52 protein-coding genes, 1 tRNA gene, 3 pseudogenes and 1 riboswitch (1 of these 57 cut by a window edge) are annotated in these 56,824 nt (G+C 64.1%); of the genes and pseudogenes, 21 read left to right on the top strand and 35 right to left on the bottom strand.

The genetic code is table 11. From position 1 onward, the window contains the following. The 21 genes from FJ934_RS15540 to FJ934_RS15440 form a co-directional block, all read right to left on the bottom strand. Positions 1–1,265: the 5' portion of a lipoprotein-releasing ABC transporter permease subunit gene (locus tag FJ934_RS15540; RefSeq protein ID WP_140610487.1), read on the bottom strand. The gene continues 22 nt to the left of window position 1, outside the view; 1,265 of the gene's 1,287 nt are visible here — the first part of the coding sequence; the start codon lies at positions 1,263–1,265; its stop codon lies beyond the left edge, outside the window. Further along, complete coding sequence (proS, locus tag FJ934_RS15535) at positions 1,262–2,590, bottom strand: proline--tRNA ligase (RefSeq protein WP_140610486.1); 1,329 nt, start codon at positions 2,588–2,590, stop codon at positions 1,262–1,264. Before proS ends, FJ934_RS15540 begins: the two co-directional genes overlap by 4 nt. A 655-nt stretch (positions 2,591–3,245) precedes the next feature. Beyond that, positions 3,246–3,530, bottom strand: a complete 285-nt coding sequence (locus tag FJ934_RS15530) for a DUF1467 family protein (protein ID WP_010910093.1) — start codon at positions 3,528–3,530, stop codon at positions 3,246–3,248. Then, positions 3,527–3,931: a methylmalonyl-CoA epimerase gene (gene mce / locus FJ934_RS15525; protein WP_140610485.1), complete on the bottom strand. Its 405-nt coding sequence runs from the start codon at positions 3,929–3,931 to the stop codon at positions 3,527–3,529. The genes FJ934_RS15530 and mce overlap by 4 nt, the downstream gene beginning before the upstream one ends. Before the next feature lie 124 nt (positions 3,932–4,055). Further along, the gene (locus tag FJ934_RS15520; RefSeq protein WP_140610484.1) at positions 4,056–5,726 is read right to left on the bottom strand and encodes a ribonuclease J; all 1,671 of its coding nucleotides are present in this window, start codon (positions 5,724–5,726) and stop codon (positions 4,056–4,058) included. A gap of 21 nt (positions 5,727–5,747) precedes the next feature. Beyond that, positions 5,748–6,569: a biotin--[acetyl-CoA-carboxylase] ligase gene (locus FJ934_RS15515; protein WP_140610483.1), complete on the bottom strand. Its 822-nt coding sequence runs from the start codon at positions 6,567–6,569 to the stop codon at positions 5,748–5,750. A gap of 168 nt (positions 6,570–6,737) precedes the next feature. Continuing rightward, complete coding sequence (gene nuoN / locus FJ934_RS15510; RefSeq protein WP_140610482.1) at positions 6,738–8,174, bottom strand: NADH-quinone oxidoreductase subunit NuoN; 1,437 nt, start codon at positions 8,172–8,174, stop codon at positions 6,738–6,740. Positions 8,175–8,193: 19 nt separating this feature from the next. Beyond that, positions 8,194–9,699, bottom strand: coding sequence for an NADH-quinone oxidoreductase subunit M (locus FJ934_RS15505; protein WP_140610481.1), 1,506 nt, complete (start codon positions 9,697–9,699; stop codon positions 8,194–8,196). Beyond that, positions 9,699–11,672 (bottom strand): NADH-quinone oxidoreductase subunit L, encoded by a 1,974-nt coding sequence (gene nuoL / locus FJ934_RS15500; protein ID WP_140610480.1) that lies wholly within the window; start codon positions 11,670–11,672, stop codon positions 9,699–9,701. Before nuoL ends, FJ934_RS15505 begins: the two co-directional genes overlap by 1 nt. 9 nt (positions 11,673–11,681) lie before the next feature. Beyond that, positions 11,682–11,990 (bottom strand): NADH-quinone oxidoreductase subunit NuoK, encoded by a 309-nt coding sequence (gene nuoK, locus FJ934_RS15495; RefSeq protein ID WP_019858930.1) that lies wholly within the window; start codon positions 11,988–11,990, stop codon positions 11,682–11,684. 1 nt (position 11,991) lies between these two features. Continuing rightward, positions 11,992–12,612, bottom strand: coding sequence for an NADH-quinone oxidoreductase subunit J (locus FJ934_RS15490; protein WP_140610479.1), 621 nt, complete (start codon positions 12,610–12,612; stop codon positions 11,992–11,994). A 232-nt stretch (positions 12,613–12,844) separates the two neighbouring features. Continuing rightward, positions 12,845–13,336, bottom strand: coding sequence for an NADH-quinone oxidoreductase subunit NuoI (gene nuoI, locus FJ934_RS15485; RefSeq protein WP_140610478.1), 492 nt, complete (start codon positions 13,334–13,336; stop codon positions 12,845–12,847). 205 nt (positions 13,337–13,541) lie between these two features. Then, positions 13,542–14,585 (bottom strand): NADH-quinone oxidoreductase subunit NuoH, encoded by a 1,044-nt coding sequence (gene nuoH, locus FJ934_RS15480; RefSeq protein WP_140610477.1) that lies wholly within the window; start codon positions 14,583–14,585, stop codon positions 13,542–13,544. Between the two features lie 2 nt (positions 14,586–14,587). Then, positions 14,588–16,669 carry an NADH-quinone oxidoreductase subunit NuoG gene (nuoG, locus tag FJ934_RS15475; protein ID WP_140610476.1) on the bottom strand — a complete coding sequence of 694 codons (2,082 nt, stop codon included), beginning with the start codon at positions 16,667–16,669 and terminating at the stop codon, positions 14,588–14,590. A gap of 73 nt (positions 16,670–16,742) precedes the next feature. Continuing rightward, complete coding sequence (locus FJ934_RS15470; protein WP_140610475.1) at positions 16,743–17,438, bottom strand: NADH-ubiquinone dehydrogenase; 696 nt, start codon at positions 17,436–17,438, stop codon at positions 16,743–16,745. A 63-nt stretch (positions 17,439–17,501) separates the two neighbouring features. Further along, positions 17,502–18,806: an NADH-quinone oxidoreductase subunit NuoF gene (gene nuoF, locus FJ934_RS15465; protein ID WP_140610474.1), complete on the bottom strand. Its 1,305-nt coding sequence runs from the start codon at positions 18,804–18,806 to the stop codon at positions 17,502–17,504. 10 nt (positions 18,807–18,816) lie between these two features. Beyond that, a complete protein-coding gene (locus tag FJ934_RS15460; protein WP_140610473.1) occupies positions 18,817–20,118 on the bottom strand; it encodes an NADH-quinone oxidoreductase subunit E in 1,302 nt (433 codons plus the stop codon). Further along, positions 20,119–21,309 carry an NADH-quinone oxidoreductase subunit D gene (locus tag FJ934_RS15455; protein ID WP_140610472.1) on the bottom strand — a complete coding sequence of 397 codons (1,191 nt, stop codon included), beginning with the start codon at positions 21,307–21,309 and terminating at the stop codon, positions 20,119–20,121. 9 nt (positions 21,310–21,318) lie between these two features. Next, positions 21,319–21,924, bottom strand: a complete 606-nt coding sequence (locus tag FJ934_RS15450; protein WP_140610471.1) for an NADH-quinone oxidoreductase subunit C — start codon at positions 21,922–21,924, stop codon at positions 21,319–21,321. Positions 21,925–21,928: 4 nt separating this feature from the next. After that, positions 21,929–22,510, bottom strand: a complete 582-nt coding sequence (locus FJ934_RS15445) for an NADH-quinone oxidoreductase subunit B (RefSeq protein ID WP_140610470.1) — start codon at positions 22,508–22,510, stop codon at positions 21,929–21,931. Beyond that, on the bottom strand, positions 22,501–22,866 hold the full coding sequence (locus FJ934_RS15440; protein ID WP_140610469.1) for an NADH-quinone oxidoreductase subunit A: 366 nt from the start codon (positions 22,864–22,866) through the stop codon (positions 22,501–22,503). The genes FJ934_RS15445 and FJ934_RS15440 overlap by 10 nt, the downstream gene beginning before the upstream one ends. 329 nt (positions 22,867–23,195) lie before the next feature. Here FJ934_RS15440 and FJ934_RS15435 point away from each other — a divergent pair, with 329 nt between their 5' ends. The 8 genes and pseudogenes from FJ934_RS15435 to FJ934_RS15400 all read left to right on the top strand — a co-directional run bounded on the left by FJ934_RS15435 (position 23,196) and on the right by FJ934_RS15400 (position 33,439). Then, positions 23,196–24,395, top strand: coding sequence for a winged helix-turn-helix domain-containing protein (locus FJ934_RS15435; RefSeq protein ID WP_140610468.1), 1,200 nt, complete (start codon positions 23,196–23,198; stop codon positions 24,393–24,395). Between the two features lie 29 nt (positions 24,396–24,424). Continuing rightward, positions 24,425–24,630, top strand: a riboswitch (cobalamin riboswitch). Between the two features lie 38 nt (positions 24,631–24,668). Further along, entirely contained in the window at positions 24,669–25,097 is a 429-nt protein-coding gene (locus tag FJ934_RS15430; RefSeq protein WP_140610467.1) for a DUF1636 family protein, read from the top strand. Between the two features lie 2 nt (positions 25,098–25,099). Then, entirely contained in the window at positions 25,100–26,137 is a 1,038-nt protein-coding gene (gene cobW / locus FJ934_RS15425) for a cobalamin biosynthesis protein CobW (protein ID WP_140610466.1), read from the top strand. A 19-nt stretch (positions 26,138–26,156) separates the two neighbouring features. Then, positions 26,157–29,807, top strand: coding sequence for a cobaltochelatase subunit CobN (locus FJ934_RS15420; protein WP_140610465.1), 3,651 nt, complete (start codon positions 26,157–26,159; stop codon positions 29,805–29,807). After that, positions 29,804–31,285: pseudogene (gene cobG / locus FJ934_RS15415) on the top strand (precorrin-3B synthase); the annotation flags it as partial. The gene FJ934_RS15420 and the pseudogene cobG, both read left to right, overlap by 4 nt. Before the next feature lie 5 nt (positions 31,286–31,290). Next, on the top strand, positions 31,291–31,923 hold the full coding sequence (locus FJ934_RS15410) for a precorrin-8X methylmutase (protein ID WP_140610463.1): 633 nt from the start codon (positions 31,291–31,293) through the stop codon (positions 31,921–31,923). After that, a complete protein-coding gene (locus tag FJ934_RS15405) occupies positions 31,920–32,678 on the top strand; it encodes a precorrin-2 C(20)-methyltransferase (protein WP_140610462.1) in 759 nt (252 codons plus the stop codon). The genes FJ934_RS15410 and FJ934_RS15405 overlap by 4 nt, the downstream gene beginning before the upstream one ends. Then, positions 32,675–33,439 carry a precorrin-3B C(17)-methyltransferase gene (locus FJ934_RS15400; protein ID WP_140610461.1) on the top strand — a complete coding sequence of 255 codons (765 nt, stop codon included), beginning with the start codon at positions 32,675–32,677 and terminating at the stop codon, positions 33,437–33,439. Before FJ934_RS15405 ends, FJ934_RS15400 begins: the two co-directional genes overlap by 4 nt. Here FJ934_RS15400 and FJ934_RS15395 read toward each other — a convergent pair. After that, the gene (locus tag FJ934_RS15395; protein WP_140610460.1) at positions 33,403–34,161 is read right to left on the bottom strand and encodes a cobalt-precorrin-6A reductase; all 759 of its coding nucleotides are present in this window, start codon (positions 34,159–34,161) and stop codon (positions 33,403–33,405) included. The two genes, FJ934_RS15400 and FJ934_RS15395, sit on opposite strands and share 37 nt — an antisense overlap. Before the next feature lie 155 nt (positions 34,162–34,316). On the opposite strand from FJ934_RS15395, the gene cbiE reads away from it, so the two are divergent. From cbiE to cobT, 7 genes are read left to right on the top strand one after another with little or no spacing between them, the layout of a single operon-like run. Beyond that, positions 34,317–35,546 (top strand): precorrin-6y C5,15-methyltransferase (decarboxylating) subunit CbiE, encoded by a 1,230-nt coding sequence (gene cbiE / locus FJ934_RS15390; RefSeq protein ID WP_140610459.1) that lies wholly within the window; start codon positions 34,317–34,319, stop codon positions 35,544–35,546. Between the two features lie 19 nt (positions 35,547–35,565). Next, positions 35,566–35,952: a cobalamin biosynthesis protein gene (locus tag FJ934_RS15385; RefSeq protein ID WP_140610458.1), complete on the top strand. Its 387-nt coding sequence runs from the start codon at positions 35,566–35,568 to the stop codon at positions 35,950–35,952. Continuing rightward, a complete protein-coding gene (gene cobM, locus FJ934_RS15380; protein ID WP_140610457.1) occupies positions 35,949–36,713 on the top strand; it encodes a precorrin-4 C(11)-methyltransferase in 765 nt (254 codons plus the stop codon). The genes FJ934_RS15385 and cobM overlap by 4 nt, the downstream gene beginning before the upstream one ends. Next, positions 36,710–37,528: a uroporphyrinogen-III C-methyltransferase gene (gene cobA / locus FJ934_RS15375; RefSeq protein WP_140610456.1), complete on the top strand. Its 819-nt coding sequence runs from the start codon at positions 36,710–36,712 to the stop codon at positions 37,526–37,528. Before cobM ends, cobA begins: the two co-directional genes overlap by 4 nt. Further along, positions 37,525–38,844: a cobyrinate a,c-diamide synthase gene (locus FJ934_RS15370; RefSeq protein WP_140610455.1), complete on the top strand. Its 1,320-nt coding sequence runs from the start codon at positions 37,525–37,527 to the stop codon at positions 38,842–38,844. The genes cobA and FJ934_RS15370 overlap by 4 nt, the downstream gene beginning before the upstream one ends. Beyond that, positions 38,841–39,617 carry an adenosylcobinamide-GDP ribazoletransferase gene (locus FJ934_RS15365; protein ID WP_140610454.1) on the top strand — a complete coding sequence of 259 codons (777 nt, stop codon included), beginning with the start codon at positions 38,841–38,843 and terminating at the stop codon, positions 39,615–39,617. Before FJ934_RS15370 ends, FJ934_RS15365 begins: the two co-directional genes overlap by 4 nt. A 24-nt stretch (positions 39,618–39,641) precedes the next feature. Then, positions 39,642–40,652, top strand: coding sequence for a nicotinate-nucleotide--dimethylbenzimidazole phosphoribosyltransferase (gene cobT / locus FJ934_RS15360; RefSeq protein WP_140610453.1), 1,011 nt, complete (start codon positions 39,642–39,644; stop codon positions 40,650–40,652). 79 nt (positions 40,653–40,731) lie between these two features. Here the strand turns inward: cobT and map are convergent, their stop codons facing one another. The 4 genes from map to FJ934_RS15340 all read right to left on the bottom strand — a co-directional run bounded on the left by map (position 40,732) and on the right by FJ934_RS15340 (position 43,048). Beyond that, positions 40,732–41,511 (bottom strand): type I methionyl aminopeptidase, encoded by a 780-nt coding sequence (gene map, locus FJ934_RS15355; protein ID WP_140610452.1) that lies wholly within the window; start codon positions 41,509–41,511, stop codon positions 40,732–40,734. Beyond that, entirely contained in the window at positions 41,508–41,720 is a 213-nt protein-coding gene (locus tag FJ934_RS15350) for a ParD-like family protein (protein ID WP_140610451.1), read from the bottom strand. Before FJ934_RS15350 ends, map begins: the two co-directional genes overlap by 4 nt. A gap of 215 nt (positions 41,721–41,935) precedes the next feature. Continuing rightward, a tRNA-Lys gene (locus tag FJ934_RS15345) sits at positions 41,936–42,011 on the bottom strand. A 128-nt stretch (positions 42,012–42,139) separates the two neighbouring features. Beyond that, positions 42,140–43,048, bottom strand: a complete 909-nt coding sequence (locus FJ934_RS15340) for a PhzF family phenazine biosynthesis protein (RefSeq protein WP_140610516.1) — start codon at positions 43,046–43,048, stop codon at positions 42,140–42,142. Between the two features lie 102 nt (positions 43,049–43,150). On the opposite strand from FJ934_RS15340, the gene FJ934_RS15335 reads away from it, so the two are divergent. Genes FJ934_RS15335 through FJ934_RS15325 form a run of 3 tightly spaced genes read left to right on the top strand, consistent with a single transcriptional unit; the run spans position 43,151 to position 46,368 of the window. Next, entirely contained in the window at positions 43,151–44,443 is a 1,293-nt protein-coding gene (locus FJ934_RS15335) for an efflux RND transporter periplasmic adaptor subunit (protein WP_140610450.1), read from the top strand. Positions 44,444–44,452: 9 nt separating this feature from the next. Further along, positions 44,453–45,148: an ABC transporter ATP-binding protein gene (locus FJ934_RS15330; RefSeq protein ID WP_140610449.1), complete on the top strand. Its 696-nt coding sequence runs from the start codon at positions 44,453–44,455 to the stop codon at positions 45,146–45,148. 2 nt (positions 45,149–45,150) lie between these two features. Further along, a complete protein-coding gene (locus tag FJ934_RS15325; RefSeq protein ID WP_140610448.1) occupies positions 45,151–46,368 on the top strand; it encodes an ABC transporter permease in 1,218 nt (405 codons plus the stop codon). 23 nt (positions 46,369–46,391) lie between these two features. Here the strand turns inward: FJ934_RS15325 and FJ934_RS15320 are convergent, their stop codons facing one another. After that, entirely contained in the window at positions 46,392–47,108 is a 717-nt protein-coding gene (locus FJ934_RS15320) for a hypothetical protein (RefSeq protein ID WP_140610447.1), read from the bottom strand. Between the two features lie 21 nt (positions 47,109–47,129). After that, entirely contained in the window at positions 47,130–48,245 is a 1,116-nt protein-coding gene (locus FJ934_RS15315; RefSeq protein ID WP_140610446.1) for an endonuclease/exonuclease/phosphatase family protein, read from the bottom strand. Positions 48,246–48,434: 189 nt separating this feature from the next. Between FJ934_RS15315 and FJ934_RS15310 the strand changes: the two genes are divergently transcribed. Then, complete coding sequence (locus tag FJ934_RS15310) at positions 48,435–48,989, top strand: BA14K family protein (RefSeq protein ID WP_140610445.1); 555 nt, start codon at positions 48,435–48,437, stop codon at positions 48,987–48,989. Between the two features lie 135 nt (positions 48,990–49,124). Here the strand turns inward: FJ934_RS15310 and ilvC are convergent, their stop codons facing one another. Then, positions 49,125–50,144, bottom strand: a complete 1,020-nt coding sequence (gene ilvC / locus FJ934_RS15305) for a ketol-acid reductoisomerase (RefSeq protein ID WP_010910140.1) — start codon at positions 50,142–50,144, stop codon at positions 49,125–49,127. A gap of 25 nt (positions 50,145–50,169) precedes the next feature. Next, positions 50,170–50,823: a TetR/AcrR family transcriptional regulator gene (locus FJ934_RS15300; protein WP_140610444.1), complete on the bottom strand. Its 654-nt coding sequence runs from the start codon at positions 50,821–50,823 to the stop codon at positions 50,170–50,172. 149 nt (positions 50,824–50,972) lie between these two features. Here FJ934_RS15300 and FJ934_RS15295 point away from each other — a divergent pair, with 149 nt between their 5' ends. Next, positions 50,973–51,404 carry a DUF1772 domain-containing protein gene (locus tag FJ934_RS15295; protein WP_181165637.1) on the top strand — a complete coding sequence of 144 codons (432 nt, stop codon included), beginning with the start codon at positions 50,973–50,975 and terminating at the stop codon, positions 51,402–51,404. Positions 51,405–51,412: 8 nt separating this feature from the next. Here FJ934_RS15295 and FJ934_RS15290 read toward each other — a convergent pair. Further along, positions 51,413–51,658: pseudogene (locus FJ934_RS15290) on the bottom strand (FAD-dependent monooxygenase); the annotation flags it as partial. A gap of 82 nt (positions 51,659–51,740) precedes the next feature. Then, on the bottom strand, positions 51,741–52,151 hold the full coding sequence (locus FJ934_RS15285) for a helix-turn-helix domain-containing protein (RefSeq protein ID WP_140610442.1): 411 nt from the start codon (positions 52,149–52,151) through the stop codon (positions 51,741–51,743). A 147-nt stretch (positions 52,152–52,298) separates the two neighbouring features. Here FJ934_RS15285 and FJ934_RS15280 point away from each other — a divergent pair, with 147 nt between their 5' ends. Next, on the top strand, positions 52,299–53,213 hold the full coding sequence (locus tag FJ934_RS15280) for an SDR family oxidoreductase (protein ID WP_140610441.1): 915 nt from the start codon (positions 52,299–52,301) through the stop codon (positions 53,211–53,213). 114 nt (positions 53,214–53,327) lie between these two features. Here FJ934_RS15280 and FJ934_RS15275 read toward each other — a convergent pair whose 3' ends face one another. The 3 genes and pseudogenes from FJ934_RS15275 to trkD all read right to left on the bottom strand — a co-directional run. Further along, complete coding sequence (locus tag FJ934_RS15275; protein ID WP_140610440.1) at positions 53,328–54,368, bottom strand: aldehyde reductase; 1,041 nt, start codon at positions 54,366–54,368, stop codon at positions 53,328–53,330. 131 nt (positions 54,369–54,499) lie between these two features. Then, entirely contained in the window at positions 54,500–56,419 is a 1,920-nt protein-coding gene (locus FJ934_RS15270) for a potassium transporter Kup (RefSeq protein ID WP_140610439.1), read from the bottom strand. Between the two features lie 186 nt (positions 56,420–56,605). After that, positions 56,606–56,824: pseudogene (gene trkD / locus FJ934_RS15265) on the bottom strand (potassium transporter Kup); the annotation flags it as partial.

The following is a 56,824-nucleotide window of genomic DNA, read 5'->3' as shown; positions in this document are numbered from 1 at the left end:
ACCGGATCGAGGCGGGCCGCCCGCCATGCCGGAAACACCGTTGCCAGGAAGGACAGGCCGAGCGCCATGATGATGACATAGGTCGTCTCGCGCGGATCCATTTTCGCCGGCAACTGGCTGAGGAAATAGAGCTCCGGATTGAACAGCACCTTGCCGGTCATCCAGGAGAAGAACTGACGGATTGATTCGATATTGAGGCAGATGACGACACCGAGCAGCACGCCGGCAATGGTGCCTGTCACGCCGATCGCGGCCCCCGTCATCAGAAAGATGCGCAGGATGGCGCCGCGCGACGCGCCCATGGTGCGCAGGATGGCGATGTCGTGCCCCTTGTCCTTCACCAGCATGACAAGGCCGGAGATGATGTTGAGCGCCGCCACCAGCACGATCAGCGTCAGGATCATGAACATCACGTTGCGTTCGACCTGAAGCGCGGAAAAGAAGGTCTCGTTGCGCTGGCGCCAGTCGACGAGGTCGATCGGCCGCTGCGCCGCTTCTTCTATCTTCGGCTTCAGCGCGTCGACATCGTCGGGATTGTCGACATAGATCTCGATCGTCTGCGCACGCCCGTCCATGTTGAAATAGAGCTGCGCCTCGGAGAACGGCATGTAGACGATGGAGCTGTCATATTCCGACATGCCGACTTCGAAGATCGCCGCGATCTTGTAGCCCTTCATGCGCGGTGTCGTGCCGAGCGGCGTCACGTCGCCGTCCGGCGAGATGAGCGTGATGGTGTCGCCCAGCGTCAGGCCGAGATTCTCGGCCATGCGCTTGCCGATGGCCACGCCCTCGCCGGCATCGAAATTGGCGAGCGTGCCCTGCTTGATGTTGCTGGCGACGATGGCGATCTTGCCGAGATCCTCGCCGCGAATGCCGCGCACCAGCGCGCCCGTGCCGCCGCCGACATTGCCTTGCGCCAGCACCTGGCCATCGATCAACGGCAGAGCATATTTGACGCCGGCCACGCCGTTGATGCGGCTGGCGACCTGCGCATAGTCCTCGAGCGGAGAATCGAGCGGTTGCACGATCAGGTGACCGTTGACGCCAAGAATGCGCGTCAAAAGCTCGGCGCGGAACCCGTTCATCACGGCCATGACCACGATCAGCGTCGCCACCCCCAGCATGATGCCGAGGAAGGAGATCGAGGCGATGACCGAGATCACCGTCTCCTTGCGCCGCGAACGCAGGTAGCGCCACGCCACCGTGCGTTCGAAGATGGAAAAGGGGCCGGCGCCCGCCGACCTTGCCATGGCCGCGTCGCTCATGCGGCGACACCGAAGCGTTTTTTCGCGTCGGCGACCGGCAGCGTTACGCGCTCGCCGGTTTTGCGATTCTTGATTTCGACCTCGCCGGCGGCCACGCCGCGAGGGCCCACGATCACCTGCCAGGGCAGGCCGATCAGGTCGGCGGTGGCGAACTTGCCGCCCGGCCGCTGGTCGGTGTCGTCGTAGAGCACATCCTTGCCTGCAGCGGTGAAGGCGGCATTGAGCTCGTCGCAGACGCGGTCGCAGTCGGCGTCGCCGACCTTCATGTTGATCAAGCCGATGTCGAAGGGGGCCACCGCCTCCGGCCAGATGATGCCGTTCTCGTCATGGCTGGCCTCGATGATTGCCGCGACCAGCCGCGACGGGCCGATGCCGTAGGAGCCGCCGGAGGCGAAATGATCCTTGCCATCGGGGCCGGTCACCTTGGCGCCCATCGGTTTCGAATATTTCTCGCCGAAATGGAAGATGTGGCCAACCTCGATGCCGCGTGCCGAAACCTTGTCGCTGTCGGGGACCTTTTCCCAGGCCGCCTCGTCATGCATTTCGTCGGTGGCGGCGTAAGGCGTCGTCCACGTCCTGACGATGTCAGCGATCTCGCCGTCATTGGCGAAGTCGGTGTTCGCGCCGGGCACGGCAAGCGAAAGATAGTCGCGATGGCAGAAAACCTGGCTCTCGCCGGTGTCGGCCAGGATGATGAATTCATGGCTAAGATCGCCACCGATCGGCCCGGTGTCGGCGCGCATCGGGATCGCCTGCAAGCCCATGCGCGTAAAGGTCCTGAGATAGGAGACGAACATCCTGTTATAGGCGGCTCTCGCGCCCTCGAAGTCGAGATCGAAGGAGTAGGCGTCCTTCATCAGGAACTCGCGCGAGCGCATGACGCCGAAGCGCGGCCGCACCTCGTCGCGGAACTTCCACTGGATGTGGTAGAGGTTGAGCGGCAAATCCTTGTAGGACTTCACATAGGCGCGGAAAATCTCGGTGACCATTTCCTCATTGGTCGGACCGTAGAGCATGTCGCGGTCCTGGCGGTCCTTGATGCGCAGCATCTCCTTGCCATAGTCGTTGTAGCGGCCGCTTTCGCGCCACAGATCGGCCGACTGGATGGTCGGCATCAGGATTTCCAGCGCGCCGGCGCGGTTCTGCTCCTCGCGGATAATCTGGCAGACCTTGTCCAGCACCCGCTTGCCAAGTGGCAGCCAAGAGAAACTGCCCTGCCCCTGCTGGCGGATCATGCCGGCACGCAGCATCAACCGGTGCGAGACGATCTCGGCCTCGCGCGGATTTTCTTTGAGGATAGGCAGGAAATAGCGCGACAAACGCATGGACTGGTCCGTGAATGAGAACGGCCACGCCAGAATCGGCGCGACGCAGGCTTGCTTGCCCCGGCTTCATAGCCATTTCATGACGGATTGGAAACCCGGCCACACCGGCACAATGCCGCGTTTCAGCCCGGAATCCTTCGGTTTCCGATCAGGCCGCGCCGGCAATGAAGCGCACCGATCGTCTTTGGGCTTGGCCTTCAATTCTTTGCGCGCGTCAATTCAGGACATGCCGTAAAGGCTGCGCCACGCCTTGCTGGTCGTTTCGAAAGCAAACCATGCCATACTATTGTGCAGTGCAGCACGAGAATGCCTGTTTCGAGGCAAAATTCTTCGTGACTTTTTCATTCGGCTTAGGCTAGTGTGCCGCGATAACCGAGAGGGCGGAGAAAAATCTGCTCTCCTACGCGGTCAAAGTCTTGGGAGGATGCGATCTAGGCGCGGTTACTCGCTGCCGCCGGAAACCGGAAACAGATCGGACGCGTTTAATTGCAAGGCCTTGTGCCTTGCATTTTTTTTGTGCAATCATCTGGTTAGCGCGGTGAGTTGCCAGGTCACATGACCTTGCGTCAGCAGGTGTATGGCCGCGAAAACGCGGCAGCATCGCGGGCCGCATCCTCGCGATCTCGATGCAGCCGCAGCGCCCTTGCAGGGCGATCTACTTCGCTGGAGTCTGGCCGAAATCCGGCACGATGTGCGGGATGTCGTTGAGGCTGTATCCCAGCCCGTGCGTCAAGCCATAGAAGATGCCCATGAGGATGGCCGTGGCGATGGTAGTGCGGATCACGGCGCGCAGCATGTGCGGCCCGCGCGGCGCGCTTGGAACAGTGCCCAGCGTCACGTCGTGATCATCATCCTGCGTCCGGACACTGAACGGCAGCACGGCAAACAGCACCACCCACCAGGTCGCGAAAAACAGGGCGGTGAACGAAACCCAGCTCATGATTGCTCCAGTTCGATCAGCGTGCCGAAGAAATCCTTCGGATGCAGGAACAGCACCGGCTTGCCATGGGCGCCGGTCTTCGGGTTGCCATCGCCCAGCACGCGGGCGCCGGCGGCCTTGAGTTGGTCACGCGCGGCCTGGATGTCGTCGACCTCGTAGCAGAGATGATGCATGCCGCCGGACGGGTTCTTCGCGAGAAACGCCGCGATCGGCGAGCCCTCGCCCAAAGGCTCCAGCAGTTCGATCTTGGTGTTGCCGACATTGACGAACACCACGGTGACGCCGTGCTCCGGCAAAGCCTGCGGCTCCGTCACTTCGGCGCCGAGCGTGTTGCGGTAGGCGGCGGCGGCGGCGGCCAGATCCGGCACCGCGAGCGCGACATGGTTGAGACGTCCGAGCATTGGCTTTCTCTCGAGGCAATAGGGCAGTACGGAAGACAGTCTACGAGGAGGCATCCGATCTACTTTCGGCTTCCACCCTACTGCCTTATTCCCCTACTCCCCTACTCCCCTACTCCCTTATTCGTCACCTGGTGACGAACACCGTCACCAGCGGCTTCTTGCCCCAGGCTTCGTTGGCCGCGCCACGCACCGCGCGCCGCACCGCCTCTTGCACGAGGTCGAGGTCCTTTCGACGCTGACGGGGGATCGAATCCACCGCGCCGACGGCCGCATCGATCATCAGGTCTTCCAGCGTTTCGCCGCTGGCATCGGCCTCGGCGACGCCGATGGCGACAAGGTCTGGGTCGCCGGCCAGCTCATATTTCTCGTCGAGCACGACATTGACCGCGACATGGCCGGCAAAGGACAGTTTGCGCCGGTCGCGGATGCCCATTGCCTGGTCGGTGCCGATCAGATTGCCGTCCTTGTAGATACGGCCGAACGGCACCTGGTCGACAATGGTCGCGGGTCCAGGAGCGAGCCTCAGCATGTCGCCGTCGCGCACCTGCGCCACCTGGCCGATACCGGAGGTCGACATCAGCGAGCCCTGCGCCACCAGGTGCGCCGCCTCGCCATGCACGGGGACGCCGATCTGCGGGCGCACCCACTCGTACATCTTGCGCAATTCGCTGCGGCGGGGATGGCCGGAGACATGCACCAGCGCGTCGCCGTCCTCGATGATCTTGATGCCAAGATCGATGAGGCGGTTCTTGATCTCGAGGATCGCCTTCTCGTTGCCGGGAATGGTACGCGACGAAAACACCACCGTGTCGCCCGCCGTCAGCGACACCGATTTCATCTCGTCACGCGACAGTTTTGCAAGCGCTGCCAGCGGTTCGCCCTGGCTGCCGGTGCAGATGATCACCAGGTTTTCGCGCGGGATGAAGCCGAAATCCTCCTCGGCGATGAACTCCGGCAGGCCGTCCATGTAGCCGAGCTCGTCGGCCACGTCGATGACGCGCTTCAGAGAGCGCCCGAGCACGAGACACTGGCGGCCGGCATCGCGTGCCGCCCTGGCGATGGAAACGATACGGCCGACATTGGAGGAAAACGTCGTGACGGCGACGCGGCCCTTGGCGGCCTGGATGACGCCCTTGAGGCCCTCGCCGACTGCGACTTCCGAAGGCGAATCGCCTTCCCGCAGCGCATTGGTCGAATCGCAGATCAGCGCCAGCACGCCCTTGTCGCCATAGGCGCGAAAGCGCGCCTCGTCGGTCTTGGGACCGATGGTCGGCTCCGGGTCGATCTTCCAGTCGCCGGTGTGGATGACGGTGCCCGCCGGCGACGTGATCGCCAGCGACATCGGCTCGGGAATGGAGTGCGCGACCGGAATGGCTTCGATCTCGAAGGGGCCGACGGTGAATTTCTCGCCGGCGCGGTAGATCGTCAGCGGGATCTTCGGCGCGCCCTGCTCGCCTTGCCGCTTGGCTTCCAGCAACCCGGCGCTGAACGGCGTCATCCATACCGGCGCCTTCAGCCTCGGCCAGATGTCGAGCAGCGCACCATAGTGATCCTCATGCGCGTGGGTGATGACGATGCCGCGCAGATTGGCGAGGTTCTCCTCGATGAAGCGCGTGTCGGGCAGGATCAGGTCGACGCCCGGATGCGCGGCGTCCGGAAAGGTAACGCCGACATCGATGACAATCCATTCGCGCGCGCTCGGCGGGCCGTAGCCGTAGAGGGCGAAGTTCATGCCGATCTCGCCAACGCCGCCGAGCGGCACGAAGACGAGTTCGGCGTTTTCCGCTTTCGCCATGATTTTTCCCTTCCAAGCCCATTATACCCGGGCGGATGCAACCGCGCCGAAATGCACATCGCCGGCGGCGATCGTCACAACAGTCCCCTCATCGTCGCGGATCACGAAACGGCAGTCCTCGTCAATGGTCTCGAACACGCCACGCACCACATTACCGTCAATTCTGACAGCAACCTCACCGCCAAGTCCCGCTGCGCGTGTCAGCCAACGCCGCCTGACGGCGGCAAGGCCGCGCGCTTCATCCCACAGTCGTGCATTCTCGCTCCACGCATCCGACAGCGCCAGGAACAGTGTTTCCGCGTCGCAAGCCGCACCAAGCGCGTGCAGCGATGTCGCCGGATAAGGCACGTCCTCGGGGTGCGCCACGACATTGACGCCGATGCCGACCGCGACCGCGAAGCGGCCGCCGTCCAGAACCGCCGATTCCAGCAGGATGCCGGCGAGCTTGACGCCGGAGGCAAGCACGTCGTTTGGCCATTTCAACTCGAAACGGTTTTGTCCCTGGCTCGCACCATCGAGCCCGATGGCGATGCGGCCCTTGGGCACCACCGCGTCGAGCGCATCGGCAAGCGAGAGGCCGGCAACGAAACCCAGCGTCGCGGCAAGGCGGAGCTCACCACCGGTGATGACGAGCAAGGTCGCCGCCAGATTGCCTTCGGGCGACACCCAGGCGCGGCCGCGCCTGCCGCGCCCGCTTTCCTGCTTCCTGGAAACCACCCATAGCTTGCCCGGGTCGCCTGCCCGGGCGTGGTCCAGCGCCACCGTATTGGTGGAGCCGACGCTGTCATGCGCTTCGAGCCGGAACCCTTCCGAGACTGAGGTTGGAGCCAGCCGAAATGCCATACTAGTGGTCCGATTCTAACATTCGCATCCCGTTCCAGCAGCGCAGTGAGCGAATGTCAGAATCAAAGGACCACCAGCCAAATATGAGTTTCCAGTGGAGTTTTCAAATTTGACATTCGCGCACCACTTGGTGCGTCCCGAGAGGCGAATGTCAAACTTACTCACCAGCTAGAAGAAGGTCTTGGCGGCGGCTTCGGCATAGGTGCCGATCGGTCCGCCGATCAGCACATAAAACAGCACGAAGGCGCCGGAGACGCCGAGCACGAGGCGCAACTCGCTGGCCATCGGCACGAAACCGCCAACCGGCTCATCGAACCACATGATCTTGATGATGCGCAGATAATAGTAGGCGCCCACCACCGAGGCCAGAACGCCGATGATGGCCAGCGCGTAGAGGCCGGCATTGATGGCGGCGAGGAAGACATACCACTTCCCCCAGAAGCCCGCGAGCGGCGGAATGCCGGCCAGCGAGAACATCAGGATGGTGAGGATCGTCGCCATGATCGGATTGGTCGAGGCGAGGCCCGCCAGGTCGCTGATCTGCTCCACATTGCCTTCCTTGCGCCGCATGGCAAGGATGAAGGCGAAGGTGCCGAGCGTCATCACCAGGTAGATCAGCATGTAGATGGCGACGCCGCGCACGCCGGCCTGGCTGTTGGCGGCAAGGCCGACCAGCGCGTAGCCCATATGGCCGATCGAGGAATAGGCCATCAGCCGCTTGATGTTGGTTTGGCCAATAGCGGCAAAGGCACCGAGCGCCATCGAGGCGATCGAGATGAAGACGATGATCTGCTGCCAGTCGGATGCGATCGGCTTGAATGCGCCCATGGTGACGCGCACGATCAGCGCCATCGCCGCCATCTTCGGGGCGGCCGCCAGGAAGGCGGTCACCGGTGTCGGTGCGCCCTCATAGACGTCGGGCGTCCACATGTGGAACGGCACCGCCGAGATCTTGAAGGCAAGGCCGGCCAGCACGAAGACCAGGCCCAAAACGAGGCCAAGCTGACGCCCGCCGCCGCCGAGTGCGGTGGCGATCTCGTGGAAGCCGGTATTGCCGGTGTAGCCGTAGACCAGGCTGATACCATAGAGCAGCATGCCGGACGACAGCGCGCCAAGGACGAAATACTTCAGGCCGGCCTCGGTCGAACGCAGATTGTCGCGGTTGATCGCCGCCAGCACGTAGATCGCCAGCGACTGCAGTTCGAGGCCGAGATAGAGCCCGATCATGCCGTTGGCCGAGATCATCAGCATCATGCCGAGCGTGCACAGCAGGATCAGCACCGGATATTCGAACTTGTCGAAACGTTCCGCCTTGGCAAAGCGCATCGACATGATCAGCGTCACCGCCGAGCCGACCAGGGCCAGCACCTTCATGAAACGGGCGAAGGAATCCTGGACGAAGGCGTTGCCATAGGCATTGCCCTGCCCGGTCGAAAAGATCAGCCAGGCGCCTGATATGACCAGTACGGCGACACCAAGGCCAGTCACCGTATTGGCGGTGTTGGAACGGGAATAGGCTCCGACCATCAGCAGCGCGAGCGCACCGATGGCAAGGATCAGCTCGGGCGTCGAGAGCGACAGGCTGGAGAGAAGGTCCGGCGTCATGGTTCGCAAAACCCTTGGGTTAATTCGCCGCCGCGGTCTGCGCGGCGCCGATGGATGCGGTGACATTGGTGACGAGCGACTTGACCGATTGGGCCGTCGCGTCGAAGACGGGAGCGGGATAGACGCCAAAGAAGATGACCAGCACGACAAGCGGGTAGATTATTGCCTTCTCGCGCGGCGACAGATCGAGCAGCCCCTTCAGGCTATCCTTGGTCAGCGCGCCGAAGATCACCCGGCGGTAGAGCCAGAGTGCATAGGCGGCCGACAGGATGACGCCGGTGGCGGCGAAGAAGGCCACCCAGGTGTTGACGCGGAACACGCCAAGCATGGTCAGGAACTCGCCGACGAAGCCGCTGGTGCCGGGCAGCCCCACATTGGCCATGGTAAAGACCATGAACACAGTGGCGTATTTCGGCATGTTGTTGACCAGTCCACCATAGGCGGCGATCTCACGCGTGTGCATGCGGTCGTAGATGACGCCGACGCACAGGAACAGGGCGCCGGAGACGAGGCCGTGGCTGAGCATCTGGAAGATCGCGCCCTGCACGCCTTCCTGGTTCATGGCGAAGATGCCCATGGTGACGAAGCCCATATGGGCGACGGAGGAATAGGCGATCAGTTTCTTCATGTCCTCCTGCATCAACGCCACCAGCGAGGTGTAGATGATGGCAACGACGGACAGGGTGAACACCAGCGGCGCGAACATTTCCGACGCCAACGGGAACATCGGCAGCGAGAAACGCAGGAAGCCGTAGCCGCCCATCTTCAAGAGGATGGCGGCCAGGATCACCGAGCCGGCCGTCGGCGCCTCGACGTGCGCGTCCGGCAACCAGGTGTGCACCGGCCACATCGGCATCTTCACCGCGAAGGAAGCGAAGAAGGCGAGCCACAGCCATGTCTGCATATTGGCCGGGAAACTATGCGTCAGAAGCGTCGGAATGTCGGTCGTGCCGGACTGGTAGAACATCGCCATGATGGCGAGCAGCATCAGCACGGAGCCGGCGAGCGTATAGAGGAAGAACTTGAACGAGGCATAGACGCGCCGCTTGCCGCCCCACACGCCGATGATGATGAACATCGGGATCAGGCCGGCTTCGAAGAAGACGTAGAACAGCACGATATCCAGCGCGCAGAACACGCCGATCATCAGCGTCTCCAGCAGCAGGAAGGCGATCATGTAGGCCTTGACGCGCTTCTCGATCGCGTCCCACGACGCCAGGATGCAGAGCGGCATCAGGAAGGTCGTCAGGATGACGAACAGCATGGAAATGCCGTCGACGCCCATATGGTAGGAGATTCCGGAGTCGAGCCAGGCCGCCTTCTCGACGAACTGGAAGCCGGCTTGCGAATTGTCGAAGCCCGTCCAGATGAACAGCGAGACGATGAACGTGAACGCCGTGGTCAACAGCGCGATGGCGCGGATGTTGCGGCGTGCGTTTTCGCTGTCATCGTTGATGAACAGGATCAGCAGAACACCAACCAGCGGCAGGAAGGTGACCAGCGAGAGGATTGGCCAGGCGGTCATCAGAGCATCATCCAGGTGACGAGTGCGGCAACGCCGATCAGCATGGCGAAGGCATAGTGGTAGAGATAGCCGGTCTGCAGCTTGACCACGCGGTTGGTGACATCGACGACCCGCGCCGAAATGCCGTCCGGACCAAGGCCGTCAATGACGGTGCCGTCGCCGGTCTTCCACAGGAAATGGCCAAGACGCTTGGCGGGCCGCACGAATAGGAAGTCGTAGAGTTCGTCGAAATACCACTTGTTGAGCAGGAAGGCGTAAAGCAAGCGATGGTTGGCGGCGACGCTCGGGGGCAATTCCGGCGAGCGGATGTAAAACTTCCACGCCACCGCCAGGCCGATCAGCATGGCGATGAAGGGCGACAGTTCGACCCAGAGCGGCAATTCGTGGATCTCATGCAGGATGTGGTTGTCCGGGAGCGTGAACAGCGAGGCCTTCCAGAATTCGGCATAGCCCTCGCCGATGAAGGCGCCGTGGAAGATGATGCCGGCAAACAGCGCCCCGGCCGCCAGCACGTAAAGCGGCCCGAGCATGACTGGCGGCGATTCATGGACGTGGTGCATCACCTCATGGCTCGCCCGCGCCTGGCCGTGGAAGGTCATGAAGATCAGCCGCCAGGAGTAGAAAGAAGTGAAGCAGGCGGCGATGACTAAGAGCACGAAGGCAAGGCCCGCAACCGAATTATGGCCGGCGAAGGACGCTTCGACGATTGCGTCCTTGGAGAAGAAGCCGGCGGTACCGATGACGGTCACCGGAATGCCGACACCGGTCAGCGCCAGCGTGCCGATCACCATCATCCAGTAGGTGGTCGGGATCAGCTTTCTCAGGCCGCCCATCTTGCGCATGTCCTGTTCGTCGGAAACGGCATGGATGACCGAGCCCGAACCGAGGAACAGCAAAGCCTTGAAGAAGGCATGCGTGAACAGATGGAAGATCGCAGCCCCATAGGCGCCGACGCCCAGCGCCACGAACATGTAGCCGAGCTGCGAGCAGGTCGAATAGGCGATGACGCGCTTGATATCGTTTTGCACCAGACCGACGGTCGCCGCGAAGAAGGCAGTGAAGGCGCCGATGAAGGTCACCACCGTCAGTGCCGAATGCGACAGTTCGAACAGCGGCGAAAGCCGTGCCAGCATGAACACGCCGGCCGTCACCATGGTGGCGGCATGGATAAGCGCGGAGACTGGCGTCGGGCCTTCCATGGCGTCCGGCAGCCAGGTGTGAAGCGGCACCTGCGCCGACTTGCCCATGGCACCCATGAAGAGCAGCAAGCAGACGACGGTCATCGCCGTCTGCTTGTCCAGCGCATGGCCAAGGAAGGTCAGCACGGCGGCGCCCTGCGGCGCGCCTTCAGCCGGAATGAATGTTGCCGCATTGGCGAAGATGGTGCCGAGATTGACCGAGCCGAACAGCACGAACACGCCGAAGATGCCGAGCGCGAAGCCGAAATCGCCGATGCGGTTGACGACGAAGGCCTTGATGGCCGCGGCATTGGCCGAGGGCTTCTTGTACCAGAAGCCGATCAGCAGATAGGACGCGAGGCCCACCCCTTCCCAGCCGAAGAACATCTGCACGAGGTTGTCGGCCGTCACGAGCATCAGCATGGCGAAGGTGAACAGCGACAGATAGGCGAAGAAGCGCGGCCTGTCCGGATCGTGATGCATGTAGCCGATCGAATAGATGTGAACCAGCGCCGAGACGGTGTTGACCACCACCAGCATCACCACGGTGAGCGTGTCGATCCGGAGAGCCCAGGAAGCCTCCAGCCCGCCGGACTGGATCCAGCGCAGCACCGGCACGGTGAACACCTCGCCATGGCCGAAGCCGACGGTGAAGAAGGCGACCCACGACAGGACAGCTGATATCACCAGGAAGCCCGAGGTGATGTATTCCGATGCCTTGGCGCCGAGCGAATTGCCGAACAGGCCGACGATCAGGAAGCCGAGCAGCGGAAGGAAGACGATCGCTTGATACATGATAGCCCGTCAACCCTTCATCATGTTCACGTCTTCGACCGCGATCGAGCCGCGGTTGCGGAAGAAGACGACGAGAATGGCTAGTCCGATCGCAGCCTCGGCCGCCGCGACCGTCAGCACGAACAGCGCGAACACCTGGCCGACCAGATCGCCAAGTGCGGCCGAAAAGGCGACGAAATTGATGTTGACCGCAAGCAGGATCAGCTCGACCGACATCAGGATAACGATGACGTTCTTGCGGTTCAGGAAGATGCCGAACACGCCGAGCGTGAACAGGATCGCCGATACGGTCAGATAATGTGCGATGCCGACGACCATCTCAGACTCCTTCGCCCGACTTGACCTTGCGGATTTCCATCCCGGTCGCCGCGGTGCGGGCGACCTGGGCTGCGATCGACTGCCGCTTGACCCCTTCCTTGTGGCGCAGCGTCAGCACGATCGCGCCGATCATGGCGACCAGCAGGATGAGGCCCGAAACCTGGAAGTAGTAGAGGTAGTCGGTGTAGAGGATGTCGCCCAAAGCTGCCGTGTTGGAGCGGGCGGCGAGATCCGGAATGGGCTTCGAGACCGCCGTGGCGAGCTGCGGCGCGAATGTATAGCCGCCCAGCACCACAATCAGTTCCGCCGCCAGGATCAGCCCGACCAGCGCACCGATCGGTGCGTATTGCAGGGCGCCTTCCTTCATCTCGGCGAAGTCGACGTCAAGCATCATGACGACGAACAGGAACAGCACCATGACCGCGCCGACATAGACGACGAGCAGGATCATGGCCAGGAATTCGGCGCCGGTCAGCATGAAGAGGCCGGCGGCGTTGAAGAAGGTCAGGATCAGGAACAGCACCGAATGCACGGGGTTGCGCGACGAAATGACCATGAACGCCGACGCCACCGCGACAAAGGCGAAGAGGTAGAAGAAGGCCGCCTCTAGTCCACTCAGCATGGGGTTCCCCCGGGGTTCCTAATTCCGACTCCGTCCCGACTCCGGTCCGAATTCGCGTGTTCCTTAGACGGGCGACGTTGCGCCGTCCACTTTCTTGTTCCTTCTCCCCGTTTACGGGGAGAAGGTGGCCCGAAGGGCCAGATGAGGGGCAGCGCAAAGATTGGCGACCTTGGCGCCGCCCCTCATCTGCCTGCCGGCATCTTCTCCCCGTAAACGGGGAGAAGGACGCCAATCACCGATAGGGCGCGTCCAGCGAGATGTTGCGCGCCAGTTCGCGCTCCCACCGGTCGCCATTCGCCAACAGCCTGTCCTTGTCGTAGTAGAGCTCTTCGCGCGTTTCCGTCGCGAATTCGAAATTCGGCCCCTCGACAATGGCGTCGACCGGGCAGGCTTCCTGGCAGAAGCCGCAATAGATGCACTTCACCATGTCGATGTCGTAGCGCACCGTGCGGCGCGTGCCGTCGTTGCGGCGCGGACCGGCCTCGATGGTGATGGCCTGCGCCGGGCAGATCGCCTCGCACAATTTACAGGCGATGCAGCGTTCCTCGCCGTTGGGATAGCGGCGCAGCGCATGCTCGCCACGAAAACGCGGGCTCACCGGCCCCTTCTCGTGCGGATAGTTGATCGTCTCCTTCGGCGCGAAGAACTGGCGCATCGACAGGAAGAAGGCGCTGACGAAATCCTGCAGCAGCAGCGATTTGGCGGCCTGAGCTAGCGCGTTCATTGGCCGCTCCCATACACGTTTATTGCAATGAAATAGCCCGCACATCCAAATAGGATGGGCGTCACGACACGAAACACAAATGTTATCGGCTTTACAGCGTCCGCACTTAGTTGCTTCAAAATACGAGGCAGCAGAACCAGATATTCGAACAACGCGATAAGAAGGCCGACAATTGCTCCCAAAAAGCCGACAGACAAATTACTCATCACGCAAACCCCGCGATCTTGAGGAAGGCGGCGGTGGCGACCACCATGAACAGCGAGATCGGCAGGAACACCTTCCAGCCAAGCCGCATCAACTGGTCATAGCGGTAGCGCGGCACGAAGGCCTTCACCATGGAGAACATGAAGAACATGAAGCAGATCTTCAGCACGAACCAGATCACGCCGGGCACCCAGGTGAAGGGCGCGAAGTTGAACGGCGGCAGCCAGCCGCCGAGGAACAGGATGGTGGCCAGCGCGCACATCAGCACGACGGCGACATATTCGCCGAGGAAGAACAGCAGGAACGGCGTCGACGAATATTCGACCATATGGCCGGCGACCAGTTCCGACTCGGCTTCCACCAGGTCGAAGGGCGGGCGGTTGGTCTCGGCCAACGCCGAGATGAAGAAGATGACGAACATCGGCAGCAGCGACAGCCAGTGCCAGTCGAGGAAGGTGTTGGGCAGGCCGAGCTTGGTGCCCAGCCCATCCTGTTGCGACATCACGATGTCGGACAGGTTGAGCGAGCCGACGCACAGCAGCACGGTGACGATGACGAAGCCGATCGAGACTTCGTAGGACACCATCTGCGCTGCCGAACGCAGCGCGCCGAGGAAAGGATATTTCGAGTTCGACGCCCAGCCGCCCATGATCACGCCATAGACCTCGAGCGAGGAGATGGCGAAAACATAGAGGATGCCGACATTGATGTTGGCGATCGCCCAGCCCTCATTGACCGGAATGACCGCCCAGGCCGAGATCGCCAGCACGGCAGAAACCAACGGCGCGAGGAGAAAAACGCCCTTGTTGGCGCCGGACGGGATCACCGGTTCCTTGAAAACGAACTTCAATAGGTCGGCGAAGGCCTGCAGCGTGCCCCACGGGCCGACGACGTTCGGGCCGCGACGCAGCTGCACCGCCGCCCAGATCTTGCGGTCGGCATAGAGCAGGTAGGCGACGCCGATCAGAAGCACGACGATGAGGAGCACCGACTCGGCCAGAATCCAGAGCGCCGGCGCCACATAGAGGAAGAAGAAAGTGTCCATGCTTATTCCGCCGCCTGCTTGAAGCCGCTCTTGGCCAGCGCCGAGCATTCCGCCATTACGGCAGACGCCCGCGCGATCGGGTTGGTCAGGTAGAAATCCTTGACCGGCGAGGTGAACGTACCCTTGTTCAGCCGGCCGCCGAGCTTCGCCACCTTGGCGATGTCCTCGGCATTGCCGGCCGCGACCTGATCGATGCGGGCAAGATGCGGGTACTCACCGTAGAGCTTGTGGCGCAGTTGCGGCAGCGAATCGAACGGCAGCTTCTTGCCCAGCACATCCGACAGCGCCCGCAAAATGGCCCAGTCCTCGCGGGCATCGCCCGGCGCGAAGCCGGCGCGGTTGGTCTGCTGCACGCGCCCTTCGGTGTTGACGTAGGTGCCGGACTTTTCCGTGTAGGCAGCCGCCGGCAGGATGACATTGGCCCGGTGCGCGCCGGCGTCGCCATGGGTGCCGATATAGACGACGAAGGCGCCGCCGGTCTTGCCCATGTCGATCTCGTCGGCACCGAGCAGGAACAGCACGTCCGTTTCACCCAGCATGCCGGCGACGTTCTTGCCGCCCTCGCCCGGCACGAAGCCGAGATCGAGGCCGCCGACACGTCCGGCCGCGTTGTGCAGAACGGCAAAGCCGTTCCAGTCGGCGCGGGCGGCGTTGACGGCAGCGGCAAGCCTTGCCGCCTGGCCGAGCACGGCCGCGCCATCGGCGCGCGCCAGCGCGCCCTGGCCGACGATGATCAGCGGATGCGTCGCCTTCTTCAGCGTCTGGAAGAACTTGCCATTGCCCTCGGCCAAATCCTTCAGCGAGTCCGGCCCGGCGCCCAGCAGTTCGTAGTCATAGCGCGTGTCGCCGATCTCGCCGATGACGCCGACCGGCAGATCGCCGATCCGCCAGCGCTTGCGGATGCGGGCGTTGAGCACCGAGGCTTCGAAGCGCGGATTGGCGCCAATGATCAGCACCGCATCGGCCTGCTCGATACCCTCGATGGTCGGGTTGAAGATGTAGCTGGCGCGTCCCAGCGCCGGATCGAGCGCGGCACCGTCCTGACGGCAGTCGACATTCTTCGAACCGAGCGAGGCCATCAAGAGCTTCAGCGCGTAGATTTCCTCGACCGCGGCGAGATCGCCAGCAATGGCGCCGATCTTGTCGGGCGATGTCTTCGACACCGCGTCCTTGATCGCGGCGAACGCTTCGGCCCAGCTTGCCGGAACCAGCTTGCCGTCCTTGCGCACATAGGGCCGGTCGAGGCGCTGCGTGCGCAATCCGTCCCAGATGAAACGGGTCTTGTCGGAGATCCACTCCTCGTTCACCTGCTCGTTGACGCGCGGCAGGATGCGCATCACTTCGCGGCCACGGCTATCGATGCGGATCGCCGAGCCGACCGCATCCATCACGTCGATGGATTCGGTTTTGGTCAGTTCCCACGGCCGCGCCTGGAAGGCGAAGGGCTTGGAAGTCAGCGCGCCGACCGGGCACAGGTCAATGACATTCCCCTGCAGCTCCGAGGTCATCGCCTGTTCGAGATAGGTGGTGATCTCGGCATCCTCGCCGCGGCCGATCAGGCCGAGTTCGGAAATGCCGGCGACTTCGGTGGTGAAGCGGACACAGCGCGTGCAGTGGATGCAGCGGTTCATCACCGTCTTGACCAGCGGACCGATATACTTGTCTTCGACCGCGCGCTTGTTCTCGTGATAGCGCGAGGAATCGACGCCGAAGGCCATCGCCTGGTCCTGCAGGTCGCACTCGCCGCCCTGGTCGCAGATCGGGCAATCCAGCGGATGGTTGATCAGCAGGAATTCCATCACGCCTTCCCGGGCTTTCTTGACCATGGGCGTGTTGGTGAATATTTCCGGCGGCTCGCCATTGGGGCCGGGGCGCAGGTCGCGCACGCCCATGGCGCAGGAAGCCTGCGGCTTGGGCGGCCCGCCCTTCACTTCGATCAGGCACATGCGGCAATTGCCGGCGATCGACAGCCGCTCATGGAAGCAGAAGCGCGGCACTTCCGCGCCCGCGTCCTCCGCCGCCTGCAGCAGCGTGTAGTGGTCGGGTACAGTGATTTCTTTCCCGTCGACCTTGAGCTTTGCCATTCGTCTCAAACCCCTGCGGATTTCCCGCAATCTCATTTCCCGGGCGCGGCTGACGCAGCGCCCGACATTTCATTCAGGTCTTCGCGGCCAACGCCGCCGCCTGGGCAGTCCATTCGTCGCGGCCGATGCGGCCGTTGAACGACAGATAGTCGTCGACCCAGGCGATCTCCTGCGGCGACCACGCGGCGATCTGGGCGAACGTCCAGATACCGAGACCGTTCAGCACCTTCTCCAGCTTCGGGCCAATGCCCGATATCGCCTTCAGATCCGAAGGCTTCGCCGGCTTGTCGATTGCCTTGGGCTGGCGGAAATCCTCCGGCAGCAGCACATCGGCGGCCTCATCCGCTGCCGGACCGGCATCAGCCACCGGCGCCGTGGTGGCGGCTTCCTTGGCGGCGATGTCCGTGACTTCCTGCGCGAAGGACTGCGCCTCGGCAATCAGGCTCTTCGCCGTAGCCCGCGCCCTGATGGAGGACGAGTTCGCGTCCTCGAATTGATCGACGCGCGCCTCGAAATCCTCGATCAGCGGCTGCATGAGGCGCTGTGACGCCTCGGCGGCCCCAGAAAGCGCGCCAATCCAGACGCCGAACGCGTGGTTGGCGAACCCGATGCCAAGCGCCGACATCGCCGCCGCGCCCGCGACAGGGTGCACGAGAAGGTTGACGGCGCTGGCCATCTCCTTCGGCATCATCCTGGTCAGGTCCTGGTTCATTTTCTCGAGCTGGTCCAAATTGGGCATCAATGAGTAGGGTGTCGAATACGGCGCCATAGAGTTCTCCTGGTCGTTTCTTCGTTCGCCCCCGCCCCGTTATTCCCGCAGTCGCAAATTCTTCTATTCCGCCGCCACCATCACCGGTTCGGCCCGGTGCGCGTTGCGCGAAAACTCGTCGATGCGCCGCTCCACCTCGCCGCGGAAATGCCGCATCAGACCCTGGATCGGCCACGCCGCCGCATCGCCCAGCGCGCAGATCGTGTGACCCTCGACCTGCTTGGTGACGTCCAGCAGCATGTCGATCTCGCGCTTCTGCGCCTCGCCGCGCACCAGGCGCTCCATCACCCGCCACATCCAGCCGGTGCCTTCGCGGCATGGCGTGCACTGGCCGCAGCTCTCATGCTTGTAGAAGTAGGACAGCCGCGCGATCGCCTTCACGACATCGGTCGACTTGTCCATAACGATGACGGCCGCCGTGCCGAGGCCGGATTTGAGGTCGCGCAGCGCGTCGAAGTCCATCGGCGTGTCGATGATCTGCTCGGCCGGTACCAGCGGCACCGAGGCGCCGCCCGGAATGACGGCAAGCAGATTGTCCCAGCCGCCGCGAATACCGCCGCAATGCGTCTCGATCAGCTCACGGAACGGGATCGACATCGCCTCTTCGACGGTGCACGGATTGTTGACGTGGCCGGAGACGCAGAACAGCTTGGTGCCGACATTGTTCGGCCGGCCGAAGGACGAGAACCATGCCGCGCCACGGCGCAGGATGGTCGGCGCCACAGCGATCGATTCGACATTGTTGACGGTGGTCGGGCAGCCATAGAGGCCGACATTGGCCGGGAATGGCGGCTTCAGCCTGGGCTGGCCCTTCTTGCCCTCGAGGCTTTCCAGAAGCGCCGTTTCCTCGCCGCAGATATAAGCGCCGGCGCCGTGGTGCATATAGACGTCGAAATCGTAGCCGGAGGTGTTGCCCTTGCCGATCAGCTTGGCCTCATAGGCCTCGTCGATGGCGCGCTGCAGCGCCTCGCGCTCGCGGATGAACTCGCCGCGCACATAGATGTAGGCGGCAACCGCCCCCATGGCGAAGCCGGCGAGCAACGCGCCCTCGACCAGCGTGTGCGGGTCATTGCGCAGGATGTCGCGGTCCTTACAGGTGCCGGGCTCGGATTCGTCGGCATTGATGACCAGATAGCTCGGACGGCCGTCGCTCTGCTTGGGCATGAACGACCATTTGAGGCCCGTCGGGAAGCCGGCGCCGCCACGGCCGCGCAGTCCCGACGCCTTCATCTCGTTGACGATCCAGTCGCGCCCCTTGGCAACGATGCCGGGGGTGTTGTCCCAGGCGCCACGCGCCATCGCGCCGGCCAGCGACTTGTCGAAGAGGCCGTAGATGTTGGTGAAGATACGGTCTTTGTCCTGAAGCATTGTTCGTCCCTCAGACCGGCTTCTTGCCGAAAACGCGGATGTATTCGGCGACGCCGCCCTTGGCGAGCGCCTTGGCCTGCTTGACCCAGTCGTCCCGGTCGATGCGGCCTTGGAAGGAGAGATAGCCGTCCACCCACTCGCGCTCGGCCTTCTGCCACGAAGCGACCTGCGCGAAGGTGTAGATGCCAAGCGAATGCAGAATGCCCTCGATCTTCGGCCCGACGCCGGAGATCAGCTTGAGATCGTCGACCGAAGCCGGGCGCTCGATGCCGGCCGGGCGGTTCTTGTCTTCGAGCGAGGGCTTTGCCGTCTTGGCGACAGGCTGCTTGGCTTCCGGCGACTTGAAAGCGCCAGCTGGTTCGGACTTGGGCTTCGGCCCGCTGCGCGGCTTCGAAACCGCCTCGACTTCCGGGGCAGCTTGGTTGGCGTTAGCGGCAGAGTGGCGCGGCGGTCTGACGCTTGCCGCCTTCTCCTCGGCCAGCGCGACCTTGACCGGCGACGGTGTCATCATCGCCGGGCTCGTTTCCAGCGCATCGGTCTTCGGCTTGCTGGACTTCGATGGCGCGACCGGAGCCGTCGGTGCCGGAGCAGCAGGCGGCTGCGAGACAACGACTGCAGGCGCGCTCGCCGGAACGGCCGCAGCCTTGGCTGCTTTCGCCGCCGCCCTGGCTTCCCTGTCCCGGGTCGATTTCAGGATCGCTTTCTCGCTTGTCAGCGTCGTCAGGCCCGAGGCCGGTTCGGAGCCTGTGCGGCCGTTCTGCGGTCCCGGCGGCACCGAAGCCCCCTTGCCCGCATCATAGAGATCGATGATCTCGGCCAGCCGTTCGGGCGTCAGGTCCTCGAACGTATCCTTGAAAATCATCACCATCGGCGCGTTGACGCAGGCGCCGAGACACTCGACCTCCTCCCATGACAAGGTGCCCTTGTCATTGGTGTGGAACTGGTCGTGGTGGATTTTCGAGCGGCACACATCCATCAGCGCTTCGGAGCCGCGCAGCATGCAAGGCGTGGTGCCGCAGACCTGGATGTGAGCGCGTGTGCCGACTGGGTTCAACTGGTACTGCGTGTAGAAGGTCGCGACTTCGAGCCCGCGGATACGGGGCATGCCGAGCATGTCCGAAATCGTCTCGATCGCCGCCTTGGTGACCCAGCCTTCCTGCTCCTGCGCCAGCATCAGAAGTGGGATGATCGCCGACTGCTCGCGGCCCTTCGGGTACTTCTTGATCCATTGCTTCGCCGCTGCCGCGTTCGCCCTGTTGAAGGCGAAGGAGGCTGGCTGGACGCTGGCTTCTGCGAGACGGCGGACTGACATTTAGCGATCGACCTCACCAAACACGATGTCGAGGGAGCCGAGGACGGCGGTGACGTCGGCCAGCATGTGGCCGCGGCACAGGAAATCCATGGCCTGAAGATGCGCGAAGCCGGGGGCGCGCAGCTTGCAGCGGTAGGGCTTGTTGGTGCCGTCGGAGACCAGATAAACGCCGAACTCGCCCTTCGGCGCCTCGACGGCCGCGTAGACCTCACCGGCCGGTACGCGGTAACCTTCGGTGTAGAGCTTGAAGTGATGGATCAGCGCTTCCATCGAACGCTTCATCGCCGCACGCTTCGGCGGCACGACCTTGCCGTCGAGGTTCGACACCGGACCGGTGCTTTCCTTGCCGAGCAGCAGATCGACGCATTGGCGCATGATCCGGGCCGACTGGCGCATCTCTTCCATGCGCACGAGGTAGCGGTCGAAACAGTCGCCGTTCTTGCCGATCGGGATGTCGAAATCCATTTCCGAATAGCATTCGTATGGCTGCGACTTGCGCAGGTCCCACGCCGCCCCCGAACCGCGCACCATCACGCCCGAAAAGCCCCAGGCCCAGGCGTCGGCCAGCGACACCGTGCCGATGTCGACGTTGCGCTGCTTGAAGATGCGGTTGCCGGTCAACAGCGCATCCAGATCATCGATCGACTTCAGGAACGGATCGATCCATTTGCCGATGTCCTCGACCAGCTTCTGCGGCAGGTCCTGATGCACGCCGCCCGGGCGGAAATAGGCTGCATGCATGCGCGAGCCGGAGGCGCGCTCATAGAACACCATCAGCTTTTCGCGCTCGACGAAGCCCCACAGCGGCGGCGTCAGCGCACCAATGTCCAGCGCCTGCGTCGTCACATTGAGGATGTGCGACATGATGCGGCCGATCTCGCAATAGAGCACGCGGATCAGCTGGCCTCGCTTCGGCACTTCGATGCCGAGCAGCCGCTCGACGGCAAGCGCAAAGGCGTGCTCCTGGTTCATCGGCGCGCAGTAATCGAGCCGATCAAGATAGGGCACGGCCTGCAGATAGGTCTTGTGCTCCATCAGCTTCTCGGTGCCGCGGTGCAGTAGACCGATATGCGGATCGACGCGGTCGATGACTTCGCCATCGAGTTCGAGAACCAACCGCAGAACACCATGGGCAGCGGGGTGCTGGGGCCCAAAGTTGATGTTAAAATTGCGGACGGAGGTTTCGGCCATTCTGGCGCCTCAATTCGTCTTGGCTTTTTCGTCTCCAGGCAGCACGTAGTCCGTGCCTTCCCAAGGAGACAAAAAATCGAAATTGCGGAATTCCTGCTTGAGCTCGACCGGCTCGTAGATGACGCGCTTGGCTTCGTCGTCGTAGCGCAGCTCGACGAAACCGGTCAGCGGGAAATCCTTGCGCAGCGGGTGACCATCAAAGCCATAGTCGGTGAGGATGCGGCGCAGGTCGGGATGGCCCGAAAACAGCACACCATAGAGATCGTAGGTCTCGCGCTCGAACCAGTCGGCGCCGGGATAGACGCCGGTGATCGACGGCACCATCGTCTCCTCGTCAGCCTGCACCTTGACGCGGATGCGCACATTCTGTTTCGGCGACAGGAGATGATAGACGACGTCGAAGCGCTTGGCCCGCGACGGATAGTCGGCGCCACAGATATCGATGATCGAGATGAACTGGCAGTGCGCATTGTCACGCAGGAAAGTCATCACTTCGACGAGGTCGCGTGGTTCGACATGAATGGTGAGTTCGCCATAGGCGAACACCGCGTCCGAGATCCGTCCGCTCATTTTCTCGCCGAGATAGCTCGACAGTTCGCTCAGTGATGCGGCCATGGATTTACCGTTCGATCGTGCCGGTGCGGCGGATTTTCTTCTGCAGGAGAAGAATGCCGTAGAGCAGTGCTTCGGCGCTCGGCGGGCAGCCGGGCACATAGATGTCGACCGGCACGACGCGGTCGCAGCCGCGCACCACCGAGTAGGAATAGTGGTAATAGCCGCCGCCATTGGCGCAGGAGCCCATCGAGATGACGTAGCGCGGCTCCGGCATCTGGTCGTAGACCTTGCGCAGTGCCGGCGCCATCTTGTTGGTCAGCGTGCCGGCGACGATCATGATGTCGGACTGGCGCGGAGACGCACGCGGCGCCACGCCGAACCGCTCCGAGTCATAGCGCGGCATCGAGGTGTGGATCATCTCGACCGCGCAGCAGGCGAGGCCGAAGGTCATGAACATCAGCGAGCCGCTGCGCGCCCAGGTGATCAGCGCCTCTGTCGAGGTGACAAGAAATCCCTTGTCGGCGAGCTCATTGTTGATTTCGAGGAAAAAGGGATCGTCCTCCCCCACCGGCCTGCCGGTGTTGGGATCGATAATGCCCTTGGGCTTCGGCGCGACGCGGGTGCCTGAACTGTCGTTCAATCCCATTCCAGCGCTCCTTTTTTCCATTCATAGGCAAAGCCGATGGTCAGCACTGCCAAAAACACCATCATCGACCAGAAGCCGAGCATGCCGATCTTCGAGAAGGACACCGCCCAGGGAAACAGGAAGGCCACTTCCAGGTCGAAGATGATGAACAGGATCGACACCAGGTAGAAACGGATGTCGAATTTCATGCGGGCGTCGTCGAACGAGTTGAAACCGCACTCGTAGGCGGAAAGCTTTTCAGGATCGGGGTTGCGGTAGGCCACCAGAAACGGCGCCGCGATAAGCGCGATGCCGACGACCGCCGCCACTGCGATAAACAGGACGATGGGCAGGTACGAACTGAGAAGTGCGTTCATGCAGCGGCTTTCCGTTGGCGCCAATCCACTTTTGTTACAGCACCGGACCTTAATGCGGAAGCGTGACAGTTTAACCGCTGAACCGTTTTAAGGGGCCTATGCTGCAACGCGGCGAGGGTTAGCGCAGCACTTCCAGCGAAGCAAGTCAAACCTTGTTCAAAACGCGGGGCTGGACGGCATAACGGAAGAAACTGGTCCGATGCGCTCCTGTTTGATTTCCTTCACTTTCTACTCCACTTTTATCTCCTGACATATCTACCGCCATTTGCCTGCTAGCATGCCGGAATCACCGGCTAAAATCCGCAAATCGATCAGGGCAAGGGCTCCCGATGAAGGAAAAAATCTCGCTCGCCATGGCCCGGCGCGTCGCGCTCGCCGCCCAGGGATTTCTCGATCCCCGCCCAAATGGTACGCCGGACCGCCGCCACTTCGCCCGCGTTCTCTCCCGCACCGGCCTGCTGCAGATCGATTCCGTCAGCGCGGTGGTGCGCGCGCACTATATGCCGCTCTATTCGCGGCTTGGCCCCTACCCGCTCGCGCTCCTCGACAATGCCGCCGTGACGCGCAAGCGCACGGTGTTCGAATATTGGGCGCATGAAGCCTCGTTCCTGCCAGTCGAGACATACCCGTTGATGCGCTGGCGCATGCAGCGCGCCGAGCAAGGCGACGAAATGTATCTGGGCCTCGCCAAATGGGGCCGCGAGCACGCCGCCTACATCGAAGAGATCTATCGGGAAGTCGCCGATCGCGGCCCGATCGCCGCCTCGGCGCTTGAGGGCCAGAAAGGTTCGGGCGGCTGGTGGGGCTGGAGCCACGCCAAGCACGCCTTCGAATGGTTGTTCTGGGCCGGCCGCATCACCACCGCGCACCGCCGCGGCTTCGAGCGCTTCTATGACCTGCCGGAGCGCGTGCTGCCGCAAGCGATCCTCGATCTGCCGGTGCCCGCTGCCGAGGACGCGCATCGCGAATTGCTGCGCATTTCCGCCCGCGCCCACGGCGTGGCTACAGCCGGCGACCTGCGCGACTATTTCCGTCTGTCGCCCGCAGACATAAAGGGCCGGCTGGAGGAACTGGTCGAATTGGGCGAGTTACTGCCGGTGCGTGTCGAGGGCTGGAACAAGCCGGCTTACCTCCATAGAGATGCCCGTCTCCCGCGCAAGATCGAAGCGCGCGCCCTGCTGGCACCGTTCGATCCGGTCGTCTTCGAGCGCTCGCGCACCGAGCGGCTGTTCGATTTCCACTACCGCATCGAGCTCTACACTCCGGCCGAAAAACGCCAGTACGGCTATTACGTCCTGCCCTTCCTGCTTGGCGACAGGATCGTCGCTCGCGTCGACCTTCGGGCCGACCGGCCGGCAAGCGTGCTGCGCGTGCCTGCGGCCTATGCCGAGCCCGGAGCGCCGCCTGAAACCGCCGCCCAGCTCTTCGAGGAATTGAAGCAGATGCAGGTCTGGCTTGGCCTTGAACGTATCGACGTGACGCCCGCCGGAGATCTAGGCCCGGCGCTGGTCGACATCGCCATGTCGTAGCCGCGCGTTGACACAGCTGCCTGTAAAAGCCTAAATCCGCTCCAGACGGTCCCCTGCCCGCAACGGCTGGGGCTAAGAGGGAATGCGGTGCGGGATTTCGGTCTCAAATCCGCGGCTGTCCCCGCAACTGTAAGCGAAGAGCCAAGGCCGAAAGCCACTGGGAATTCCCGGGAAGGCGGCTAACCAAGGCGACGACTCGCGAGCCAGGAGACCTGCCGTCTGCGACAGAAGAATCCGATCGCCCGGCGGGTTTCCGGGCAAGGAGCCCGGTTTTTGGACCACAACGGCAGTTTTTCGGCTAGTGCAGCGGATATATCGTCCGCCGATGGCGACGCCTTGTCCGGCGTCACCGTTATCGTCTGCGCGTCCTGCCGCGACGAAACCGGCTCCGACGCCCATCCCCGCGCCGGCGAACTCCTGGCACAGGACACAGGCCGCGCCGCGGCATCCGAGCACGTCCGCGTCCGCACGGTCGAATGCCTCGGCAACTGCAAACGCCGGCTCAGCGCCGCAATCCTGCGCGACGGCTGCTGGAGTTATGTGTTCGGCGACCTGACCACGGGCAGCGGCGCCGACCTCGTTACCGGCGCCAAACTCTTCGCCACCTCGAGCGACGGCCTTATCCCTTGGCGCGGCCGCCCCGATTCCCTGAAGCGCGGCCTCGTTGCCCGCATCCCTCCCCTCGACCTGCTGAAAGACTGACCATGACCACTTCCGTCTCCCGTGTTCCCTGCACTGTCGTCACCGGCTTCCTCGGCGCCGGCAAGACGACGCTGGTCCGCCATCTCCTCGAAAACGCCGGCGGCAAGCGCATCGCGATCATCGTCAATGAGTTCGGCGACATCGGCATCGACGGCGAGATCCTGAAAGGTTGCGGCATCGACACCTGCCCGGAGGAAAACATCGTCGAACTGGCCAATGGCTGCATCTGCTGCACCGTGGCGGCCGATTTCGTGCCGGCGCTCGACCGGATCCTGTCGCTGACGCCGAAAGTTGACCATATCCTGATCGAAACCTCGGGCCTTGCTTTGCCCAAGCCGCTGGTCCAGGCCTTCCAGTGGCCGACGGTGAAGAGCCGCGTGACCGTCGATGGCGTGATCGCCGTGGTCGACGGCCCCGCACTGGCCGAAGGCCGAGTCGCCAACGACATGGACGCCCTGCAGGCGCAGCGCGCCGGGGATGACAGCCTCGACCATGATGACCCGGTCGAGGAGGTGTTCGAGGATCAGATCGCCTGCGCCGACCTGATCATCCTGTCGAAGAGCGACCTGATGGACGCCGCCGGCTCAGCCCGCGCCAATGCCATCGTCAACGAACACTCCGCCCGTGCCGTCAAGATCGTGCCGACGTCCCACGGCAAGGTCGATCCCTCCGTACTGCTCGGGCTCGGCCTCGCCGTCGAGGACGACATCGAGAACCGCAAATCCCATCACGACGGCGCATTCGACCACGAGCATGACGACTTCGACACTTTCATTGTCGACATCCCCTCGATCGCCAATCCGGACGAGCTGGCAAAACGCGTCGCCGACGCCGCCGAACAGGAAAACGTGCTGCGGGTGAAAGGTTTCGTCGAGGTCGGCGGCAAGCCGATGCGGCTTTTGCTGCAGGCCGTCGGCCCGCGCGTCAACCATTACTACGACCGCGCCTGGACCGCCGAGGACGACCGCCGCTCGCGCCTTGTCGTCATCGGCCTCAAGGGGCTGAACCGCCCTGCGATCGAGCGTATACTCGCCGGCTGATTTTCGGGCACGGGCCGCGATGCACATCCTCACCACGACATCCGCCTCGCTCGACGATCTCGCCGAGCCGGTCGATCTGCGGCAGACGCCGGCGGATATCGTGACCCTGTCCTTCACCGACAGCGACCTCGCCGGACTGGCGGCCGCGTGGAAGGCGGATGCCGGCCGCCTGCCCTCGATGCGGCTGGCGGCGCTGCGTGACCTGCGCCACCCGATGTCCGTCGACCTCTGGATCGACAGCGTCGCCCGCCACGCCAGGGTTATTCTCGTCCGCATCCTCGGCGGCTACGACTGGTGGCGCTATGGCTGCGACCAGCTTGCCGCGACCGCCCGGGAACGCGGCATAAAACTGGCGCTGCTGCCCGGTGAAAGCCACGACGAGGATCTCAGGCTGATCGAAGCCTCGACGCTGCCGCGCGCGGAACTGGATGCGCTGCTCGGCTATTTCCGCGAGGGCGGCCCGGCGAATATGAGCGCGCTGGTGCAGAGGCTGGCAGGGCTGCTGGGGAAGGATGAAGCAGCAGTTGCGCCGGTAACTGTGCCCAAAGCGGGCTACTACGAGCCAGGACGTGGCGTCGTCGAGTGCGGCGTCCCCCTCCCCCTCGACGGGAGGGTCCGGCCGCAGGCCGGGGGTGGGGTCGCCGGGGAAGTGCGCCGACTTCAAGAAACGCCGTATCCAGTCGCCCCGACCCCACCCGGCCCTGCGGGCCACCCTCCCCTCGAGGGGGAGGGAAAGGTCGTGCCCATCCTGTTCTACCGCTCGATGCTGCTCGCCGCCGATGTCGCGCCTATCGACGCGCTCGTTGAGGCACTGGGACAGCGCGGCATCACCCCCGTGCCGATCTTTGTCTCCAGCCTCAAGGACCCGGCATCCCTCGCCTTTGTCGAAACCGCCATCGCTACGCTGAAGCCGGCCGCCATCATCACCGCGACCGCTTTCGCGTCCGGCGCGGAGCCCGGCGTCGAGACCCTGTTCGATCGCGCCGGCGTCCCCGTCTTCCAGGTCATCGTCGCCACCACCCGCCGCGACGTTTGGGAAAACAACCAGCGCGGCCTGGCGCCCGCCGACCTCGCCATGCATGTCGTCCTGCCCGAGCTCGACGGCCGCATCCTCGCCGGCGCCATTTCCTTCAAGGGCGAAAGCGATGTCGATCCCGCACTTGGCCACCGCGCCTTCGCCAACCGGCCGGAACCGGATCGGGTAGCGCAGGTGGCGGACCGCATCGCGGCCTTTATTCGCCTGCAGCAGACATCTCGCGCCCACCGCAAGCTCGCCATCCTGATTCCGGATTACCCGAGCGCCCCCGGCCGCACCGGCTATGCCGTCGGCCTCGACGTACCGTCGAGCGTGCTGGCCATGCTGCATGACCTCAGCGAAGAGGGCTATGCCGTCGACGGGATTCCGCGAACGCCGCGGGAACTGCTGGACTTGCTGGAGTGCGGCGAAGAAGGATTGGGGCTGGAGGACTATCTCGGTCTTTCTACAGAGTTACCGACTGCTGCAATTGCCGCAGTCGAAGCAGCTTGGGGTAAGACCCAAGGCGAGACAGGTTTGCGCGAGGCGCCCCCCTCTGTCCTGCCGGACATCTCCCCCTCAAGGGGGGAGATTGCGCTGTCATTGCCGGTTTCGCCAATCTCCAATGTTGCCGGAGTAGGCGGAGCGTCGAAACTGCCAATCTCCCCCCTTGAGGGGGAGATGTCCGGCAGGACAGAGGGGGGTGTTCAAGCGCCGGCCTCAGCGAAATTCCCCTTCCGCGCCGCGACCTTCGGCAACGTCACCGTCGCGCTCGCACCGGATCGCGGCCGCTCCGCCGACCGCCGAGCCGACTACCACGACCCGACGCTCCCCCCGCGGCATGCCCTGATCGCCTTCGGTCTGTGGCTCCGCAAATCGATCGGCGTCCACGCCCTCATCCATGTCGGTGCCCACGGCACGCTGGAATGGCTGCCGGGCAAGACGGTCGCGCTGTCGCAAAACTGCTTCCCCGAGATCGTCGCCGGACCGCTGCCCGTCATCTATCCCTTCATCGTCTCCAATCCCGGCGAGGCGGCACAAGCCAAGCGGCGCATCGCCGCCGTCACCCTTGGCCATCTGCCGCCGCCGCTGACCGGCGCCGGCCTGGACGAAGACCAGCACCGGCTCGAACGCCTGGTCGACGAATATGCCCAGGCCGACGGCCTTGACCGCCGCCGCCGCGACCGTCTGGCCAGGCTGATCGTCGAAACCGCGCAAAAGACCGGCCTCGCCTCCGAAGCCGGTGTCGCCAAGACCGATGCGCCCGACGAGGCGTTGCGCCGTATCGATGCCTGGCTATGCGATCTCAAGGATTTCGCTATCAAGGACGGGCTCCATATCTATGGCCGCGCCTCCGAAAAAGAGCCCGACGCGATGCGCCGCCAGAGCGCGAGCGCCGAGAAGGCCGCGCTGCTTGCCGCACTCGATGGCCGCCACGTCAAGGCCGGCCCGGCCGGCGCACCCGCGCGTGGCCGCTCCGATGTGCTGCCCACCGGCCGCAACCTGTTCACGTCGGATCCGCGCACTATGCCGACGCCGAACGCCTACGACATCGGCAAGGCGGCGGCCGAGGAGGTCGTGCGCGCCTATATGCAGTCGCATGGGGATTGGCCGCGCTCGCTGGTGATCGACCTCTGGGGTTCGGCCTCTCTGCGCACCGGCGGCGAGGAGATCGCGCAAGGCCTGGCGCTGATGGGCTGCCGGCCGCAATGGGACACCGCCACCGGCCGCATCACCGGCATCGAGGTGCTGCCGCCGGCCACGCTTGGCCGCCCCCGCGTCGACGTCACTTGGCGAATATCAGGCCTGTTCCGCGACATGTTCCCGACCCAGATCGCCCTGATCGATGCTGCCGCCGGCGCCGTTGCCGCGCGTGACGAGGACGATTCGGAAAACCCGCTCGCCGCCAAGACCCGCGCCGATGGCAAGGTCAGCCCCCGCATCTTCGGCACCTCGCCCGGCACTTACGGCGCCGGCGTCGAGGAGCTGTTGTCGAGCGGCGACTGGGGCGCGCGCGAAGAGATCGGGCGCGCCTATCTCGATGCCACCTCGCATGCCTATGGCGGTGCCGGGGGTGAAGGCATCTCAGCGCCCGGCGCTTTCGAGGGGCGCATCGCCGACGCCGATCTTCTCGTCCACACCGGCGACGATCCCGGCCGCGACATTCTCGAAGGGTCGGCCGATGTCGCTTTCATCGGCGGCTTTTCGGCCGCGCTTGCGGCTATCGGCCGGAATGCCGACGTCATCGTGCTCGACACGAGCGATCCGCAAAAGCCAAAGCCACGCTCTGTCGGCGAAGCCGTAGCGCGGGTGGTGCGCGCCCGCGCCGTCAATTCACGCTTTATCGCTGGTCAGATGCGCCATGGCCCGCGCGGCGCATCGGAGTTCGCCGAAACGGTCGACCGGCTGGTCGGCTTCGCCGAGACCACCCATGCCATTTCAGGCGCGCTGATCGAGGCCGTGCACGACGCCTATGTTGGCGATCCCGAAGTTCGCGCCTTCATCCTGCGCGAAAATCCCGCCGCCGCGAAAGTCATCGCCGAACGCTTCCTGTCGGCGCGCCGGCGCGGTCTCTGGCACCCCTTGCGCAATTCGGTCGACGACGACCTCGCCGCGCTGATTGCCGAGGCCGAGGCGCTTGGGGTGGCGGCATGAACGCCTTTTCGCGCCGCGGCGCCTGCCCGGCCCTGTCCGCGCCGATGCAGACCGGGGACGGGCTATTGGTGCGGCTCAACCCGGTCTCTGGAGGATTGTCGCCGAAGCTCTTGATTGAGGTTGCAGAATCCGCCCTGCGGCATGGCAATGGCATCATGGAGGTGACGGCACGTGGCAGCTTGCAGATACGTGGGCTGACAACGGAAAGCGCACGGTCGCTGGCGGCGGAAGTCGACGCGCTGGGTATCGCGGTCCGTACCGGCGTGCCGGTCGAAACCGGGCCGCTGGCGGGCATCGATCCCCAGGAGATCGCCGATCCGCGACCGCTGGCTGAGCGGATCAGGGGCGCGATCGAGGACGCCGGGCTGACGGCAAGGCTTGGCCCGAAGGTTTCGGTGGTCGTGGACGGCGGCGGGCAATTGCCGATGGATGCGGTGACGGCCGATATCAGGGTGGTTGCTGTTCAAATGGGTGACGAAGTTCAGTGGCAGCTGTCGATTGCAGGAGACGGAAGGCAAGCGAAGCCGGTCGGCATGGTCGATGAGGACGCAGCGTGCGACATCGCTGTTGGTGCACTCAGGATGGTTGCCGAGAAAGGTCGAGAAGCTCATGCGAGAGATTTGTCGGAGAGGCAATTGGCATCTCTCGCAGGCTGGCATTCCTTCGCGCCCCCCTCTGTCCTGCCGGACATCTCCCCCACAAGGGGGGAGATTGCGCGGTCACCACTGCTTTCGCCAACCGCCAACGTCGAGCCAAGCTCCAACGTGGAGGAAGAAGCGCCGTCGGCCGAACTGCTGATCTTCCCTCCAGTGGGGGAGATGTCCGGCAGGACAGAGGGGGGCGCCGTAGAGCGCCCTCGCACGCCGATTGGCCTTTTCGACCTAAGCAACGGCCACACTGTCGGCATCGGCCTCCCCTATGGCAGCATGCCGGCCCAAAAGCTGATCGACCTCGCCAGCCAAGCATCGAACCTCGGCACCACCGAAATCCGCCTCGCCCCGGGCCGTGCCTTGCTCTTCCTCGGTCAGCCGGCGCACACCAACCAACCCCTTCAGGACGCCGCCTTCTCCCTCGGCTTCGTTACCACCCCCGCCGACCCACGTACCCGCATCGCCGCTTGCCCTGGCACGCCGGCCTGCGCCTCCGGCCGGATCGCGACGCGCGACATTGCCGAAACGATTGCCGCCGAGAATGCCGATATTCTCGACTTTACCCTGCACATTTCGGGCTGTGCCAAGGGCTGCGCGCATCCCGGCCCGGCGGCACTAACAATCGTCGGCGGCGAAAACGGAGCCGGACTTGTCGTGAACGCGACGGCAAAGGCCCTTCCTGCCAGCTACAGGCCGAGCTATGACGCCGCGCGCGGCATCGGCCGCGTCGCGGCGGTGATCCGCAGCGCACGATATCCAGGCGAAACCGCCGCAGCTTGCCTTACAAGGCTGGGGCTGGCCGGCATCGCAGAGGCTTACCGACGGGAATGAGCATGGCCGCCTACGACTACATCCACGACGGCACGGCGATCTACGAGCGCTCCTTCGCCATCATCCGCTCCGAGGCCGATCTGTCACGCTTTTCGGAAGCCGAGGCCGATGTCGCCATCCGCATGATCCATGCCTGCGGCCAGGTCGAAGCCGCTAGGCATTTTGTTTTCTCCCCCGATTTTGTTGCCGCCGCGCGCAAGGCACTTGCCGCCGGCGCACCGATCTTCTGCGACGCGGAGATGGTGTCCCATGGCGTCACCCGCGCCAGGCTGCCGGCCGGTAACGAGGTGATCTGCACCTTGCGCGATCCGCGCACGCATGAAATCGCCAGGGAGATCGGCAACACACGCTCGGCCGCGGCCATCGACCTCTGGGGCGAGCGCATGGCCGGCGCGGTGGTCGCCATCGGCAACGCGCCGACAGCACTTTTCTACCTGCTGGAAAAACTACGTGACGGCGCGCCCAAACCGGCGGCCATCATCGGCATGCCGGTCGGCTTCGTCGGTGCCGCCGAATCGAAGGATGCGCTGGCCGAGAATTCCTACGGCGTGCCCTATGCCATCGTGCGCGGCAGACTTGGCGGCAGCGCTATGACCGCCGCCGCGCTAAATTCGCTGGCGAGGCCGGGCCTGTGAACGCATCTCCTAAAGGACGTCTCGTCGGCGTCGGCACCGGTCCCGGCGACCCCGAACTGCTGACGCTGAAGGCCGCGCGCGCCTTGGCGGAAGCCGATGTGGTGGCGTATTTCGCCAAGCGCGGGAACAACAGCAACGCCCGCGCCATCGTCGAAGCGCGCTTCCGTCCGGATATGCTGGAACTGCCGCTGCTCTATCCCGTGACCACCGAGATCGACAAGGATCACGACGACTACCGCTCGCAGATCGCCGGTTTCTACGAGGAGTCGGCCGAGAAAGTCGCCGAACATCTCGAAGCCGGCAAAATGGTTGCCGTCCTGTCCGAGGGCGACCCGCTGTTCTACGGCTCCTACATGCATCTGCATGTGCGCCTCGCCCATCGTTTCCCGACCGAGGTTATCCCCGGCATCACCGCCATGTCAGGCTGCTGGTCGGCGACCGGCCTGCCGATCGTCCAGGGCGACGACGTACTGACCGTGCTGCCAGGCACGATGAGCGAATTCGAGCTGACGCGTCGCCTCGCCGACACCGACGCCGCCGTCATCATGAAGGTCGGCCGCAACCTGCCCAAGATCAGGCGGGCGCTGGAGGCGACCGGCAAGCTGGCACGCGCCGTCTATGTCGAGCGTGGCACCATGGCCGGCAGCGTCTCGATGCGGCTGGCCGACAAGCCGGATGACAAGGCGCCCTACTTCGCCATCGTGTTGGTCGCCGGTTGGTCCGGCCGGCCCGGCATCCTGGGAGCGCAGGCATGAGCGGCCGCCTCGCCGTTATCGGCCTCGGCCCCGGCAATGCCGATCAGGTCACGCCGGAAGCCAGCCGCGCCGTGGCGGAAGCAAAATTCTTCTATGGCTACAAGCCCTATCTCGACCGGCTCGATTTGCGCCCCGACCAGACCCGCGTCGCTTCCGACAATCGCGAGGAGCTCGCCCGCTCCAAGGATGCGCTGGTCAAAGCCGCCGAGGGCCATGACGTCGCCGTCGTTTCCGGCGGTGATCCCGGCGTCTTCGCCATGGCTGCCGCAGTCTGCGAGGCGATCGAGACCGGTCCGGCCGAATGGCGCGCGATAGATGTCGCTGTCGTTCCCGGAATCACCGCCATGCTTGCCGTCGCCGCCCGCATCGGCGCCCCGCTTGGCCATGATTTCTGCGCCATCTCACTGTCGGACAATCTGAAGCCATGGGATCTGATCGAGCTGCGTCTTCTGGCGGCGGCGGGCGCGGGCTTCGTCATCGCGCTCTACAACCCGATCAGCAAGGCGCGCCCCTGGCAGCTTGGCCGCGCCTTCGAATGCCTCACCGCGATCCTGCCTGGCACCACGCCGGTGATCTTCGGCCGCGCCGCCGGCCGCCCGGACGAACGCATCGAGGTTTTCCTGCTGGCCAATGTCAACGCGCAAAAGGCCGACATGGCGACCTGCATCATCATTGGTTCACCGGAAACCCGCATCATCAAGCGCGGGGAGAAGCCGGCGCTGGTCTATACGCCGCGTTCGGCCGCGGGCTCGACGAAATGATCCACCATCGCGGCCAGTTGATCGACGCTCTCAGCCGAAGGCACCTGTGGCAGATCGGGCCTGCGGATCATGACCACCTCGATGCCAAGCGCCCTGGCGGCGGCAATCTTGCCGTAGGTGGCCGCGCCACCGCTGTTCTTGGCCACGATGATGTCGATGCTGTGTCCTTCCAAAAGCGCGCACTCGTCCGATTCGCGGAACGGCCCTCGCGCCAGCAGGTAGGTCGCATCCGGCACCGCCAACTCTGGCTTGACCGGATCGACGCTGCGTATGAGGTAATGGTGCTGCGGCGCGGCCTCGAAAGCCGCGACCTCTTGCCGACCAAGCGCCAGGAACACCCGGCGCGGCGTATCCCCAAGCGCCTGAACGGCAGCGCTGACCGTATCGACCTCAATCCAGCGGTCGCCTTCGACAGGCTCCCAACCCGGGCGGCGCAACGCAAGGATCGGTACACCGGTCAGTTGCGCGGCTTGCGCCGCGTTGGTGGAGATTCGCGCCGCATAGGGATGCGTGGCGTCGATCAGCAGGTCGATGGACCTGTCCGTGAGGTAAGCGGCCAAACCATCGGCGCCGCCAAATCCGCCGCTTCGCACCGGAACGCCTTGAGCGACCGGACTTTCCGTGCGGCCGGCCAGCGACAGCGTGACCGCGGCGCGCGTGACCAGCTTTCCCGCCAGTTGCCGGGCTTCGGTGGTGCCGCCAAGGATCAGGATCGTCTTCATAGGCACCCTAGTGAACCAAGTCGGCGCCGCCCCTCACCCTTACCCTTTCCCCGTGCGGACAGGGAGAGGAGGATCGCCAGCGTTGCGGCTGGTCCCTTCTCCCCGTCTCTATACGGGGAGAAGGTGCCGGCAGGCGGATGAGGGGCAGCGCTGGCATGTCAAACAAGAAGCAGCCAACACTCCAATGGCTCACGATCATCGGCATCGGCGAAGACGGTCTAGCCGGTCTCGGCGACGAGGCCAAGCAGCGGATTGCCAAGGCGGAAATCATCTTCGGCGGCAAGCGGCATCTGGCGCTGGTCGCCCCCTTAGCCAAGGGCGAGCCGCACTCGTGGCCGGTGCCTTTCGATGCCGAGATGCGCGACGTGCTGGCGCTTGCCGGCAGGCGCGTCTGCGTGCTCGCCTCCGGCGATCCGTTCTTCCACGGTGTCGGCGCCACGCTCGCCCGCAAGCTCGGGCCCCAAGAGATGCATGTCATCCCCGCGCCGTCAGCCATTTCCCTGGCCGCCGCGCGGCTTGGCTGGGCACTGCAGGATATCGAGACCGTCTCGCTGCATGGCCGGCCGCTCGACCTGATCCGGCCGCTGCTGCAGCCGAATGCGCGCATCCTGGCGCTGACATCCGATGGTGATGCACCGGCGGCAATCGCCCGCCTGCTTGCCGAACTCGACTTCGGTGCATCGCGGCTAACCGTTCTGGAAGCTCTGGGCGGACCGGACGAGATCCAGCGTTCGGCCCGCGCCGATGCCTTCGACCTCGAAAACGTCAATCCGCTCAACGTGCTGGCCATCGAGATTGATTCAAATCCGCAGGCCCGCGTCCTGCCGCTCACATCGGGCCTTGCCGATCACCTGTTCGACCATGACGGCCAGATCACCAAGCGCGAAATCCGCGCCGTCACCCTTTCGGCGCTGGCGCCAAGGCGCGGCGAATTGCTGTGGGATATCGGCGCCGGTTCCGGCTCGATCGGCATCGAATGGATGCTTGCCCACCCCGCGATGCGCGCCATCGCCATCGAGGCCGACCCTGGCCGCGTCGCCCGCATCGGCCGCAACGCGGCCGCTTGCGGCGTTCCCGGCCTTGTCGTGGTGGCAGGCAGCGCGCCCAAGGCGCTGGCCAGGCTGGACACACCCGACGCCATCTTCATCGGCGGCGGCGGCAGCGACACCGGAGTGCTGAACGCCGCCATCAAGGCGCTGCGCATCGGTGGCCGCCTGGTCGCCAATGCGGTAACGCTGGAGATGGAAGCCCTGCTTCTTGCCCAACACATCAAATTGGGCGGCGATCTCACCCGCATCGCCATTTCGCGCGCCTCGCCGGTCGGCTCGATGCAGGCCTGGCGGCCGGCGATGCCGGTCACGCAGTGGGCTTGGGTGAAGCCATGATGGGGAGCCGGGTCAAGCCATGATGGTCGCGGGCATCGGCAGCCGAAAGGGCGTGAGCCTTGAAGACGTGCTTGCCGCGATAGAAACCGCGCTCGAAGCGCATGGGCTGGCGATGTCGGCTCTTTCGGCGCTGGCCACCGCCGCGCTCAAGAAGGATGAAGAAGCGGTTGCTGCCGCCGGTCGCACGCTGAACCTCCCGGTCATCATCGTCGATGACGCTGCCCTTCGGGCTGTATCGTCGGGAACGCTCAGCAATTCCAGCCTGTCGCAGGAATCGGCCGGCACGCCATCGGTGTCCGAAGCATCGGCCCTTGCGGTCGCAGGCAAAGGCGCGACGCTGCTCGGTCCCCGCACCGTGCTCGGTCCGGTCACCTGTGCCATCGCCATCAGCGGAGATGCGCCATGACCGTCCATTTCATCGGCGCCGGTCCCGGTGCGGCCGACCTCATCACGCTGCGTGGTGCGAGGCTCCTGGCAAGCTGCCCGGTGTGCCTCCACGCCGGTTCGATCGTGGCACCCGAATTGCTGCAGCACTGCGCCCCGGGCACAAAACTGATCGACACCGCGCCGATGTCGCTCGACGAGATCGAGGCCGCGTATCTCGATGCCCACAATGCCGGCCATGATGTCGCCAGGCTGCACTCGGGCGATCTGTCGGTGTGGAGCGCGGTTGCCGAGCAGATTCGGCGGCTTGAAAAGCACGGCATCCCTTACACGCTGACGCCAGGCGTTCCTTCCTTCGCGGCCGCCGCCGCGGCACTTCGCCGCGAACTGACCATTCCCGAAGTCGCGCAAAGCCTGGTGCTGACCCGCATCTCCGGCCGCGCCTCGAAAATGCCGCCCGGCGAAACGCTGGCCGGTTTCGGCCGCACCGGCGCAACGCTGGCCATCCATCTTGCCATCCACGCCATCGACCGCGTCGTCGCCGAATTGACACCTTACTATGGCGGTGATTGCCCGGTCGCGATCGTCTTTCGCGCCTCCTGGCCGGACGAGCGCGTGCTGACCGGTACGCTGGAGACGATAGAGGCACGGCTCGCGGCCGATCCGATGGAGCGCACGGCGATCATCTTCGTCGGCCGCTCGCTGGCGGCGGAAGGTTTCGGCGAGAGTTCATTGTACGACGCCCACTACCAGCGGCGTTTTCGCGGACGGGACGGATTGTGAACGGCAGTACCAGCAACAAAGGCGAAAACGCAACGCTCGAACAGGCGCTCGCGCGGCTGAACTTCAAGCCGCGTCCGCTTGAGCCGGGCCATGTCTGGCTGGCCGGCGCCGGTCCCGGCGACCCCGGCTGCCTGACCCTGGAAGTGCTGGCGGCGCTGGCCGAAGCGGATGCGCTGGTCTACGACGCGCTGGTTTCACCTGATGTCGTGGCTGTTGCCGGAAATGCCGAGCGTTTCTTTGCGGGCAAGCGCGGCGGCAAGCCCTCGATGAAACAGGACGACATCACCGCCCTGCTGGTGCGGCTGGCACGTGAAGGCCGCCGCGTCGTCAGGCTGAAGGGCGGCGATCCCTATATTTTCGGCCGGGGCGGCGAAGAGGCTTTGGCACTGGCACGCGAAGGCATACCGTTTCGTGTTCTGCCGGGCCTGACATCGGGCCTCAGCGCGCTGGCCGCCACCGGCATTCCGGCCACCATGCGCGGCATCAACAAGGCGGTGATCCTGGCGACCGGCCACGCCGCCGGCACAGACGATGACATCGACTGGGCGGCAATCGCCCGCACCGGCCAGCCTGTCGTGGTCTATATGGGCATGGCCAATCTGCCGCTGATAGCAGCGGCACTGCTCGATGGCGGCCTGGCGCCGTCGACGCCGGCGGCTGTGATCGTCGCCGCGACCACGCCTCGGGAGCGGACCGTCGTCGCCACGCTCGCCACCATTGCCGAGGAAGCCGCCGCTGCCGGCCTGGCCTCGCCGGCATTGATCGTCGTCGGCGGCATCGTCGCCATGCGCGCGGCACTGGCGGGCGGGGCATGACGGCGCGGGCCATCATCATCGGCGCGCCGCGCTCCGGCTCGGGCAAGACCAGTGTCACCATCGGCATCCTGCGCGCGCTCACCCGGCGCGGCCTGAAGGTGCGCGGTGCCAAATCGGGCCCCGACTACATTGATCCCGGCTTCCATGCCGCTGCTACGGGCCTGTCCGGCGTCAACCTCGACAGTTGGGCGATGCCGCCGTCGCTGCTCAACGCGCTCGCCGCACAGGCGGCCGACGATGCCGATTTCGTCATCCTCGAAAGCGCCATGGGCCTGTTCGACGGCATTCCGGCCGCGCCGGGACGAACCGGTTCGGCCGCCGATCTCGCCCGCCTCTATGGCCTGCCGGTGCTGCTGGTGCTCGACGTTTCCGGCCAGTCGACCACGGCGGCGGCCGTCGCCAAGGGTTTTGCCACTTATGATCCGGATGTGCGCATGGCCGGCGTCGTGCTCAACCGGCTGGGCAGCGAGAGGCACCGGCGGCTTTCCGGCGACGCCATCGAGGCGATCGGCCTGCCCGTGGTCGGCGCTATCCTGCGCGATCCCACGCTCAATCTGCCTGAACGCCATCTCGGCCTCGTCCAGGCCGGCGAATATGATGACCTGATGGCGCATCTGGACAGGCTGGCCGACATGGCGGAGAAGTCGCTCGATCTCGATGCCGTCATGGCGCTTGCAACGCCACTCAATCCGGCAGTCGGCGATTTCACCGATGCGCTGCAGCCGCCCGGTCAACGCATCGCGCTGGCCGAGGATGCCGCCTTCACTTTTCTTTACCCGCATGTTGCCGCCTACTGGCGCAAGGCAGGCGCGGAAATCGTTCCGTTCTCGCCGCTCGCCGACGAAGCGCCCGAAGAGAATTGCGATGTCTGCTGGTTGCCTGGCGGCTATCCCGAGCTTCACGCCGGGCGGCTCGCCGCTGCCGCGAATTTCCGTGCCGGGATGACTCGCTTCGCGGAGGCGAGGCCCGTCCATGGCGAGTGCGGTGGCTTCATGGTGCTTGGGGAAGCGCTGGAGGATGCCTCCGGCGAAACGCATCGCATGCTGGGCCTGCTTGGCCACGCCACCAGCTTCGCCAGGCGGAAGATGAACCTCGGCTATCGCGAGGCGCGGCTGCGTGCGGACTGTCCGCTGGGGCCGCAAGGCGCGCTGATCCGTGGCCACGAATTCCACTATGCGCAGATGACGGCCACCGGCAATGACGAACCGCTGGCCGACCTCGCCGATGGCCAGGGCAATCCGATCGGCGCTTCCGGCTACCGGCGCGGCCATGTCTGTGGCACCTTCTTCCATGCGATAGCGAGGGCTGGCGCGTGAAGCTTCCAAATCTTACCCTTTCGCCCCGGCAGATCCTCGACGATGTCGCGCTCTGTCTGATGTTTTTTACCCGCCTGCCCCTGCCCGCCCTAGACTTTCGCGGCCGCAGTCTCGCCGCCGCGATCTGGGCCGCACCGGTTGCCGGCGTCGTCGTCGGCTTGATCGGTGCCATCGTCTTTGCCACGGCGGAACGGTTTGGCCTTGCCATGGGGCCGGCGGCCGCCCTTGGCCTCGTCTCAACCGTCATCACCACAGGCTGCCTGCATGAAGACGGACTGTCGGATGTCGCCGACGGATTTGGCGGTGGCAAGTCGCGCGGCCGCAAACTCGAGATCATGCGCGACAGCCGCATCGGCGCTTACGGTGCGGTGGCCCTGGCTCTGTCGCTGCTGATCCGCTGGAACGTGCTTTCTGGATTCACCGACCCCACACAGGCGCTCTTTGCCCTTGTGGCTGCCCACGCCGCCTCGCGCGGGGTGCTTGGCGCCTTCATGCATCTCTTGCCGGCGGCTCGGTCCGACGGCCTGTCGGCCGGCGCTGGTCCCGTCTCGCTCGACACCGCCATTGCCGGCGCCGTGCTTGGCGCGATTCCCCTGCTCCTGCTCGGCCCCGGCGGCGCCATCGCCGCGCTGATCTTGCTTGGCCTGCTGTTTGCGGCGTTCCACGCCCTTTGCCTCAACCAGATCGGTGGCCAGACCGGCGACACGATCGGCGCCCTGCAACAGGTGAGCGAAATCGCGGTGCTTCTCGTCGCTTCCGTCGCCCTTTCCTGATTTTCATTTGGAGACCTTGCCCCCATGCCCTTCAAATCCCTCGATGAATTGCGCGCCGCCTGCCTTGACCTGCCGGCCGGCAGCGATGCCGCGGCAAACGCGGTTGCCCGCCGCCAGGACACGCTGACCAAGCCGCAAGGCAGCCTCGGCCGGCTGGAGAGCCTCGCCGCATGGCTGGCGCGCTGGCAGGGCCGCGACATGCCGAAACTCGACCGGGTGAAGGTGTTCGTCTTCGCCGGCAACCACGGCGTCACCGCTCAAGGCGTCTCGGCCTATCCTTCGGAAGTCACCGTGCAGATGGTGGCGAATTTCGCCGGCGGCGGCGCCGCCATCAACCAGCTCGCCCGCGTCGCCGGCGCCGAACTCGACGTCATCCCACTCGATCTCGATCATCCCACCGGCGACTTCACGCAAGTGCCGGCAATGGACGAGAAAACATTCCTTGCCGCCGTCTCGGCCGGCTATGATGCGGTCACAAAAGACCTTGACCTCGTCTGCTTTGGCGAGATGGGCATCGGCAACACCACGCCGGCCGCCGCCATTTCGGCGGCGCTGTTCGGCGGTGGCGCGGAAAAATGGACCGGGCGCGGCACCGGCGTCGACGACGCCGGCCTGAAGCGCAAGGTGGTCGCCATCGAAGCCGGCCTGAAGCGCCATGCCGCCGCCCTCGCCGACCCGCTGGGGATTGCTGCCGCGCTCGGCGGGCGCGAGCTTGCCGCCATCTTCGGCGCCACGCTGGCCGCACGGCATCTGGGCATACCCGTGCTGCTCGACGGCTTCGTCTGCACCGCCGCGGCCGCTCCGCTGGCAAGGCTGCATCCGACCGGGCTCGCTCACACCATCGCCGCCCATGTTTCGGCCGAATCGGGCCACCGTGGCTTGCTCGAAGCCCTCGATCTGCCGCCGCTGCTCGATCTCGGCATGCGGCTCGGCGAAGGCTCCGGCGCCTGCCTCGCCGTCAACATCGTCCGCTCGGCGCTGGAGTGCCATGCGCGCATGGCAAGCTTTGCCGAGGCAGGTGTTTCGGAGAAATAGGCTCAGGCAGCAAAGGCGGAATTGGCGCTGACGATGCTGCTGCCCTGGAAAAGAGCATTGCTTTCCGGTTGGGCCGTTTCTAAGCCGCGTTTTTCAGCGCGGCCGGTTCGTCAGAGCGCAGCGTCAGCACCGATACACCGGAAGCCGTGACGGCGACGGTGTGCTCGAACTGCGCGGAAAGCGACCCGTCTCTGGTCACGACAGTCCAGCCGTCAGCCTCGGTTCTGACAGTCCGTCGGCCTCGATTGAGCATCGGCTCGATCGTGAAGACCATGCCCTCGCGGAGCACGAGGCCGGTTCCCGGCTTTCCGAAGTGCAGAACCTGCGGTTGCTCATGCATCTCCCTGCCGATGCCGTGACCGCAATAGTCATGCACCACGGAATAGCCATTTCGCTTGGCATGGCGTTCGATCGCCCAGCCGATGTCTCCGAGCCGTGCGCCCGGGCGAACAGCCCGGATGCCCATCCACATGGCCTCGTAGGTGGTCTGGACCAGCCTCCTGGCGGCTGGAGCGACCTCGCCAACGAGATAAGTTTTGCTGGAATCGGCGATATAGCCGTCCTTCTCCAGCGTGATGTCGAAATTGACGATATCGCCGTCCCGAAGCACGTCCGATTGCGACGGAATGCCGTGGCAGACCACATCGTTCACCGAAGAATTCAACACAAAACCATAGCCATATTGGCCCTTGCTCGCGGGTCGGGCCTGGAGATCGTGAACGATGAAACGCTCGACCATGTCATTGATCTGAAGTGTCGACACACCGGCGAGCGAGGTTCGATCCAGCAGCCCGAAGACGGATGCCAGCAGCCGGCCGGATTCGGCGAGCAAGGCCAGTTCCCGGGGCTGCTTCGTCATGCTTCGCTGAAAGCCAGTGATTGAGCCGAAACACCTGCGGAACTGAGTTCGCGCTCGATGATCTCCGTGAAACTGAGCGTCGGATTGGTCTCGCACAGCATGCCGACCTTGATCCAATAGGCGGCCTGCGCGTTGATCGAACGATACGATACCTTGCTCGCCCTGCGCAGCTGGTCGTGCAAGTCATCATCAATGTTCACGATGCCCATCGGCACCTCCATATACGGTTCGTATATGAAATATATATAGAGCAACCGAGAAAGCCAAGGGCGTCGGCCTCACCACCGCAAGCCGCTCAACAGGCCCTGACTACAGGCCGGCCGAGCATCGTTGCAGGTCAAAAGATCACGATAAGACGTATGGCCCGAGACGCGCTAAACGTGTCTCGCTTTCAGGGTCTATCCACCAAGTCTTTGAAGAAATTTGGTGGGTGCGCACAGGATTGAACTGTGGACCCGCTGATTAAGAGTCAGCTGCTCTACCAACTGAGCTACGCACCCACTCGGCCGGCAAAAACCGGCGTTGGCGGGCATATAGCCGCCGATACCGATCCTGTCCAGCCCTGCCGGAATCATTTCCCGACAAATCGTACCGAGGGTCTCTCAAACCTTTGGCGAAGCCCGGCAGATCACCCGAAAAGCTTGCCTTCCGCCACCTTGATTGCATGGCCGCCAATGCGCGCGGAGGCCAGTTTTCCGCCCTCCACGTTGAGTTCCAGGCGGATGCGCGACGGGCGGCCCATTTCGAGCCCCTGCTCGATCCACAGTTGCGAAACCCCGTCCGTCGGGCCGTCGAAATGCATAATGGCGCCGGCAAAGGCCGCCGCCGCCGAACCGGTCGCCGGGTCTTCATAAGAGGGCGTGCCGGGGACGATCATGCGGACATGGAACGCGCTTTCATGATTCACGGTCTCGCGGCAGTAGACGTAGGGACTGGCGAAGGCCCATTCGCTCTTGCGCGGCGCCAGTTCGGACCAGGCCTGGTTATCCAGCCGGATGCGGGCCGCCGCTTCGAGGTTGGCAACCGGAATGGTCACATACGGCACACCGGCCGACCAGAACGCGACGCGGTGATTCTCGAAACCGATCTCATGCGGCGCCAGCCCGAGCGCGGCGCCGATCGCCTGCGGATCGGCGGACAGGTCCAGCAGTTCCGGCAGTTTGGCGAGATCGAACTCGGCGAAGGTGGCGCCATCATGCTTGCTGACGGCGCAGCGCACCGGTCCGATATTCTCTTCCAGCACGAAAATGCCGGCGCTGCCCTCCCCCTCCAATTCCGTCAGCGCGATGGCCGACCCGACAGTCGGATGACCGGCGAACGGCATTTCATAGTCGGGTGTGAAAATGCGGATGCGGTTTCTATGCTTGGGGTTGTCCGGCGGCAGCACAAAAACCGTTTCCGACAGATTGAACTCGCGCGCTATGGCCTGCATCGCGGCCGTATCCAGGCCTTTGCAATCCAGCACCACGGCCAACGGGTTGCCGGCCAGTCGCTCGGTCGTAAACACATCGTAAAGCAAGTAATTCCGGGTTTGCATTCCTGCCTCAATCCCAACATGGGCGAAATTTAATTTGATATTTGAACCATCAAGCCTGATCTGTGCATGGATAGGGACATTGCGCTTCAATAGGGGTCCGACGTGGACCAGATTGTCAATCCGCCAAAGACGGAATCAGGTTCCGCCATCGAGACGGCGCTCGGCCTCGACAGCAAGGGCCGGCGCAAGACGCGGCGGCGTGGCTGGCTCTATGCGTTGCTCACCCTGATCGTGCTTGCCGCCGGCCTTGGCCTGTATCAATGGTATGCCGGCACGCCTGCCAGGATCGACTACACCACCGTGCCAGCCGCCAGGGCCGACCTCACCGTCCAGGTGTCGGCAACGGGCAAGCTGCAGCCGCTCACTCAGGTCGACATTTCCAGCCAGCTCTCCGGCATCATACGCTCGGTTTCGGTCAACGAGAACCAGCAGGTCAAGAAGGGCGACGTGCTGGCCGCGCTCGACACCGCCAAGCTGCAGGTCCAGATCGAGCGGGCGCAGGCCTCGGCCAAGGCGGCGGCCGCCAATGTCGAGGATGCAAGGGTGACGCTGGCCGAGAACGAGAGCGCACTGGCGCGCGCGGCGGCCCTGACCAAGCGCGGCATGGCCACCGACCAGTCGCTGGAGGCGGCGACCGCGACGCGCGACCGCTCCAAGGCCGCACTCGACAGCGCCCAGGCCAATCTCGCCATCGCCAACGCGGATCTCAAGTCGCAGCAGACCGATCTTGCCAACAGCACCATCTACGCGCCGATCGACGGCATCGTGCTGACGCGCTCGGTCGACCCGGGCCAGACCGTTGCCTCCTCGTTGCAGGCGCCGGTGCTGTTCGTCATCGCCGCGGATTTGAGGAACATGGAACTGGTGGCGGCGGTCGACGAGGCCGATATCGGCGCGGTCAAGCCGGGCCAGCATGCGCGCTTCACCGTCGATGCCTTCCCCGACCGGCCATTCGATGCCGAGATCCGCGACATCTCCTATGCCTCGGTCACGACCGATGGCGTCGTCACCTACAATGCGCGGCTCGAGGTCGACAACAACGAGCTGTTGCTGCGCCCCGGCATGACCGCCACTGTTTCTGTGGTCACAAGGCAAGCCAAGGATGTGCTCACCGTACCCGCAACCGCCTTCCGCTATCGCCCGGCGCAACAGGCCGCGCGTGGCTGGAGTCTCAGCGATCTGTTCACCGGCCGCATGGGTCGTCCCGGCGGCAATCGCCAGCGTCAGGCGGCAACGGCCCCCACCGACGGCTCGCGCACGCTCTATGTGCTGGAGAACGGCCGGCCGCATCCGGTCAACGTCAAGATCGGTTCGACCGATGGCGAACTGACCGAGATCACCTCGGGCCTTGAGGAAGGCGCACAGGTGATCACCGCTTCGCAGTTGCGGAGCTAAGCCGTAGCCATGGCCGCGCCCCTCATCACCTTCGACAAGGTCTGGAAGAGCTATGGCCAGGGCGAGGCCCGGGTGCACGCGCTGGCCGGCGTCGACCTTGCGATCCGGCGCGGTGAATTCGTCGCCATCATGGGGCCGTCCGGCTCCGGCAAGTCGACGGCAATGAACATCATCGGCTGCCTCGATACGCCGACCGCCGGAACCTATTCCTTCATGGGCGTCGACGCCGGCCGGCTCGACCGCAACCGCCGCGCCATGCTGCGTAACCTCTATGTCGGCTTCGTCTTCCAGGGCTACAATCTGCTGGCGCGCACCACCGCGGCGGAAAATGTCGAACTGCCGCTGATCTATCGCGGCGTCGCCGCCCGCGAGCGCCGCGACCTTGCCATGCAGGCGTTGGCCCAGGTCGGCCTTGTCGGCCGCGAGCACCATACGCCGGCGGAACTCTCCGGCGGTCAGCAGCAGCGCGTGGCGATCGCGCGCGCCATCGTCACCAGGCCGACCCTGCTCGTCGCCGACGAGCCCACCGGCAACCTCGACACTGCCCGCACCCATGAGATCATGGAATTGCTGACGCAGCTGAACAAGGAGCTTGGCTTGACCATCGCCATGGTCACGCATGAGGCCGATGTCGCCGAATACGCCGAACGCACAATCCGCTTCCTGGACGGTCACGTCGCCTCCGACACCATGGAGACGGCCTGACCATGATCTGGGAAACCGTCCGCCTCTCGCTTCGTTCCATCCGCCGCAACGTGCTGCGCTCGTTCCTGACGCTGCTGGGCATCGTCATCGGCGTGGCCGCCGTCATCGCCATGCTGACCATCGGCTCCGGCACCACGCAAAAGGTCAAGGCGGACATCTCGAAGCTCGGCAGCAACCTGCTGGTCGTCAGGGCCGGCCGCCCTGCAGGTCCGGGAGGCCCGGGCGGGCTTGACCAGGTGGTGCGTCCGTTGGCCGAGAAAGACCTAGCGGCGCTGGTCGCACATCTCACCGGCGCGCGCGCCATCTCGCCAGCCTCGCAGAAACAGGTGCGCGTCATCTTCGGCACCGAGAGCCTGACTTCGGGCGTCACCGGCACCGACAGTGCCTATCTCGACGCACGCGACTGGAAGCTGGTGTCCGGCCGCCCCTTCAGCGATTCCGAAACCCGTTCCGGCACCGGCGTGTGCCTGATCGGCGAGACGGTGCGCCAGCAATTCTTCGGCGCCGGCGATCCCGAGGGCGAGATCATCCGCGTCAACCGCACCTCCTGCAAGATCATCGGCCTGCTCGAGCCCAAGGGCTATACCGGCTTCGGCCAGGACCAGGACAACGTCGTTTTGATGCCGCTGCATGCCTATCAGCGTCGCATCGCCGGCAACCGCGATATCGACAACATTTATATCGCCGCAGACGATCGCACGCCAACCAGCGAGTTGCAGCCGCGCGTCGAGGACATTTTGCGTGACGCACGCCGCGTCACGCCCGACCGCGAAAGCGATTTCGCCATCCGCGACATGACGCAGATCGCCGACGCCATGGCCAGCGCCACCACCACCATGACCGGCATGCTGGGCGCGGTCGCCGGCGTCAGCCTGTTGGTCGGCGGCATCGGCATCATGAACATCATGCTGGTCTCGGTCACCGAACGCACGCGCGAGATCGGCATCAGGCTCGCCATCGGCGCGCATGAAAAGCACATCCTCATCCAGTTCCTGGTCGAGGCCACGGTGCTGTCGCTGCTCGGCGGCATCATCGGCATCCTCATCGGCCTGGCACTGGCCGGCCTCGCCTCGGTGACCCTGACCATCCCCTTCGCGCCAAGCCCGGCCGTCATCCTGCTCGCCGTCGGCTTCTCCGCGCTGATCGGAATGGTGTTCGGCTTCTTTCCGGCGCTACGCGGCGCCAGGCTCGACCCGATCGACGCGCTGCGGCACGAGTAGAAGGCACCGAGGCCAGGACTATCCTACTTGCCGCTTTCGAAATGCCACTCGACCAGCGGCTTCATGTGCGGCGCCAGGCCATCCGGAAGGTCGGCGGCATGGCGGATGATCACCGGCCCCTCGATCTCCGGATCGGTTTCGGTGGCAACGAAGGCCGAGATTCGCCGCGCGATCTCGTCGGCCGGTTCCGTCTGGTGATAGCGGCGGAAGATCACCGTACCGCTTGCCGTCGACAGGGCGTGGTAGCGCTTGCCTCGTTCGGCATTCGACAGGTCGAGGCCGGTTTCCTCGCGCACCTCGCGGATCATGTTGAAATCGACATCGACCCGCCCGTCGCGGAAGTCGAGCGGCTCGAACGAGCCGGCTGCGAAATAGACGCGGCCGGGGCTGACCGTTCGCGCGCCCATACGGATCGCCACCAGCGCGTTGTCGCCGGCCACCAGCATGGCATGGGCATAGGCGTGCTCGGCACCGGAATTCTCGCGCCGCTTGCGCCAGAGCATGAAGGTGGAATAATTGACCGCATGGCAGCAGCCGACGAGGCGGTTGTCGCCCCAGGCAAGTCGCGAGAGCAACACCACGGTGCCGTCGAACAGCGCCGGATTGGCTGCTATCTCGCGCTGCCAGTTTTCGGCGATTGCGCATTCATTGTCCCGCGCGAAAGGGTGCGTGCCGGGATCGAGCCGGACGTCGATGGTATCGACCGGCAGGATGACATTGCGCGGCAGGTCGAAACTCATCTGTATCAACCCCAGTGCCGCCTATCGAACCATGTCCAGTGCGATCGCCACCGGGCAATGGTCGGACGCCTTTGGCCGGTCCCAGCCGGCGCGTGGGAAGCGCTCGACCTCCTGGCCTGCCGGAAAGATCGTGCGCCAGGGCTGGCCACTGCGGATGATGTCGGGAACGGCGGTGGCATTCCTGGCCGCCAGTCCCCTGGAGAGCAGGATATAGTCGAGCTGGCAGAGATGCCGCTCTTCGGGCCCACGGGTATGGTAAAAGGTCCAACGGTTCATTTCCGGTCGCCGCTCGACGACGTTCTCGCAGAAGCCGCCAGCCGTCAGCACGTCGATGCTGGACCGGGCCTCGTCGACCACCTCGAAACGGTAGCCGCCGACATCATCGCCGGCAATCTTCACCCGCTGGCGGTAATCATTCATGTCGCCGCAGATCGCCCAGCGCTTGTCGGCGGCGTGCTCCTTGCCGAAGCGCTCCTCGACGATGCGGCGCACCGCTTGCGCCTCGGCGATGCGGACCGGCATCGTCGCCTCGCGACCGTCGAGCCCGTTGCGGGGCGGCCCCATCGATTTGAAATGCACGAGGTAGAGAGTCAATGGGGCACCGCCCACGGTGATGTCGACTTCAAGGCAATCGCGCCGGAAGATGCGCTCATTGGCCTGCTTGCCGAGCGCCTCGAGTTCCGGCGTGTGCAACCCGAACTGCTCATAGGTGATATAGGCGTGGCTGGTCATGCGCACGAATTCGATCGGCTGTCCCTGCGCGGACTCGCTGCGCATCATCACGGCGACGTCGATGCCGCGCGAATCATTGCCTGACGTGGTGTATTTCTGGCGGTAGCCCTGCCCCACCATCTTGAACAGATAGCCGTATTCGAAGGCCTTAAGCGCCTCGATGTTGTCGACCTCCTGCATGCAGATGATGTCGGCCCGGGTGGCGGCGATCGCCAGCGCCGTCAGCTGGCGCGTGTCGTCTGATTGCGCGATGGCGCGGGCCTGCTCCAGGATCTTGTACTCGGCCTCGCTCTGGATATCGAACAGCGCCAGCGTCCGATCCTCGTTGAGCTGATTGCGATAGCCGGAAAAATCGAACCTGTTCATCAGGTTCTCGACATTGAAAGTGGCAAGGCGCAGCGACATGCCGTGACCTTTGCCTGCAAGCGGCGGAGAAAACAAGCCGGCAGGGCCACAAGCCCAGATCGTCTGGACCTGTGGCATTTCGCGCCATGGTTGACGGAACCTTTCCGTTCATCCGCCGTTCAGACGCAAACATCCACATTGGCTCCATTCCTAGGGTAGGCGTGGGGCCTGTACCTCTTGGAGAGTGCAATGAATTCGCTCTTTTCTTCCACCATCAAATCCGGGCTGATTGCGCTCGGCGTTGTCTCCGGCATAACGGCGCCGTCCGCCGCCGGACCGATCCTGCAGCCGGACCTGTCGATTCCCGCCAGCACAGCAGCGCCGACCGTCACGCCGGTCCGCGAAGACTGGGCGGGCAACAACAACGGAACGTTCAACAACGAATGGAGATGGGGCCGGTCTGGCAACTGGAACCGCGGCAACTGGGGACGCGGCAACTGGAATCGTGGCGACTGGAACCGCGGCGACAATTGGCGTTGGCGCCATCGCCACTACCGCGGCGGCTACTACGATGATGGCGCGGGTGCCGCAATCCTGGGCCTTGGCCTGGGTCTCGGCCTTGGCAGCCTGTACAATAACTACGACTATTATGCGCCGCCGCCGCGCCGCTATTATCGCGCGGGCCGGCCTTCGAGTGCCCATGTCCGGTGGTGCTATAACAGGTACCGGTCGTATCGCGCCTGGGACAATACGTTCCAGCCCTACAATGGCCCGCGCCAGCAGTGCTGGTCGCCTTATAGGTGAGGTGCGACCAGACCGGTCGGGTCGAAATGAAAACGGCGCCGCGAGGCGCCGTTTTTGGCTTGATATCGCCCAGGTCTCTGGCCTGGTCCACCAGCTTGGTCCTGAAGATACCTGCGACCGCGCTGGGCGAAGCCCTCAGTTCTTGGCCTTGTCGACCAGCTTGTTCTTCGAGATCCACGGCATCATGGCCCGCAGCTTGGCGCCGACTTCCTCGATCTGGTGGCTGTCGTTCATGCGGCGGATGCCCTTGAAGCGCGACAGGCCGGCGCGGTATTCCTGCATCCACTCCGAGGTGAACTTGCCGGTCTGAATGTCCTTGAGCACGCGCTTCATCTCGGCCTTGGTCTCGGCGGTGATGATGCGCGGACCCGAGACATACTCGCCCCATTCGGCGGTGTTCGAGATCGAGTAGTTCATGTTGGCGATGCCGCCTTCATAGATCAGGTCGACGATCAGCTTGACCTCGTGCAGGCACTCGAAATAGGCCATTTCCGGAGCGTAGCCGGCTTCCACCAGCGTCTCGAAGCCGGCGCGGATCAGTTCGACCAGGCCGCCGCACAGCACGACTTGCTCGCCGAACAGGTCGGTTTCGCATTCTTCGCGGAAATTGGTCTCGATGATGCCCGAACGGCCGCCGCCGACGCCGCAGGCGTAGGATAGAGCCAGGTCAAGCGCATTGCCCGACGCGTCCTGGTTGACGGCGACCAGGCACGGCACGCCGCCGCCCTTCTGATATTCGCCGCGCACCGTATGGCCCGGACCTTTCGGAGCGATCATGACGACATCGACGGTCGACTTCGGCTCGATCAGGCCGAAATGCACGTTGAGGCCGTGCGCGAAGGCGATCGCCGCGCCATCGCGAATGTTCGGCGCGATCTCGTTCTTGTAGATGTCGGCCTGCAGTTCGTCAGGCGTCGCCATCATCATCAGGTCGGCCCATTTGGCGGCATCGGCCACGCTCATCACCTTGAGCCCGTCGGCCTCGACCTTCTTGGCGGTCGCCGAGCCGGCCTTGAGGCCGATGGCGATCTCCTTGGCACCGGAATCCTTAAGGTTGAGCGCATGCGCCCTGCCCTGGCTGCCATAGCCGATGATGGCGACCTTCTTGCCCTTGATCAGGTTGAGATCGGCATCACGATCGTAATAAACGCGCATTTTACTTCCTTCCCGTTTTCTAAGATCAAAGGCCTTGCGGCCCGGTTTTTGCTCCGAAAAGAGCGAGAAACTGCTGCGTCGCCCGGGCGGCGTCGCCGCCGATCGCCGCCTCAGTCAATTCCAGCCGGTCGCCGAGCAGCAGACGGATCTGCACGTCCCGGCCTACCAGCCCGAAAAAGGTACGGAACGCCGTCTCGGCATCCGCGAACTCCAGGAGCCCGGCCTTGCGCCCGGCTTCAAGCACCGGCTTCAGCCGTCTCGCCAGCGCGAAACGGCCATTCTCCAGCACGACGGCGCCAAGATCGTCCTTGCCCGATCCGGCATGACTGACCGCCACACGGTTCAGTGCGATCGAGGTATCGCTGGAAATGACACTGAGCCAGTCAGACGCGAAGCGCTCGAGGCTCGCCGTCAGCGAGGCAAGATCCAGCCCCTTGCCGTCGACCGAAGCAACACGCACCTTCGAGGCCTGCCACTGCACCGTCGCCGTCAGCAACCCGTCGCGGCCGCCAAACCATTTATAGAGCGTTTCCTTCGAACAGCTTGCCCGCCGCGCCACCGCTGTCATGGTCAGCTTGTCGCCCTCCTCGACCAACAGCCGCAATGCCGCGTCCAGAACGGCCTTCTGCCGCTCCGTCAGCGCCTGGCTGTTGTCGATGTCGGCGTTTGCCAGCAACACAGTCTTTCCTCGGGCAGGCGAGCTGGCCAGCAGGCCAGCCGTACCGTACGTTACGGTTCGGCATGCTATGGCGTATTGCACCGGACCTTGCAAGCCCTATTTCTATCCGGACGGTTTTCGCTGTCGGCCACCCCTGGGGCGAAGAAATGCTGATCGGGTTGCTTGCCTTGACCATAGCCGCCGTTTTCGCCGGCGCCGCGATCTATGTCAGCGTCGCCGAACAGCCGGCGCGGCTTCGCCTTGATGACGGGGCGCTGCTGCGGGAATGGCAACCTTCCTACAAGCGCGGCGCAGCGATGCAGGCGTCGATCGCCATCGTCGCCTGCGTCCTTGGTCTTATCGCCTGGTGGCAGACTGGCGGGCACGCTTTCCTGGCTGGCGCGATATTGATCATCCTGCCATGGCCATGGACGTTGATCGCGATGATGCCAACCAACAGGGTGTTGCAAGCGATGGATGTCGGCGCCGACAATCCGCAGGTCAGGCCCCTGATCGTCAAATGGGGCAATCTGCACCTCGTTCGCGTGGCACTCGGCGTGCTGGCGACGCTGGCCTTTGTCTGGGGCAGTCGTCTGGGCTGACGTCGGGTTCATCCAACGAAACGGTCAGGCCACTGTGCTTCGGCAAGCCCAGCCCGCCTGAACGGATCGATCGCCGTGCCGGCGACCATCGAGGCGAGGAACCGCGGAACCGGCGGGATCTTCGCGATGGTCGCCACCAGCCGGTCGCGGATGAAAGGGCAGCGCCACGTTGGCCCCTTGCCCGGGTTGGGGCTCGTCGAATGCGCGGCATAGCCGATGACAGCCTATCTCCGGCCGACGGGAAGCTTCATCGTGCGCCAACTGGCGGCACAATCCCTCATGAAGGCAGCCAAGGCAAGCTGGCGCTTTTACGCTTACATCAGGCGCAAGCCGGGCTCAGGCTTGGGCGGCATCAAATCCCTTGCGCGCCTCGCGCACTGCATCGTGGTTGAGCTCGGCCCACTGGAGCAACTGATGTAAGGCGCCGAACATCGACCGGCCCAGATCGGTGAGGCTGTATTCGACGCTCGGCGGCTTGGTCGGGAACACTTCGCGATGCACATAGCCGTCGCGCTGCAGGTCATAGAGTGTCTGGGTGAGCATGCGCTGCGAGATATCAGGCACCAGCCGCCGCAGCTCGCCGAAGCGATAGGGTTGTTCGGCGAGCGCTGCCATCAGCAGCGAACTCCATTTGCCGCTAAGACCCTGGATCACGTCTCTGACCGGGCAGTCGGATAGATCGCCGCCGCCGGTGATCGCTTTGTAGATGTCCAGTTTCGATTTCAGGCTGACGATCCGGCTGTCCATGGCTGGTTCCCTGCGTGTGCCTACCTCCCGAAAAACTGCCTTCTTTACGGCGACAGGTCAATTCCTATTTTAGCGTTGGTCTCTTTTAGAGACTAGTAAAAGACCAAAGAGCATCCCGCCGCTTCGGCACAAAATCAGGATCCTTCCATGCCCGAAACCCTTCTCGTCACCGGCGCGTCCGGCCAGCTTGGCCGCAGCGTCGTCAACCACCTGCTGGACACCTTCAAAGTGCCGGCGTCCCGGATCATCGCCACCACCCGCACGCCGGCGAGCCTGGCAGATCTCGCCGCGCTCGGCGTCACCGTGCGGGCAGCAGACTTCGACGATCAGGCATCCCTCCCCGCCGCCTTCGCCAGCGCCGACCGCGCGCTGATCATCTCGACCAACGAATTGGCTATCCAAGGAAAGCGGCGCGCGCAGCAGGTCACAGCGGTCGCGGCAGCGAGGCAGGCCGGCGTCAAGCACCTGCTTTACACCTCCTTGCCCAACACCGAGCCCGGTTCGCCCGTGCTCTTCGCGCCCGACCACTACGGCACGGAACAGGCCATCAAGGCGACCGGCATCGCCTACACGATCTTTCGCAACGGCTGGTACGCCGAGAACCTGTTTATGGCCCTGCCACAGATCATGGCGTCCGGACATTGGTATACCTCGGCCGGCGACGGCCGTATTTCCTATTGCGCACGCGACGATATGGCGGCCGCCATCGCCGCCGGGCTCACCTCCGGCAACGGTGAGAACAAGACCTACACACTGACCGGCCCCCAGGCCTACACTGTTGCCGAGGTCGCGACGCTTGTCAGCAACGTCACCGGCAAGCCGATCGAGGTTGTGCAACTGTCCGACGAGGCCTTGACCGGGGGAATGAAGGCGGCAGGCTTGCCGGATCCGATTGCCCGGCTTCTCGTCTCCTTCGATGCCGCCGCCCGCGCCGGCGATCTCGGCATGGTCACGGATTCGGTCGAAACGCTGTCCGGCCGCAAGTCGGCGACGTTGAAGCAGTTCCTGAAGGCCAACGAGGCCGTGCTGGCGGGCTATGGCAATTCCAGGAAAATTGCGTAGCGGTTTTCCGTTCGGGATTGCGTAAAAACAAGAAGTTAGAGCGGGTCGACGATTCTATCGAACGCTGAACGCTCTAAGTCGGCCCGGCGGGAATCGGATTAGATTCCCGCCGCGCTATTTCGATGTCTTGAGTAGGCCAAGCCGGATCAGGCTTTCGCCGGTCGCCGCCAGCGCGTCTTCCCGAGACCGCGGCGCCCAGCCGAGCATGCTGACCGCCTTGGCGTTGGTGGCATTCTTGACCTTGCCCAATTCCGTCACGAGCTGCGCGACGTCCGGGTTGAACAATCCGACCACCCGCACCAGCCAATCGGGAAGCTGTCTTGTCGAGACGCGCGCCGCCGCACCGCCGAGCCGCGTTTTCAAGGTCTGCGCCATTTCCCGCACCGTCATGAAATCGCCGGCGACGGCGAGAAACCGCTGCCCCTTGGCAACGGGATTGGTCATGGCACGCACATGCAGCTCCGCCACGTCGCGTGCGTCGACAACGCCGAAGGACAGGCGCGGCAGCCCCGGCATGGCGCCATTCATCATGCGCTGGACAAATTCGGTGGAGGTCGAATGGTCCGATCCCAGAACCGGTCCGAAAATTCCGACAGGATTGACGACCGCAAGCTCCAGCCTGCCGCCCTCTGCGGCGATGAAATCCCAAGCCGCGCGCTCGGCCAGCGTCTTCGATTTCACATAAGCGCTGACCTTGCCCGTCGGATCGGTCCAACTCTCCTCGGCGAACGGCCGCCCGTCGGGCGGCATCTTGCCATAGCCAATGGCCGCGAAGGATGAGGTCAGCACGACGCGTTTGACGCCGGCGTCCCGTGCCGCCCGCAATACCCGCAATGCACCCTCACGCGCCGGAACGATCAGCTCATCCTCATGCTTGGGCACGCCGCGCGGAAATGGCGAAGCGACATGAAGCACATAGTCGCAGCCGGTCACCGCTTGCAGCCAGCCAGTGTCACTCATGAGGTCGGCGACGGCAAAGGACAGCCTGTCGGCCGGTTCGGCGCCGCCAACCTTGATCATGGCCAGGACATCGGCTTCACGCTTGGCGGAGCGCACTGTCGTGCGCACGCGGTAGCCCGCCTTCAGCAACTCGAGGATGCAGTGGGCGCCTAGGAAACCAGATCCGCCGGTGACAAGCACCAGTTCGCCGCTCATGCCCGCCTCCGCATCTGTTCAGGTCAAGAGCAATTCCAGGAAAAAGTGCGTGCGGTTTTCCGTCCGGAATTGCCTAAACCCAGAAATCAAAGTGGTTCAGCCCCCTGAACCACGCTTGATGATCGAGCTCGTCAGATCGCCACCTGCGTTCCGATCTCTACCACACGTCCGGTCGGAATCTGGAAATATTCGGTCGCGTCGGCCGCCGTGCGCGCCAGGCCGATGAACAGCCGGTCCTGCCAAACCGGCATGCCGGAATTGGGCGAGGCTTTCAGCGAACGCCGCGACAGGAAGAAGGATGTCGTCATGATGTCGAACTTCCAGCCCTGCTTGCGGCAGATGGCCAGCGCGCGCGGAATGTTGGGCTGTTCCATGTAGCCGAAGGTCAGCGTCACCCGCATGAACAGCTCGTTGACCGTCTCCATTTTGACCCGCTCGCTGTCGGGCACCACCGGCTGCGGCGCCGTCACCACCGAAAGGATGACATTCTGCTCGTGCAGCACCTTGTAGTGCTTCAGGCTGTGCATCAGCGCGGTTGGCGCACTGAGCGGATCGCTGGTCAGGAACACGGCGGTGCCGGACACCAGCTGCGGCTTCTTCTTCAACAGATTGCCGGCGAGGAAATCGAGCGGGATCTCGTTGCGACGCGTCTTGTCGAAGAGATAACGGCTGCCGCGCACCCAGGTCCACATTCCCAGCACGATCGCGAAGGCCACGACCAGCGAGGCCCAGCCGCCTTCGAACACCTTGACGATGTTGGAGGCAAAAAACCCGACGTCGATCAGCGCAAACAGCGCCGTCAATCCAATCGCTGGCCAGAGATTCCATTTCCAGATTCGCGTCATGATGACGAACAGCAGCGTCGTCGTCACCAACATGTTGCCGGTTACCGAGATGCCGTAGGCCGACGCCAGCCTGCTGGACTCGCCGAAGCCGACCACCAGCATCATCACCACCAGCGCCAGCAGAAGATTGACGCGCGGCATGTAGATCTGGCCGGACTGCTTTTCCGACGTGTGCAGGATTTCCAGACGCGGCAGCATGTTGAGCTGCACCGCTTGCCTAGTCAGCGAGAAAGCGCCCGAAATCACCGCCTGGCTGGCAATCACGGTCGCAGCGGTCGCCAGCACGACCATTGGGATCAGTGCCCAACCCTCGTTCATCTCGAAGAACGGATGGCCAACGACGCCGCCATTGGCCAACACGAAAGCTCCCTGTCCGGCATAATTGAGCAGCAGGCAGGGAAACACGATCCACAGCCAGGCGAGCACGATCGGCTTGCGGCCGAAATGGCCGAGATCGGCGTAAAGCGCTTCAGCGCCGGTGACAGCCAGGAAAACAGCACCGATCGTCACGAAGGAAACGTCGGGCGAATGGATCAGGAAGGCGACGATATAATGCGGGCTGATCGCCCAGAGGATTTCCGGGTCGGCGACGATGTGGTTAACGCCGGAAAGGCCGATGGCAAGGAACCACACAGCGGTCACCGGGCCGAAGACCAGCCCGACGCCGCCGGTGCCGAAACGCTGTACCGCGAACACCGCGGCAAGGATGACCAGTGTGAGCGGCACGACATAGGGCTGGAACGCGGGCGTGACGACATTCATGCCCTCGACCGCCGACAGCACGGAAATCGCCGGCGTGATGACGGCGTCGCCGAAAAACAATGAAGCGCCGACGATGCCGATGCCGAGAATGACAGCCGAACGTTTTGGGAAACTGCCGCGCGCCAGCGCCATCAGGGACAGCACCCCGCCCTCGCCGCGGTTATCCGCTCTCAGCACGAACATGATGTATTTTATTGTTACCGTGATCGTCAGCGACCAGATGATCAGCGACAGCACGCCGAGAATGTCGGCACGATTGGCAACATTGCCACCGGATGAGGCATGCAGGGCTTCGCGGAAGGCATAGATCGGGCTGGTGCCGATATCGCCATAGACGACGCCAAGCGCGCCCAGCATCAACACCTTGGTGCTGTGCTGTTCGATTTCGGGATGGCTCGACTGTTCGACGGGTTCTGCCTCACTACCAGGGTTGGCAAGGGCCATGGACGACACTCCGATAAGCGCGCGGTGCTCTACGCTTGCTGCAATGCAATATCAAGTACCGCTGCGTAATGGCTCCCATACCGGAAGCGCTGGGCTGCTCGGCAAAACGGCCGGGTACCCGACATGCGCAGGACCAAAACCGCCGACGCTACGTGGCTGGCGCCAGCAGGATTTGCCGCATATGCCTTAAATAGCCACTTGCGTGCCGATTTCCACGACGCGGCCCGTCGGAATCTGGAAATATTCGGTCGCGTCGGCCGCCGTGCGCGCCAGGCCGATGAACAGCCGGTCCTGCCAAACCGGCATGCCGGAATTGGGCGAGGCTTTGAGCGAACGCCGCGACAGGAAGAAGGATGTCGTCATGATGTCGAACTTCCAGCCCTGCTTGCGGCAGATGGCCAGCGC

Source organism: Mesorhizobium sp. B2-4-12, assembly GCF_006441575.1.
Classification (GTDB): Bacteria; Pseudomonadota; Alphaproteobacteria; order Rhizobiales; family Rhizobiaceae; genus Mesorhizobium.
Note: the sequence above shows the minus strand (reverse complement) of the source record. Positions and strands in the feature narration are given on the sequence as shown.

Bases quoted from the DNA above. Each gene is read 5' to 3' on its own strand.
- cobT (WP_140610453.1), top strand. From the start codon at position 39,642: ATGCCCTTCAAATCCCTCGATGAATTGCGCGCCGCCTGCCTTGACCTG.
- FJ934_RS15440 (WP_140610469.1), bottom strand. From the start codon at position 22,866: ATGAACGCACTTCTCAGTTCGTACCTGCCCATCGTCCTGTTTATCGCA.
- FJ934_RS15450 (WP_140610471.1), bottom strand. From the start codon at position 21,924: ATGGCCGCATCACTGAGCGAACTGTCGAGCTATCTCGGCGAGAAAATG.
- cobW (WP_140610466.1), top strand. From the start codon at position 25,100: ATGACCACTTCCGTCTCCCGTGTTCCCTGCACTGTCGTCACCGGCTTC.
- nuoL (WP_140610480.1), bottom strand. From the start codon at position 11,672: ATGTATCAAGCGATCGTCTTCCTTCCGCTGCTCGGCTTCCTGATCGTC.
- FJ934_RS15520 (WP_140610484.1), bottom strand. From the start codon at position 5,726: ATGGCGAAAGCGGAAAACGCCGAACTCGTCTTCGTGCCGCTCGGCGGC.
- nuoF (WP_140610474.1), bottom strand. From the start codon at position 18,806: ATGCTTCAGGACAAAGACCGTATCTTCACCAACATCTACGGCCTCTTC.
- FJ934_RS15470 (WP_140610475.1), bottom strand. From the start codon at position 17,438: ATGGCGCCGTATTCGACACCCTACTCATTGATGCCCAATTTGGACCAG.
- FJ934_RS15385 (WP_140610458.1), top strand. From the start codon at position 35,566: ATGATGGTCGCGGGCATCGGCAGCCGAAAGGGCGTGAGCCTTGAAGAC.
- FJ934_RS15285 (WP_140610442.1), bottom strand. From the start codon at position 52,151: ATGGACAGCCGGATCGTCAGCCTGAAATCGAAACTGGACATCTACAAA.
- ilvC (WP_010910140.1), bottom strand. From the start codon at position 50,144: ATGCGCGTTTATTACGATCGTGATGCCGATCTCAACCTGATCAAGGGC.
- cobM (WP_140610457.1), top strand. From the start codon at position 35,949: ATGACCGTCCATTTCATCGGCGCCGGTCCCGGTGCGGCCGACCTCATC.
- FJ934_RS15370 (WP_140610455.1), top strand. From the start codon at position 37,525: ATGACGGCGCGGGCCATCATCATCGGCGCGCCGCGCTCCGGCTCGGGC.
- nuoN (WP_140610482.1), bottom strand. From the start codon at position 8,174: ATGACGCCGGACCTTCTCTCCAGCCTGTCGCTCTCGACGCCCGAGCTG.
- nuoG (WP_140610476.1), bottom strand. From the start codon at position 16,669: ATGGCAAAGCTCAAGGTCGACGGGAAAGAAATCACTGTACCCGACCAC.
- FJ934_RS15505 (WP_140610481.1), bottom strand. From the start codon at position 9,699: ATGACCGCCTGGCCAATCCTCTCGCTGGTCACCTTCCTGCCGCTGGTT.
- mce (WP_140610485.1), bottom strand. From the start codon at position 3,931: ATGCTCGGACGTCTCAACCATGTCGCGCTCGCGGTGCCGGATCTGGCC.
- FJ934_RS15395 (WP_140610460.1), bottom strand. From the start codon at position 34,161: ATGAAGACGATCCTGATCCTTGGCGGCACCACCGAAGCCCGGCAACTG.
- FJ934_RS15320 (WP_140610447.1), bottom strand. From the start codon at position 47,108: ATGAGTTTCGACCTGCCGCGCAATGTCATCCTGCCGGTCGATACCATC.
- cbiE (WP_140610459.1), top strand. From the start codon at position 34,317: ATGTCAAACAAGAAGCAGCCAACACTCCAATGGCTCACGATCATCGGC.
- FJ934_RS15310 (WP_140610445.1), top strand. From the start codon at position 48,435: ATGAATTCGCTCTTTTCTTCCACCATCAAATCCGGGCTGATTGCGCTC.
- FJ934_RS15315 (WP_140610446.1), bottom strand. From the start codon at position 48,245: ATGTCGCTGCGCCTTGCCACTTTCAATGTCGAGAACCTGATGAACAGG.
- proS (WP_140610486.1), bottom strand. From the start codon at position 2,590: ATGCGTTTGTCGCGCTATTTCCTGCCTATCCTCAAAGAAAATCCGCGC.
- FJ934_RS15350 (WP_140610451.1), bottom strand. From the start codon at position 41,720: ATGGGCATCGTGAACATTGATGATGACTTGCACGACCAGCTGCGCAGG.
- FJ934_RS15435 (WP_140610468.1), top strand. From the start codon at position 23,196: ATGAAGGAAAAAATCTCGCTCGCCATGGCCCGGCGCGTCGCGCTCGCC.
- nuoK (WP_019858930.1), bottom strand. From the start codon at position 11,990: ATGGTCGTCGGCATCGCACATTATCTGACCGTATCGGCGATCCTGTTC.
- FJ934_RS15280 (WP_140610441.1), top strand. From the start codon at position 52,299: ATGCCCGAAACCCTTCTCGTCACCGGCGCGTCCGGCCAGCTTGGCCGC.
- FJ934_RS15325 (WP_140610448.1), top strand. From the start codon at position 45,151: ATGATCTGGGAAACCGTCCGCCTCTCGCTTCGTTCCATCCGCCGCAAC.
- FJ934_RS15460 (WP_140610473.1), bottom strand. From the start codon at position 20,118: ATGTCAGTCCGCCGTCTCGCAGAAGCCAGCGTCCAGCCAGCCTCCTTC.
- nuoH (WP_140610477.1), bottom strand. From the start codon at position 14,585: ATGGACACTTTCTTCTTCCTCTATGTGGCGCCGGCGCTCTGGATTCTG.
- FJ934_RS15515 (WP_140610483.1), bottom strand. From the start codon at position 6,569: ATGGCATTTCGGCTGGCTCCAACCTCAGTCTCGGAAGGGTTCCGGCTC.
- FJ934_RS15490 (WP_140610479.1), bottom strand. From the start codon at position 12,612: ATGCTGAGTGGACTAGAGGCGGCCTTCTTCTACCTCTTCGCCTTTGTC.
- FJ934_RS15420 (WP_140610465.1), top strand. From the start codon at position 26,157: ATGCACATCCTCACCACGACATCCGCCTCGCTCGACGATCTCGCCGAG.
- FJ934_RS15410 (WP_140610463.1), top strand. From the start codon at position 31,291: ATGGCCGCCTACGACTACATCCACGACGGCACGGCGATCTACGAGCGC.
- FJ934_RS15445 (WP_140610470.1), bottom strand. From the start codon at position 22,510: ATGGGATTGAACGACAGTTCAGGCACCCGCGTCGCGCCGAAGCCCAAG.
- FJ934_RS15455 (WP_140610472.1), bottom strand. From the start codon at position 21,309: ATGGCCGAAACCTCCGTCCGCAATTTTAACATCAACTTTGGGCCCCAG.
- FJ934_RS15270 (WP_140610439.1), bottom strand. From the start codon at position 56,419: ATGGCCCTTGCCAACCCTGGTAGTGAGGCAGAACCCGTCGAACAGTCG.
- FJ934_RS15530 (WP_010910093.1), bottom strand. From the start codon at position 3,530: ATGAGCTGGGTTTCGTTCACCGCCCTGTTTTTCGCGACCTGGTGGGTG.
- FJ934_RS15400 (WP_140610461.1), top strand. From the start codon at position 32,675: ATGAGCGGCCGCCTCGCCGTTATCGGCCTCGGCCCCGGCAATGCCGAT.
- FJ934_RS15330 (WP_140610449.1), top strand. From the start codon at position 44,453: ATGGCCGCGCCCCTCATCACCTTCGACAAGGTCTGGAAGAGCTATGGC.
- FJ934_RS15275 (WP_140610440.1), bottom strand. From the start codon at position 54,368: ATGAGCGGCGAACTGGTGCTTGTCACCGGCGGATCTGGTTTCCTAGGC.
- map (WP_140610452.1), bottom strand. From the start codon at position 41,511: ATGACGAAGCAGCCCCGGGAACTGGCCTTGCTCGCCGAATCCGGCCGG.
- nuoI (WP_140610478.1), bottom strand. From the start codon at position 13,336: ATGAACGCGCTAGCTCAGGCCGCCAAATCGCTGCTGCTGCAGGATTTC.
- FJ934_RS15340 (WP_140610516.1), bottom strand. From the start codon at position 43,048: ATGCAAACCCGGAATTACTTGCTTTACGATGTGTTTACGACCGAGCGA.